Below are 57,671 nucleotides of genomic sequence, written 5' to 3' on the forward strand. Positions count from 1 at the left end.
AAAAAGGAACCTTTTACAATTCAAATGTAAAAGATTCCTTAAGTTAATGACATTGTCATTTATCGGGGTTTCCCGTCATTTCCCACCTCTTCACGGATGGTCTCACGTTGACATGTCCTTTTTGTCAGTTATTCTGTTAGGTTACAGTTATTCTTTGTTTTATGTTGTCTAATTTCTGACATGGTTCTTCTATCTGCTTATGTTATGGAATTGGGTAACAGCGTTATCTTAGCCGCTTTAACAATCGCCCGGAAGTCATTGTAATTGAACTTTTTAATACGTACTTATAAAATCAATTTATAGAAAACTGAATTATAAAGCAATCTTACTTTCTGCTCCAGTATGCACTGTTCCCTGTCACTAAGGTATATTTTCAGCTCATTTCTGCGTTCCCTGTTTGCCATTTTTCATGTCCTTTCTGTTATGGATTTTTGAAAGGATTTTACACAATCTTTAATCCCGCTATGAGGACTGTTTGTGTAAGAAAATAAGAAAACCGCTGTTGCATGGTTGTGTATGCTTCCATGTAGCAGCGGTTTTGTGCTGGCGGCATTTAGTTGAGCGCGTGGCTTGATAAACGGGAATTTGCCAATGTTTTAATTTTTCTTCATATCCAGCCTTTTTGCACTTTCTTCAGCCATGTCTGCTTCAACATCAAAGCCATTTTTACGAAATTTCTCAGCAATTTCCTGATACAGCTTATATGCATCCTTGTCCTTCCCTATTTTTTCATATAGCATCGCCTTACAATATAACTCATCATAAAAAGGCGTTCCTATTGCACCGGCTCTATCAAAATATTGGATTGCCTCATCATATTTTTCAAGTTTCCCACAAACTTCTCCGCCATGGATATATAACTCCCAGGCATCCGGAAATTTTTCTACGGCCTTTAAAAAACATTCGTAGGCTTCCTCTATTTTATCCGCATAAATATATGACACAATCAATAAATCCATTTCTTTGGGATTCTCCGGCTCTGATTCTGCCCTTGCTTTTTGCTGGCGGACAGCTTCCTCCCCTTTCCCCACTGCAAAAAGGAAAGAAATACGGCAGGCACAGGCTCTGTAGAATAAATTTTCATCAAAGTCGGAACCTTCTTTCAAAATAGTATCATACCACTCCATCGCCGTATCTTTACAATATTCAAACATCCACTGATGAATGATTGCATAATTCCATTTATCTTCCACGGAAAGTACACCGCCATGCATAAGTTTTTTATACTCCAAAAGACAATGTATAAAATCTTCCGGTTTCCGTGTCTTTTCATACACAGCGGTCAAACGTTGTGCATAGTTATTGTATGCAACTGCACTCTTTTTGTAAAAATCATCTACCGTTACTCCATAGAGCCTTGCTAAAACAGGAAGAGTCAAAACATCCGGCAAAGTTGTTCCGCATTCCCATCTTGAGACAGTCTGCACATTTACATTCAGATTGTTTGCCACCTGCTCTTGTGTATAATTTTTTGACATACGAAATTTTTTTAAATTTTCACAGAATATAGTTTGATTCATATCTCATCACCTCAACATATTTTATTTTTTTAGAAGCTTCTGAATTAGATTATATTAAAAAATAAAAAAGAAGGTAATGTCTTATTTTGTGATCGGTATCGCAAAATTTGTATAGTCATAACCAAACTGACGTAGCTTGAGATACGATTCACAATTCTTTTACCAGACATAGTGTCAGCTCATCATCATTCCTGTAGGCAACATCTGCTTCACATATTTTTTCTTTATAATACACACCCTTTCCATCAGGAATATAGCCTCTTTTTATATAGAACCTCTGGGCAGGTCCGTAGTCGCTGTTTAAGCAGACATCCAGATATATTTTATTGCAATGCTGCCTGGCAATATTTTCTGCTGCATCCAATAACATAGTAGCTATTTTCTTCCGTCGGTATTTTTCGAATACAAACAAATTTACTATACCCGGAATATTATGGCCGGCCAGCCCGCCCCATCTGCATTTGTAGTACAAAAAGACATATCCTGCCACGGCATCGTTGTACAGTGCAAGCAACGCGGTACACTCGCCTTTTTTCTGATTATCCAACTGCCGTTTTAAATGTCGATGTTCTTCTGACTCTCGTCACCATCTGCTCTGCAAATAGACGGAATATCATCATAATTCATGGCACGGATATCTATGCATAAACGACTGAGCCCTTCCCATTCTTCTCTTAAAATGGAATAACACAGTGTATCGCTTTTATCGCAGGCATGCTTTCTCAATCTGCCTTCAAAGGTAAAGGAGCATTTTTCTAAAACTCTTATACTCTCCTTATTGTGTGACCGCACCCATGCGGCGATGGCTGATAAATTCATTTCTTTGAATCCATAATCAAGCATCTTTTTCACAGCCTGCATTGCGTAGCCGTTGTTCCGGTACCTGGCAGCGACAGCATACTCTATTTCCATATAGCCGTCATATCGGTTCATACCTCCCAGGCTTATAAATCCTATAAAGTTATTATTTGTTTTGTCGGCAATCACTCTAAAGCCCCTGTCATTCTTCCAACATTGGATTGTATTCCGACTGTCAATAATCGAATTGTAGAAATCAATCCCACTTTTTCTCAAAGCTTCGTCAAGACACAATCTTGTCTGTCCTGTTGGAGTGGTTTTGTCCCGTTCGTAACTGGAAGATTGAAAATGATTTATGGCACTGCCATCGGGAATCTTTTGAATTCTTTTTGCATTCCAATGGTTCTGACCATTCAGGATGGATTGGCAAAAGCCTCATCCTGGATTGGCGGAAATTTAAGCAGCCCCTTAAGCCATGCACTCCAGATGATCCGCAATGGGCCGCCATTGCCCAAACTTTTTCGGAAAATGCTTATTTTGCATTGGATCGGTGTTTTCCCACTGTTCCACTGCTCATGGAACTGAAGAGACTTAATGAATCCGCCATTTGCCGCCTCCATGCCATTGCCAGTGCCAAGGCGAATTGCGCCGCCTATGCAAAGCCTGAAAAGAAGCCCGACCCGTGGCCGTCCCTGTAAGAAAGGGAAATCCATCAAGGCAATGGATCTCTTTGAATCCCGCAGGCATGACTTCATAGCATCCACTGTATTTATGTGCGGCAAAGAACAGAAAGCGGAATGTCTCTCACTCAATCCGCTCTGGGGCGTCAAATTATATCAGGAACTGCAGTTTGCTCTCATCAAATATGGCAATGCGACCACAATCCTGGCCACCGCCGATCTGGAGCTCGCGCCAACACTTGTCATTGAGGCGTATGCGCATCGCTTTAAAATTGAACGAATGTTCCATGAAATGAAACAACAAATCCATGGATTCTCCTATCATTTTTGGAATTCAAAAATTCCAAAGCTCAACAAGCATAAAAAGAAATTGGAGCCGGATCCGTTAACGGCAATCCGCAAAGAAGACCGTCCGTCCGTTTTATTGACCGAGGATGGCCTGTCCTTTCTCTGAACAATAGAAAACACCCAGCATAATGCGCAACTGTCACAGCTACTTTTATCGGGCATTCAGATCGTTTCGGAACTGTAAAATGATTTTTCTGTCTATAAAACCTTCATTTGACAGCCATTGACTGAAAAAGCGAGCGCACTGAAATCCACATCTATCGTGAAACACAGTACGCCAGTCAAAAATATGAATCGCTTTACTCTTACTTCCAAACTGAACTTATAGTCAGCCCCGCACTATCTCTCCTTGTATCACCACCTCACTGTTCAAGCCGCCATCTTCACACATCAGATTAGCACTTATCCATTTCCATTATAAATCTTTATCATTTATAACTTAAGAAAGCTGATTCATGTGAAACAGAAAACCTCCGATTCCTTTAGGTATAGCTATTTCGTCCATTCTTATCCTTCAATTATTTTCACTCCCCATGCCGGCACAGAAATGCTGTTTGCTTGTCTCACTGACTCACCTGTTAATATATCGCGGCCATCGGAACCTCTGTATAATGCCGTCTGTTTTTTTTCAGAATAATTCAGATAAAACCATACACTTTTACCAAACTGATTGATTCCTTTTCGGATAATTACAGGAAACCCGTCTTTTACAGAGTTATTTATACCAGCATCATCCAATGCCCTTATAAAAATCCGCCTCAAAAGCTCCTGGCCAGTCATGCATCCGATATAATATGCATACCCCTTTTTATAATGATTTCTGGTTATTGCTGCATATCCGTCCCAATTATAGTGCTCATAACGTGCCAGTATATCTGCGCTGTCGGGCTTTAAGAGCTCCATAAAAACTTTTGCCTCCCTGTCATCTGACTCTTCTGTGATTTCTCCCTGCAGTCCCACCTTTTTAGGAAACGTAAACTGATGATACCTGACTCCCAGACAGTTTTTCAAAATACGCGGCTGTACTTCATGGCTTACTTTTACATTCTCATTTGCAAAACCCGTTTTAAATGTTGCCACTAAAACACCTCCATTTTCCACATAACGGTTCAGCTTTTCCAACAGCCCGTCTGATGCTGCATAAAGGGCAGGGACAACAATTATTTTATACCGCCCCAGGTTCTCTGATTCTGGCCATATAAAATCACATTCTATATTCATCTTATAAAGCGTGTCATAAACCCAGCGGACGATATCATTATACGCTACTTTTCCCTTGTCGGATTCTGCCGCATCAATACCGAACCATTTTAATGCTGTCAGCGATTCATTGCTCACCATAACTGCAATATCATTTTTCTTTTTCAAATTTACCAGACGGCTCCCGATTTTCTGCAGCTCTTTCCCTATCATACAGGCTTCCAGATAAGTATCATTCTCCTGAAAATCGTGGCTCAGCAATCCTTTCCAGTAAGTTTCACGGGCATTATGCAGAGAATGCCAGTGCCAGTACATCACACTGTTCGCTCCAGAAGCAATGTGGCTGTATGCCTGCAGGCGAAGCTGTCCTTTATATGGCACCCAGCCCGGAAAACCCTGTGCTTCTGTTTCCAGGACCAGATAATTATCCTGCTTCAGGGATCTTGTCATATCACCACCAAAAGCGATCTCTGCACCTGTCAGCTCATCCTGTGTCGGATGATAAATATCTGCACCGGCAACTGTCAGGCTTCTGGAAGCATTGTAATGGTTCACATCCGGCTGCACTCCAAAAGAATACCCCCGCCATTCAAAATCAAAATTGTGTGTCACAAACTGATCCTCCCGGCAGTATTCTTTTACAATGCCAACCTGCCAGCTTAAGAAATCATCCACCAGTGTTCTTTGAAATTTCTCAAATTCAGCTCCAAGACTTCCATTAATGGTTCCCCTGACATCTGGAAAATCCTCCCATGCATTAATCCTATTACTCCAGTAATCAAGCCCAAACTCAGCATTCAGCTCATCCAGGTTATCCTGAAATTTTTCCCGGAGATATTTTACAAACTTCTGCTGCACATTTCTTCCTGCAGTCCCATAGTGCTTTGTCTCATTATCCACCTGATAACCAATCACACACGTTCTTTTGGCTGTGCATTTCAGCAATTCCCGAATCACCCTTTCTGCATAAAAGCGGAAGACAGGATGTGTGATATCCATAATCTGACGTGAGCCATATATGCCCCGGCCGTTTACCGTTTCTGCAAGCACATCAGGATGAGATTTTACCATCCAGGTCGGAATCGCATAGGTTGGAGTCCCGATAATCACAGAAATGCCTGCTTCTTCCATGGCATCCATCACCTTCTCTATATGAGAAAAATCAAATACGCCTTCCTGCGGCTCACAGGTACTCCATGTAGACTCTGCAATCCTGACCGTGTTAACGCCCGCTTTTAGCATCATCCGCACATCCTCTTTCAATCGTTCACAGGGCATATATTCATCGTAATACGCTGCCCCAAATAAAATTTTTTTCATCATTGCCCTCCTTAAAGCCTTCCATTCTCATTACTTCATTTCGTCCTCCGCAATAAACCTCTGGAGCTCCCCCATTAGCTTTTCGGCATCCTGGTCGTCCAGTTCCACTTCAATCGGTTTATCCAATTCAAGGCTAAAAATACCCATAATAGATTTCCCGTCAATATGGTATTTACCGCAATGTATATCCACATCTTTTTCAGCCTTAAAAGTTATATTTACAAATGCCTTCACGTCATTTACACTGTTTAATGCTACCCTGCATATCATAATTTCTTTCCTCCAGTTTTTCTTATTTTGAGATACGGCGGCTCTTAAGGTCAGCCAAAATAGAATCATATTCCTTATCCAGATGATAAAATGTAAGGACAACAATCTGAACAACCGTAAGGATAATCGGAATAAAAATGTAACAGGAACGGATTGCCATGTATGCACTTGCCGGCTGTGCTGCCGCAGTACCCACATAGCCTCCGATGGAAAGAACTGCACCAACCAGCAGCAGGCTGATGCCGTTTCCAATCTTCTGCCCAAAACTTGCCGCACTGTTAATCAGTCCTTCTGTCCGTATTCCGGTTTTCCACTCCCCATACTCAATCGTATCTGTAACCATTGCAAACATACAGGCTGAAATCCCAGCATTTCCCAAGCCCCTCAGCATACATCCTGCATGAAGCACCATTAAATTTTCTGCACCGATTCCCATAACTGCATAACCGGCAATGAAGATTACAGACCCTGCCATTAAAACATTCCTTTTCCCGAACCGCTTTACAAACCAGGCAATAAAAAACATGCAGACAATCTGCGTTGCCTGGAACGCTACAGAAAATGTACCAACCAGATCAGGATTTCCCAGAATTTCTTTCGTATAGTATACCTCGGCCGATCCATTGACGCCCATTGCCACAAAAATCAAAATTAAGTTGATTGTAGCCATCAGCCAATACTTATTTTTTACTAATGCCTTGAAGCCGAGCAGAACCGGAACATCCAGTTTCTTTCCATCATTCTCAGCATTCACGCGCTCCCTGGTAAAAAGGAATGTAATCATAAATGTAAAAATCTCAAGTGCCCCAAAAACGATAAATGTATAGGTCCATGCCCGTGTATCATTTCCAAAAAACTTTACTACTGGAAGTGTACATGTTTTGATAAACAGTGTCCCACAGGTCGCCAGTATCATCCTGAAAATACTCAATACAGAACGTTCATATTGATCCTGTGTCATCATTGCTGTCAAAGTTGCATAGGGAAGGTTAATACCCGTAAAAAGAACTGTAAAAGCTATGTTATAGCTAAAGAATATGTACACCAGTTTTGCCGTCTCACTCCACTCGGAAGGCACTGCAAACAGGAGAACCGTGCCTATTGCATAAGGAATAACCAAACGCAGTATCCATATCCGGGCTTTTCCAAAAGGCGATTTTGTTTTGTCAATAATAATTCCCATGATCAAATCGCTTATGCCGTCAAACACTCTGGAACATGCCATGATTACCCCAACAGCTGCTGCTGCGACTCCTACATAATCTGTGTAATAAAACATTAAAAATGTCGCTACAGCAGAATACATAATGTTGCTTGAAAAATCTCCGCACCCATATGCCAGACGTTCCTTTACAGATATTTTTTCGGATGCGTTTTCGTTAGTAAAATTTTGAAATAACATACTGATACCTCCCAGTCTTTTTTGCAGCGTTATATCTTCCGCTGCTCTTCATGTTTCTAAAATAACATGGGAAGCATCCACAATATATCACATATTTTAGGTGATTATCATGTATTTTCGTTAATTTGAAAATGCCCAAACTTTTCTCTGTATTTTGTGGGCGTCAAGCCTGTCTCTTCCTTAAAAACCTTCCCAAAATGGCTTTGTGAACAAAATGCCAGATAAGCTGCTATATTTTTTACGTCATACTCCGAATAGCGTAACAGGTTTTCAGCCAGCCGAATTTTCTCTCTTCGAATATACTGCTGTATAGTAAGCCCTTCCACTCTATGGAACAAATCGGAAAGGTAGGCTGCAGACACTCCTATCTGATGTCCAATTTCTCCGATTCTAATTTCATTATGCAGATTTTGAAAAATAAAATTTTTCGTCTTTTCTATCAGCTCATTACGCTCCTTTTGTACGTTTATCCTGCTGACCTGCTCCACAAATTCATATTCAGCCTGCCGCATGGCAGCATCAATCTTTACAATATTTGACATCTCTTCTATTTTCAAAATATAACCGTCTACCATAGAAAACGCTTCTTCCGGAAGCATGCCGCCATCAATAGCCGCCCTGGATGCCAGAGTGACTACACAAACTGCTATATTTTTTGCCTGACGGAGTTCATTATTCGAAAGCCTTCCTACTTCTCCGCGGTAAGTTTCCTGAAGACTGCGCCGCAGCATTTCCTTATCCCCGCGGCGTATGCTGTCCAATTCCCTTTTTTCCTGATCATAAGGATTATGAGGCAGGTACGTCTCCTGCCGCTGGAAAATCACTTTCTGCACGCTGCCCCTGGCTTCACGGACTTCTATTCCATTCAATCCATTTTTCCGCCACAGTTCATCTAATGTCAGTTCTTTCCCCGAAATACAGTGATATAATGCCAGCAATCCTGCACCAAAAACTTTCATCTCGCAAAAGGCTATCTGATGATGCACCTGCTCACTCACAAAATGTGTATCCGCCATAAATTTTTCAAGTTCTCTTGTTGGCTTTACAATACTAACCGGTCCAATCACCAATTTTTTTGCTTTTAAAATCATCGTTGCATATAAAACCGAATTGTACTCACAATAAATATCAGGATACTCCCCAGTCTCCCTGTCCATAAGCATTGTAAAGAAAGCAGAATCCATATACAAAGGACAGGCCTCCGGAATCAGATCACCATAAACTTTCTCAATTCCATAACCGGAGTTTACAATGTAAATGTTACAGTGTAAAATCCTTACCCATTGATTCAGCATAAAATCCCAATTCATTTCTCAGCCACCTCCAAATGCCTTATTTCTATATGCAGCATAACAGTCGTCAATAGGAATACCAGCCTTTTTAGGCTTGCATGATTAATTATCAGTTTATCATATTTTTATCTCAGGAAAAAGAATATGCCTGGAATAAATTGCAACTCCGTTAAATTCTTCAAAGGCCAGACATGCTGAAGGCTTTCGTCAAGGATCGCATCATAATACAGGAACTGGTATAGGATAACAAATTTCCTTTTATCACCCGATGCATCCATAACGGCCAAATCCCTCCTTGATGCTTATCCGCCAGCTGGCCGTGCCTGTTTTATAAGGCAGCATAAGCTGGATTGTAAAAATACATCTTTCTATATAAATAATAATGGAAGTTCTCATAAAATTTGTGACAACATTTAAAATTTTTTCTAAAACCTGTCTGTTTTCAGCAGTCCCGCAGCCTGCCAATCTTCAGCTCTAAAAGGTGGATTTTTCTCGCACTGCGAAACCGCTTTGTAGCTGCTTTTTCATACCACTTTGGTAAAATTAGGAAAAGTTTTTCAAAAAGGAGATTTTATAATGACAAAAGCCGAAGGAAGAAATGAAAACGAAGACGTCTCCAAAAATGACTGTGAAACAAAAGCGTTCAAACGGCTGGCGTTTCCTGATCCGGTATAAGGAAGGAAGCATACCGTCAGTTGCGGAAGAATACCGCAGCATATGCAGCTTTTGCGGCTCAGACAGCCTGGACAGAACCATAGCGGAGGCATACCCGCGGAAAGGGAAAGCGAACAAAAAACTGCACATGGACTTTCGTTCCATATATATTTCAAAATATGTTTTATAAATACCGAAAACATTTTAAAAATACTGTCCTGCCTCATCTACAGAAAGACCATATTTTCTAATTATAACTGTCTTAATTTCAGATTCCCCATGATCAAGCTCTTTTAGGACATCTACCGTTCCCTGTATTCCTTCTTTCGTACCTTTTCTTCCCGTAGCCTTACTTGAGGCTCCACTATTTCCATCAATGCATCAAACATATAGGCATTTCCTTTCTATTCCTCTACAATCTGTTGATTTGCTTCCATCATTACCCACAAGACAGAGTCTGCCATATCCTTGTCATCCTTTTCTGTCAAGGTCTTTATGATATCACCTGGGTCATAAACAAAGCCTGCCAAAAACCAAAAGATTTTGGCTACGCCGCTGAATTATGGTATCCGGCCAGCTTTACACGCTTCATCAATTCAATAGCTGGACAGGAAGGCCACCCGCGTATGGCAGTGGTGACTGAAACAACATTGCGCAAAATCCTTGCAAACGCTAAGATACGTCCTTTTAAAGTCTCTTATTATTGTGAAAAGCGTGGCCCGGATTTTGATTCCAAAATGCATGATATCCTTGTCATTTATAAACAGGTTTCCTTACAGTTTGATGAAGACGGGAATTTGAAACCTTTTGAAGGGGTGCCTGTCCATACTTTATCATATGATGAAAAACCAGGGATGCAGGCTTTGGATACAACAGCAGGGGACAGGCCGCCTGTTCCAAACACTGATAAAAACAGCGCCATATGCCGGGATTATGAATATGTGCGCCTTGGCGCGCTTTCCTTATTGGCGGCGATCGACCTGCTTACAGGGGAAGCCATCCCATTGGTAAGTGACACGCATAAAAACTCCGATTTTGTGTGTTTCTTAAAGATGCTTGACACAAAATATCCGCAAGGCGATAAGATTCGTCTTATTCTTGATAACCATTCAGCCCACACATCGCAGGAGACGCAGAAATATCTGAACACAGTCCCTGGAAGATTTGAATTTGTCTTCACCCCAACACATGGTTCCTGGCTGAACATGGTGGAAGGATTTTTCAGCAAGATGACAAAACAGATGCTAAATGGGATCCGGGTTTCAAGCAAAGAAGAACTTGAAAAAAGAATATACAAGTACTTTGAAGAGGTTAATGAGGTTCCCATACCATACCACTGGTCATACCAGCTTGACGATATTGATATAGAAAAGGAAGACCTAAACCAGATTATTTATGAAGTTGTAAACCGCAAGGCAGCAAAAGCAGCTGACAAGGATAAACGTGCACCTAAGCCACGTACTCGAAAGAAACGTGGAGAGTCAGGCACACAGTAAGCATGAAACATAACTTTAATTAAGTTGGATTATACTAGATATACTTATATCTAGTATAAATGAATTTTTAAAGAGGAAAAGCAGTTAAAAAACCTATATTTATAAGGTTTCTGACATCTTCCACCATTCCTAGATATAATTCTACCGGGAATTTAGGTTATAACTATCCTTTTTCACTTGCCATCAGGCTCTGTAAGTTCACGCCGTCTGCTTTCCATATTTCTCCAGATAGGACACCGCCTGTTCCCGGGACAGTCCTGCCTTATCCTGCAGCCTTTTCAAAATGGCTGCGTCGTCAAGCCCAATATCCTGACCCATTTCAATAATCATCTGTATTCCCTGCTGCATTCCCTGCTGTATTCCTTGCTGCATTCCCTGCTGTATTCCTTGCTGCATTCCCTGCTGTATTCCCTGCTGTATTCCCTGACGTATCAGTTTCTCCGATTCCGTTTCAATTACTGTTCCACCCATGATATTCACCAGCCTTTCTTCATTTTTATTCCCATTCGTAATATGTGTAATAATAGTATTCACAAATCCCATGAGGTCTATGATTTCACTGTCCAACAACTCTCCATCCCTGTGCAGCCGAACCATTCCATTCCTAAAATATTCCAAATCCTCTACCGCTGCCTCTATGTTGCCCTCAGATGTGATTGCTTTCTCATATCTTGCAATATAGAAGGGGATATAGGGAAACAGCCGCTTTTCCACAATATATTCCCTCGTAAATTCTTCCAGAATCACATTCGCAGATTTATAATCCACGCTCTGCCCATCTGGAAATGTAAATGTAATCGTTGTCGTCTTTGGCGTCTTATCCGTCCTCTTGACATAAATTACCGAGAACCTCGGCATGGGGATAACTGCATGGCCGATATCCCATGTCGCAAACTGCCTTGCCACAATAAAGGCATACTCGGCAATCCGTATTGCCATGGAGCCGTCATCATAGCTCTGGCATTCCAGAAGATAGACCTCACTCCCAATCTTCATTAGGAAATCCGAAATCTGCCCTTCTATCTCCCTGCTCCCATCTGACATCTCCCCCTCTGTCAGATATCCTTCTGATGTCAGTACATCCACTTCAGCGTCCAGTGGGTAATGTTTTCCAAAAATGTCATTGATTACAGGGATAAACATCCTTTTGTGCTTGCTTTTCATTGTCTTGAACACGTTGTCATAATCTGGTGTCTTTTTCTGCATACTTTTTCCTTTCCTATATATTCCTCCCACTTTAGAGAGAATATATCCTGTATTCATTATACCTTCAATTTCCTGTCCTGGCAACCAGAAAACCGCTGCCTGAGCATCCCCTAAACCATCCGGCGGCAGCTCTGGTTTCCCTATCTTCCCATTTGATTGAAAACTGAAATAGGAATCCCGGCTTATGATGATATGGTCGCAGAACAGGATTCCCATCAAATCAGAAGCCTCCTTCATCCGTTCCGTCACCCGCAGATCCTGCCCTTCCGGCTGGCTGCATCCGCTTGGATGGTTATTCACGACCACAATGATATCGCCCCTGCATAAAAAACATATCGTATATCCAGAAACAACGGCAGAATGCAAAGGCATATCATATATAAAATTTTACGAAACAGTAACAATGGAAACGCATATTTGACCTTTTCCATTGCAGTCAGGCCATCTACCAGGGCATACTGTACTGCAATACCAAGCAATGCAAACGTATACATACGGATACTGCCCACGGCCAACTGTATTGTGCCTGACTCCTTCAAGAAAAATCCTGCAAACACCTCCGGTAATACCTGCACTACAATTCCCAATGCTCCGATGTATACTCCGCATAATAAAAACACATAAAGAAAAGCCTGCCGGATCTTTGTATAATTTCCTGCCCCATAGTGAAAGCTGAATATCGTTCCACATCCTGTTGTGATCCCCTGTGCAGGACAGGCTACTATCGTCATAAAACTCTGAATAACCGTAGCACAGGTAATCAATATATCCCCCTGCGAATCTCCGCCGTATTTTCGTAACGAAGTATTTCAGAAAAATAATGATCAGGTTATCCAATATCATAATCATGAATGACATGCATCCTATGGACAAGATTCTAAGTACAATCTTCTTTTGCAGCCTGCCTGGGCACAGGCATACCGGAAAAATCCTGCTGCGCAAAAAACAGATTACATAAACACAAGTACAGCATTGTGCAATAACAGTTCCCCATGCTGCCCCTGCAATCCCCATACCGCACCCAAAAATCAGGACAGGGTCCAGAACCATATTTACCACAGCGCCAAGCGCCACCGAAATTATTCCCTGCCTTGCAAACCCCTGTGCCAGAATAAACTGATTCAACCCACACCCAAGAAACGATGTAAAAGTCCCGCAGACATCTATCGTAAAATAAGTTTCTGCGTAAGGGTACATATCTTTGCTGCTGCCCAGCAAGTATAATATTTTTTATTTTTTCCCGGTTCAGTAAAAGCGGGGGAGTTACTGCCGCCGATATGACTAAAATCATAAAAAAGGAATTTCCAATGATCTCCTGCGCCCTTCTAGGCGTTTCCTTCAACAATTTCTGTGTGGTTTTAAATCCAGACATATACAGCCACCATATAAAAGAACAGGCAGGCAGCATTCCCGGCACACCCGCCTGTTCTCCACTTTCTACACTGATCTACTTGTGACGGTTATTTCTGAATGGTATTGGAATTCTGGTTATATGCCTTTGCAACGCATTTCCATTCGCCATCCATCTTCAACAGAAGCAGCACATCCGTGAAGTCAATGCGGTTGCCCCAGCCTTCTTCCAGCACACGGACAACAGCCAGGGATTCCTCAACCATCAGTACATCCACACGGGCCTTGAAATTATCACCGCCAGGCACAGTATCCACATTGTGGTAGAACTGCTCAATAGAGCCATGCTCCAGCTTACCGTCCAGATAGCCAAACAAAACGGCTTCATCCGTGAACAGCTCCTTTGCATATGTGCTGTTTCCCTCGGCAACACTCTTGACAAATTTCATTGCGGCAGCCTCTACTGCCTGATATTCCTTTAATTCTGCTCTCATTGTAATAGCCTCCTTAAAATTTTTTGACATTATATAAAGCATTCTGCCTTATACCATGGTATGAAAACATTATACCAACAATAAATAGATTAAATATTATTCCCTACCTCATAGCCGTCCCATACCGCATGAAGGATCGTGCTGACCTTCTGGCCATCGCCAATCTCATAAACGGCAGCGCCGCATCCCTGGCGCTCCTGCGCCATGGATGGAACCGGACGGAAACCAACTGCGATGACAACCGAATCCGCATCCAATGCCTTTTTCTGGCCATCGCTTTCCAGAATGACCCTGCCATCTTCCACAGCAGTAAGACGGTGGTTCTCCAATACAGTCACATGATGATGCTCAAACAGATCCGGAATCATCTGGCCATTTGGAATCGGGGACGGAATACCTGCCGACAGGATCTTAGGCAGGGCTTCCACAACAGTGACCTCTTTGCCAGACTGGGCATAATCCAAAGCCATTTCACAGCCAACCAGACCGCCGCCGATCACCATGACCTTCTGTCCGACCTTTTCCGGATGTGCCAATGCCTCCATACAGCCAATCACCTTTTTATCATCGATTCCCGGCACTTTCGGCATGACAGGGACGGAACCTGCTGCCAGAATGATTACATCTGCATCCATATTGCGGAGCTGGCCAGCGGTAACAGCTTCCTCTGTATGGATCTCCACGGGCAATGCCTTTAATTCATTCTGATACCACGCATTTAGTTCCCGTACCTCTTTTTTAAAGCTGTGGGAACCGCCGGGAATCAGATTGCCACCCAGGGACTCATTCTTTTCATACAAAGAAACCTTATGCCCGCGCATGGCTGCGGTTCTGGCAGCCTCCATACCGGCAACACCGCCACCCACAACCACAACCTTTTTCGGCTGTACGCAGGGACGGAGCGCATACCTCACTTCCCGCATTGCTGCCGGGTTTACTGCACAGGTAGGCTGTTTCCCCTGCTGGAGCCTTGTGATACACCCCTGATTGCAGGCAATGCAGGGACGAATTTTCTCCGTATGTCCGGTCAGCACCTTGTTTGGATACTCTGGATCTGCTAAAGCAGCCCGCCCAAGGACAACTGCATCTATCTTACCATCCCGTATTGCCTTTTCCGCAATATCCGCTTCATTCATGCGGCCGCCTGCCAGAATTGGGATATTTACGGCTTCTTTTGCTTTCGCTGCTAATTCCACCAAATACCCTTTCGGCATATACATAGGCGGGCAAGCATAGTAGAAGGAATCGTAAATACCCGTATCTACATTCAGGCAGTCATAACCATACGATTCCAGCAGCTTTGCGATTTCAATCCCTTCTTCCAGGGTACGGCCAATTTCTTCCTCACCGGTCAGACTTGCCTGTTCAAATCCTTTTACAAATGTTTTCAGGCCCAGACGCATACTGACCGGAAAATCACTGCCGCATTCTTGCTTGATGCCTTCCAGAATTTCCTTTGCCGCCCGTAAACGGTTTTCTAAGCTGCCGCCATATTCGTCTGTACGGTGGTTCATCATGGGCAGCGCAAACTGGTCAAGCAGATACCCCCAATGGATAGAATGTACTTCTACACCAGAAAAACCAGAATCCTTTGCAATTTTAGACGCTTTTACAACGGACTCAATTTTAGATTTGATCTGGTCACGGGTCAGCTCCGGTGAGACTTCCCCCGGATGCCGGAAAACATGTACAGCGGATGGTGCCGGAAGATTAGGGTAATTCCTCCCAAGTCCCATCGTAATCTGTGCAAAGATTATTGCACCGTATGCGCCTGCCCTCTCATTCAGCTCCGTCGCCGTCATCTTAAACGCATCCGGGTTCTGTAATATAGTCGGGCCAACCCCCGTGTATGGGTCAACTGCGCCATCTGCCGCAATCGCCCCGGTAAAAATCAGGCCAAAGCCGCCTTTCGCCCTCTCTACAAGATATTGTATCGTTTCGTCTTTCAGACCACCTCCCGGAAGATGGTGCTGTCCGCCGCCAATTGGCGCCATACAAAACCTATTCTTAATGGTCAGTCTGCCAATCTGAAGCGGCTTTCCTAAATACTCATAGTTCTGCATGTCTGTGACTCCTTTCATTTTATCTGGCCGAATGGCCATAAAGGTATCCTTTAAGGGTTTACCTTCAGGATTAACTTTTCCTGCTGTTGATATTATAATTATAGCGAGAATAAAACAGAAAGCAAGTACGCACCTTTAAGTGCGTTACTAACATAAAAGTTATATACTTACCTGAAGGAGAGTGAAAAAATGGGGGACGCTACATATCACAAGAATGCCTGGAAACAACAGGTTTCAGCTACACATTATCCCTCATCAATGGGAAATACAAAATGACAATTCTTTATACGCTTATGGAATTTGGCATAATTTCATAGGTTTCATTATAAATAACCATGGGGGTTCACTTTTTTGACTACTGGGTACATTATATTCATTATTCTTGAGAGACAGATATATTCTAATTTGAAGTTTTTTTCCATTATCTGTATCCCTTACTAACTGTCGTTTCATACTATATTCTACAGCTACTTGTCTGGAAACAATATTCGCTTCTTCCTGTATAGCAATCTCTGATGATTCAAATGGTTCATGTACTATCAAAGTCAAACCGTAAGAATTATATATCAGCATATAACTGGCAATTCCTGTTTCTTTATGATATGCCTTTGAAAAACCACCATCTATAATCAAGACTTTGCCACCTGCTTTCACAGGACTTTCTTCCTTTTTTTGATGAACGGGAACATGACCATTGATAATATGTACATCATCCCCTTCTAGCCCAAATTCATTTAATATCAATTCTGCCATCTCGCTTTTTTCTATCATCTGATAGTATGCACTCTTTATTTCTTTATAAATTTCCTTTACCGTATGATTATTCAGGGCTATATACCCGGGTGGAGCTATGCCGAAGGCATAACCAGCTATTTAAAAGCCAACAACATCCGCATCTTTGACTTTGTGGATTTCTCTCAGCCCCTTACGGAACAGGTCCGTGCAAATGCCCGGCGCATTTCGTATGAAAACGGCATTGAAATTGAATTCATTCGTAAACTACATGCCTTCCGCAAAGACGACCGCATCCAGGAAATCATTCAGAAAACCGGAAAGTCCGAGGAATTGATCCATATTTTTTCTGCCATGTAACAATGTAATGCCTATAAACCATGGCACGATAAAAAAACCGGAAAAACATTTCTAAAATTTGACTAAAGCAAATATCTCCATTATTATTTTATAGATATAGAACTGGGGCTGTGTTACCTGAGGATTCCCACTTGGGCTCCGTTCCGTCTGCAGTTCTATATGAATGGCCATAATCTTTTGGCCTATAAGCTGCGGAAAAAGAGAATCACTTACCACATGCATGATAATGCCTTCCTTGACATTTCAGATGTCGAAACTGCCCAGAAACTATCTGACAGGAGCAATTCGGAAGGCCTCCATAAAATCCTGGATGCTTTTGCAAAACGCGATTGTCCGATTGCGGAAACACTCGGTCTGGGCTATACATGGACAGTCCAACAGATCGAGTGTGCAACCGATATCATGTTCAAACAGGCCTGTGACTTGGATCCCCTTTATGATGAGATCATCCGGACGTATTTTACAACAGCTTACGGCAAAGAGGTCATTGCGGCAGGATTAACCGTTAGAAACCTTGTGTTTATACCAGCATTGGCATAAGTGTTTTTCTTATACAGAAATTTTGCCATTTTGCGTCAAAAAATATTTATAAGTGGCCTAATTGTTCGTTTCCAGCTGATACAGCCTTGTTCATAAGAAAAATGCAATTTCTTTCCTGTTTTGTTTCGGATTTTAATTCAAACCAACTGCTCTGCCAATCACCATCTTTTGAATTTCATTGGTACCTTCATAAATTTGGGTGATTTTTGCATCGCGCAACATACGCTCAATGGGATATTCCTTTGTATATCCGTAACCGCCAAAAAATTGCAGGCATTTCACAGTTGTTTCCATTGCCAGATCAGAATTATATAATTTACCCATGGCTGCCTCTGTTCCAAAGGGTTTTCCCATATCTTTTAGTTTTGCCGCGCGCCATAAAAGCATACGGCCTGCATCAACTTTTGTTTGCAGATCCGCCAGGGTAAACTGGGTATTTTGAAACTGTGAAATACGTTTCCGAAACTGTACTCTTTCATTCACATACTGAATCGTCTCATCAATAGCTCCCTGTGCAATTCCTAATGCCTGTGTTCCCATACAGATCCTTCCGGCGTCAAGAGATGCGAGGGCTACCTTCATCCCTTTTCCAATTGTTCCCAAAACCTGTGTTTCCGATACCACACAGTCCTCAAAAATCAGCTCTGCTGTAAGAGAACCCCGGATTCCGAGCTTATTCACTGGCTTTCCAACTGAAAATCCCGGTGTATCTTTATCAATGATAAAAGCCGTAAACTCTGGACGGCCTTTTGCATTTTTCCCTGTTACAGCCACCACGATATTAAAATCATTTGCCGGTGCGCTGGAAATAAACATTTTCGCGCCATTGATAATATAGTTACTTCCATCCTTTACCGCAGTGGTCAGCATTCCGGAGGAATCGGAACCAGCATTTGCTTCCGTCAGTGCAAAGCCCATCAAATGCCCCTGTGCCATCAAAGGCATATAGCGCTCCTTCTGCTCCTTCGTTCCGAACAGCTCGATACAGTACATGCTCACTCCTGCGTGGGTACATACAATACTTGCAGTAGAACCGCAAACCTTTGCAATCTCTTCAATCGCAAGGACAAAAGATAGAAAATCCATGCCAGAACCACCTAACTCCTCCGGATAAGGACATCCTAAGATTCCTGCCCTCGCCAGTACGTCAATACTCTCCCTTGGAAAGATTTCTTTCTCATCAATCTCGGCTGCAATAGGCTTAATCTGTTCCTCCGCAATCTTGTGCGTCAGTTCTTTTACCATAAGCTGCTGTTTTGTTAAAAGATATTCACTCATGATCCACCCTCACTTTCCTAATTTGCTTCCTTTAATGACTCAATCATTAATGGCACTACTTTAAACAAATCTCCCGTGATACCATAAGTAGCAACATCAAAAATTGGCGCTGTCTCGCTTTTATTAATGGCAATGATATGTTCCGCATTCTGCATGCCGGACACGTGCTGTATAGCGCCGGAAATGCCAAGGGCCACATAAATCCTCGATCGCACCGTCTTACCAGTCTGTCCCACCTGATGGTCTGCGCTAAGCCAACCGGAATCAATGACCGCTCGGGAAGCCCCAAGGACTCCTCCGCCCAATGCATCCGCCAGCTCCTTTGCCAGACTGATCCCTTTTTCAATATCCTTGCTAATCCCACGTCCGACAGCGACCACAACCTCGGCTCCAAGCAGATCAACCAGCTCCCTTGTCTCCTTCACGGTCCGAAGCACCTTTGTTTTCAAATCACTCTCCGTAAGCTTTACCGGATAAATCTCCATGACACAAGCTTCTGACTTCGCCCTGTCAAAGTCATCTTTTTTCAGCACACCAGGTCTTACCGTGGACATGCAGGGCCGAAATCTCGGACAAATGATCGTCGCCATCAGATGCCCACCGAAGGCTGGTCTGGTCATCTTCAAATTCACATCCTGCATATCAAATCCTATTGCTTCGGTGTCAAGGGTGGAAGCTTCCTTTAAAAACTCCACATACTTTGTCATCTCAATGTCCAAATGTGTACAGTCCGCCGTCAAACCTGTGTGAAGCCTTGCCGCACATCTCGGTCCCAAATCACGGCCGATGTTCGATGCCCCAAGTAAAAGCACCTCTGGCTTTCTCTCCATAACCGCATCACAGATCACCTTTGTATACGCATCAGTCGTATAAATCTTTAACCGAGGATCATCGCAGACAATCACTCGGTCCGCCCCATAACCGCCAAGCTCCTTTACCAGACCTTTCACATTCTCGCCCAAAAGCAGGCCAACAAGCTGCGCCCCCCTCTCATGCGCCAGCTTTCTTCCCTCTGACAAAAGCTCAAAATCCGTTTCCATAAGCATTCCATCCCGCTGTTCACAGAACACCCAAATATCCTTAAAGCTGCTAACATCTGCACTATTATAGCTCATTCCAATACCCCCTTTAAATCACATGCCTGTTACGCAATTTCTCAACCAACAAATTCGTCGTATTTTTGTCAGCGCCCGAAAGCATCTCCACCTTGCCCTTCTGAGGCGGGGTAAAGGATTTAAAAATATTTGTGGGAGAGCCTTTCAGGCCAATCGTATCCGGCTCAATTAACGGTTCAGCCTTTAAAGCTTCAAAATCATAGATCACGACATTTTTTTCATAACAATGACGAATACCCACTACGGTCTGATATCTGGGCACATTCAGCTCTCCGATACATGTAATCAGGCAGGGTGTCTGAACCTCAATCATATAGTAACCATCCTCCAGCATTCTTTTTACAATAATGTCCCGGCCGTTTTTGTCGATTTGTGCCGCATAAGTCACCTGTGGGATATTCAGTTTCTCTGCGATCTGCGGACCAACCTGTGCCGTGTCCCCGTCGATGGCCTGTCTTCCACAGAAAATCAGGTCTTCCTCTTCTAAACCTGCATGGGAAATCGCCGCTGCAATAATTTGCGAGGTCGCAAATGTATCCGAACCTCCAAATTCTCTGGCGGTGATCAAAATGCCGTCATCCACGCCCATTGCAAACAACTCCCTTAACATTTCCTCTGCCGGCGGCGGTCCCATGGTAACTGCGGTGACCTGACAGCCCGTCTCATCCTTCAAGTGCAATGCAGCCTCCACCGCGTTCATATCATCCGGGTTAATAATGGTTGACATGGATGCCCGGTTCAATGTTCCGTTGTCATTCACCGCAACCTTCCCCGATGTATCGGGAACCTGTTTTACACATACAAATATTCTCATGATTTTCCTCCTTGTCTATGCAGCTATGACCATTTTATTCATAATAATCTGGCGTGCATTTTACAGTTTTATAAAATTCATAATCATGGGCATACAAGATTCTCGCATTGTATTTTTTCTGAAGCCTTCGAACCTTTTCAATTGATTTGAAATATGCCATATTATCATACATAATCCCAGATCCTTTTGGCGTCGGCTCATAATTTTCCTGCAGATACAGACAATCCTGAGGTAAGATAACAGTTCCTCCTTTCAGATGCACAACCAGACCAAGCAGTCCCGGTGTATGCCCTGGAAGCCGGATCACCTCAACGCCCGGCGCCAGCTCAAAATCCTCATCCACGAAATGATATTCTTTCACCGATACATCCATCTCGCTTTTTATGTATGCGCCATGTCTGTTGACATCCGGACATTTTCTGACATTTAACTGTGCTTCAATAAAATCCTCCTTTGGTACATAGACATCCGCATGTGTAAACTGATGAATATTGCCTGCATGATCCATATGCAGATGGGATAAAACAACCGTCTGAATATCCGTCGGTGCAATCCCGCATAATTTTATCTGATTTTCAAGCTTTTCCTTCTCTGTTTGGTGGAGTGGATAGACATTTTGCAGCCACGTTGGCCAGTGTCCGTTCATGGCATCCGCATGGCATCCGGTATCAAATAAAATATAACCCTCATCCGTCTCAATTAAGAACGCCATTACCGGCAATTTAATCCATTTACTTTCCACCACCGGCTGCTGCCTGGTTCCAATCGTAGAGCACGCAACCACATTATTCTTATCTGTCTCCAGATAACCTGTTCTCAGTACGTATAATTTCATATTCTATCTCTCCTATAAACAAACGTAACTATTACAATGTCATACCACCGTTGGCATTGATATTTGTACCTGTTATATAACTGGATCGCCCGGAAGCCAGAAACAGTACAATCTGGGCGATCTCCGTCGGTTCTCCCAGTCTTCCCAGCGATATTTTTTTCTGAACCTCAGCCAGCACCTTTTCCGGCATGCCTTCCAGCATTTTGGTCTTGATAAATCCCGGTGCAATGGAATTCACACGGACATTGCCGCCATTTCTGGCAAATTCTTTGGCCCATGACTTTGTCATTCCAATGAGCCCCGCTTTGGATGCGGCATAATTGGATTGGCCCACATTCCCGTATACACCCACAATACTTGAAATATTAATAATGGAGCCCCCATGGTTCTGCTGCATGTGGGGACCGACAAATCTGGTAACGTTCCAGGCTCCCTTCAGATTTGTGGCAATGACCTTGTCAAACTGCTCCTCCGTCATGTTCTTTGTCATCGCATCCCGGTTAATACCTGCATTATTCACCAGAATGTCAATTTTCCCGTATTTCTCAATAATTTCTTCCACAGCCTGTCTGGTTTCCTCATAATCCGTCACCGTGGAAATCATATAATCAATGCCATTTTCTACCTCATCTTCTTTTTTGATATGCTTATGTATGCCGATAACTCTGGCGCCACTTTCCTTAAACAGCCTGCAGATCGCCTGCCCGATTCCTCCGGTTGCACCTGTGACAACAGCCACTTTCCCCTGTAAATCCATAGAACCTCTCTCCTTTAAAGAATCTGAACCGCTATTTCCATTCAAAGACACCTTTATCTAAAACAGCGTTTCCCGTATCCTTATTTATCAGTCTAAAATAAGCCTTCTGCTCATCTATCTTCCAAATCAATAAACGAATGGGGGTGTCCGGATAAAGAATCGAGCGCATTTGAGCGGTCATTCTCGTCATCCGTTCCGGTTCCCCGGGTATCAACTGCCCAATCGCCATACGACAGGCAAATCCAAAGGGGCACAGACCCTGCATGAACACTTTATCGAAACCCCGTTCCTTTGCAAATTCCGGGTCAACATGCACCAAATTGGTATCTCCGGTCAGACGATATAAAACATTCTGAACTGGGCTGATAAAATCATCTTCTGCAAAATCTGGATTTCCGTCCGGCATTTTTACCTTATTTTTTGGCATTGGAGTTCCTCCAAAACCGCCGCCTTCCTGAAACAGGGTACTGGATACATTGGTACAAATCAGATTCCCGGCCTCGTCATGAACGTCCACCTTTGTTTTGATGACCGCCCCCTTGCCCTCTCCCCGATCATAAACATCGGTAATCATATCCTGAAAAATCAATGTTCCTTTCATCGGATCAATGGGACGGTGCATAATCAGCTCATGTTCCATATGAAGCGGCGCTATAGTACTGTGTATGATCTGGTCTGCCAACTGTGCCGCCGGTAAGGGATGCGGGATTCTCGGTGTAATATTCACAGCGCCCCAGTATGGAACCACCCCGTAAGTAGGAAGCGCTTTCATATTTTTCTCATAGGTATACATTAAATCATCCGCTTTTGCCCCAACAGACAGGGCATACAAAGAGATGTCTCGCCAGTTGTACGTCAGTTCCCTGTGCTCCGTACTTAATCCAACCAATTCCTCCGCCAAATTTACCTTCATTTCTTTTAGACCTCCTACTTATTTAAATTTGGTTAAAGCAGATCGTGCCCCGCCACGACACGATCTGCTTTTGTACCATTTATATAAATTGGCAGTAATTTGATTATTTATAATACTCCGGCGCGTGCTTAAAGGTCTTCCAGTCATCCGGATCATGACCGGTTACAATCGTTACACCTGTCTTCTCAAGCAGCTTGAATGTCTTGATATTCTGGAGATATTCTGGACAAAGGGCAACCAATCCCGGAAGAGCGCCCTGATTATAAGTCTCCTTTACATAGCATGCATCTGCACAGAGAAGGAAATCTCCATCCTCATCGGTTCTGACAAGCAAGGACTGGTGACCTACAGAATGGCCAGGCGTAAAATAGATCACAATTCTGCCGTCTCCGAATAAATCAAACTTATTATCATTCCAGCCGTCAAGGAAATACCAATCCACATTGTCAAGGTCATTGGCATCCGTTCCCTTCATGTCAAAGTTCGTCACCTTTGCGGGTGCCTCATCATTGTAATATGCCTGTGTCATGAAGTAGTCCGGGCGACGCACATAGTCAAACTCTGCCTTCTGAACGATAACGGTCGCATTTTTGAACTCGCTGATCGCGCCGGCATGGTCATGGTGAAGATGGGAAACAATCACAAAATCGATATCCTCCGGCTTTACGCCAACCTTCTGAATCGCGTTCGGCGCATACTCATCATCTGTAAATACCGGCTTTACACCGTTTAACAATCTCGTAAGCAGATGTCCGTTCTGGTCATCCTTATGATTCCCGGTATCAAATAAAATATTTTTTCCCTTGTGCTGGATCAGGAAAAACGGTACCGGTACATTAAATTCCGAATCTCCGCCATTCTGTACGAACAGCCCCTTGTAACTTTCAAGAATACCTGAGCTGAAAAAATAAAGTTTCATTGTATTACCTCCTTAAAATTTTAATATTGTATTGATATTGCAGAGACGTTTATTAACATCTGCAATCAATGGTTCATTTTTTAGATGGCCATGTCCATTTTCCCTCTTCTGTCAGAAAATTTGTCCCCTCCTGACACACAAGGGCCAGTGTAACGCCCAGTACAAGCGTGATCATCAACGGAATGACCTTCGTCTTATCCCCGCCAATCCAAAAGGTGGAAGAGATTGCCCCAAACATTGCCGCAGGCTTGTTGAGCCATGTGGCTCCAGTAGGAATAAAGTGGATGGCACAGCAGACAATCGTAACTAATCCGACGACAATTCCATTTGCTGCAGCAGCGCCTACATAACCGGCAATCGCAGTAATTCCCATCAGATAAAGCAATCCCCAGACAACTCCCATAATATTACTGGCCGCATAATGGAAATACTCTTTCCGTTGAGCGCCCGCCGTAAAAAAGATGGGCAAAGCAGTAAAAGTCGCGGGCATAACACCGTAATCAGCAAGCGGGGTCAGGCTGTATAAAAAACAATAAATGCCGGATACTACACCAATCCATACTGCCCAGTTCCACAGGTAACGTTTTGTCATATAAATCTCCTTTTTATGCATTCCTCAAATTACTTTCTTACACACACAACTCCCTCATCCACCAGTTTCTGGATTTCAGCCTGATCTATAATGCCAATTTCTGATAATACTTCCTCTGTATGCTCCGCAAAGCAAGGATAGGGAAGGATGTCATTCACTTCATAGTCATCAAATTTAACCGGCGGCTTGGACATCATGCTCACAGAGCCGTCCTTATGTGTGTACTTAACCACATAGTTGTTCTCAATCGCCTGGGGATCACGGGCAATGTCCTTAAAATGTCCAAGAATGTTAAAGGCAATATCGCATTCCTTAAGTAGCTCCGCCATTTGCTGGCTAGTTTTCGCACCAAATGCGGCATCTGCAAGGGGAACGACCTCCGCGTTTTTTTCCGGATAGCAGGTCTGATTGTTATATGCCGAATTCTCTGCCAAATCCGGGCGGCCACAGATTTTGTCCAGAAATACCGGATAAAGCCTGTCATCAAAGTTGCTGATCATAATCCACTCGCCATCTGAGCACTGATAAGTGTTTGCCATCGGTGAAGAGGGGTTCTTTCTGGAACGGGGGAACTTATCGCCGTACTGTGTGGATGCCACTGCAGTGTGAAGTCCGTAGACACCCAACCCATAGAGGGAGCACATTACCTTGGTTCCTTCGCCGGTAATGGTTCTTCCGTATAATGCCGCCGCAATACCGCCTGCAAGGATTGGATTTGTAAATCCGTCCGCAAAGCCCCACACCGGAGAGAGCGGAGCTCCTTCTCCCAGGTCAGTCATAAGGCCTGTTTTTGCCCAGAATGCAACCGTATCATAACCAGCGTCGTTCTTCTGCGGGCCGTTCTCTCCAAATCCTGACACATGGGCAAAAATCAATTTGGGATATTTTTTATGTACAGTTTCCCAGTCCAAACCGAGACGTCCCAGCGCCGGTACGCGGATATTGGTCACAAACACATCCGCGGTTTGGAGCAGCTGATCCATGATTTCCTTGCCCTTCTCTGATTTGAGGTTCAGGCTAAGCGCACGTTTTCCAACATTGACACTTCCAAAATATGGATTGCAACCATCATCTGCCGGGCAGCCCACGCTCACACCAGTCTTTCTTCCTTCCTCTGGCTTCAAGCCCTCAATTTTAATGACATTCGCACCCCAATCTGCCAGAACAGAGGCAGTTCCGGGGCCTGCTACATAGGTACTTAAATCGAGCACTTTGATTCCTTCTAATGGTTTTTTCATGTTCTTTCCTTCCTTTCCTTATGGTTTGATAAGTTTATATAAATAAATTTTGTTTTTCTCCACGAGTCACGCCAGAGCAGAACCCAATTCTCTCTGGTACACAGCTCCAATTTCCTTTAACTTGTCAATGCGTTCCTGCCCTACACCCAATTCTTTTAAGATCTCGTCCGTATGCTCTCCACACAGCGGATAATCATAGCGGAAGGAAGTCTCGGTCGTGTCAAATTTCACAGGCGGATTGACCATCATGGTCTTTGTCCCGTCCCTGTGGGTATATTCTGAAATATAGCCGTTTTCCAGCGCCTGCATATCATGAATAGTATCCGGAATGTGATGAATGATGCTATATGCAAAATCATTTTCTTTGAGCTTTCGCTCCATTTCATCTCCCGTATATTTCCCGACTTCCGCAGAGATGATCTGCACCAGCTCCTCGGTATTCCGCTTTGCCCCGGCTACATTGTTATATTCAGAATTTGCAGCCAGATCCGGCCTGGCCGCAATCTTCTCCAAAAACTCCGGGAACCGGGGTTCCTCATAAAGGCTAATGTTGATCCATGTGCCGTCCTTGCACTGATAGGCATTCGACATAGCAGTCGCCGGCCTCAACCGTGTCCTCGGATATTTATCTCCAAACTGAACCGATGAAATTGCGCTGCTGCAATTGTAAAGAGCCTGTGCATAAAGGGAGGTAAACACCTTACATCCTTTTCCCGTCCTCATCTGCTGGATAATTCCTGCTGCCACACCTCCTGCAAGGGAACAGGCCGTGGCGGAATCCCCGAATGCCCAGACTGGGTTGATCGGCATCACATTCGACGCGTCAACCATATCAAGCATGGCACCCGAACGTGCCCAGAAGGCAACAATATCATATCCTGGGGCATCTTTATCCGGCCCCTTCTCCCCATAACCGGTGACTGACCCATATACCAAATGGGGATGCTTTTTCGAAATTATCTCGTAGTCCAATCCCATTCGCTTTAAAGCCTCCGGCCGAAAATTTGTCACCATCGCCTGTGATTTGCCAAGTATCTCATCCAAAAGCTCTTTTCCCGCCTCTGTTTTCAGATTAATTGAGATATCCCGCTTATTGGTATTATCAATTCCAAAATACGGATTGCACCCATCGTCCGCCCGCATCCCGATGGAAAGTCCTGTGGGTCTCCCCGGCTCGCCAAAGGGTGGCTCCACTTTGATAACATCCGCGCCCCAGTCCGCCAGAATACCAGTTGTTGCCGGGCCGGCCACATGATAGCTTAAATCGACAATCCGAATTCCTTCCAATGGTTTCGGCATCCTATCCCTCCTCGCCTTACTTTTATTTTTTATCAAATCATTCCGGTCGTTTCATTTCATAAACAGGATCCCGCTTCTCAAGAAATGCGTGGAAGCCTTCTTTCTTATCCGGAAGCCCGTAGCAGATGGCTGATATATTTTTCTCAAATTCCAGCCCTTCCGCCAGAGACATGTCAACTGTCTCATTTAGAATCAATTTTGAATAACGGATGCCCCTTGGAGACTTTCCGATGATCTGATCCATCATCACCTCGGCCGCACTGAGCAGTTCCTCTGGTTCCACAACTTTATTGACAAGCCCGATCTCCTTCGCTTCCTCTGCACGTACCATCCGGCCGGTGTAAATCATTTCCTTTGCCATTCCGTATCCTACCAGCCGCGGCAATCTCTGTGTCCCGCCAAAGCAGGGCGGCACGCCAAGGCTCGCCTCCGGTTGTCCGAATTTTGCCTTCTCACTGGCAATCCGGATGTCACAGGACATCGCCAGCTCATTTCCCCCGCCTAACGCAAATCCGTTGACTGCTGCAATTGTCGGCAGCGGCAGGTTTTCTAATCTGGTAAATGTATCCTGGGCAAGACCTGCGTTTGCACGATTTTCTTCTGGGCCATAGTCCCTTAACTGGGCAAGATCAGCACCTGCCACAAAAGATCTTCCCGCACCCGTGATGATCAGTCCCAGAATATTTTTATCCGCTTCGATTTCATCAAAGGCCTGATTCAATTCTTTTAAGACATCATCATTCAATGCATTAAGTGCCTTTGGCCGGTTCACTGTAATCAGTGCCACATGTTCTTTTTTCATCTCAAAAAGAATGTTTTCGTATTCCAATCCTTCTCCTCCTTTTCTCCAATTGCCATTTGTTTTTGCTGTTTTTATTGGTTTTTGAACCATTTTTCTGTTCACCTCGTATTCTAATGCTATTTTCTCTTCGCGTCTATTTCGTCAAATTCACCAAAACATCGAATTTTTTTCACATAGAATTGTAAACATTAGATTTATGAATTTTTTTCATCATTCCAAGGCAACATAATCAGAGCAATCTATGGTATAGTGGGTCTATGGCAAACACATACGAAAGGAGACATCTTATTTATGAACTGGCAGCATCTTGTATATTTCTGCAAAATTGTTGAGAAAAAGAATTTTTGCAAAGCCGCTGATTGCCTTTATATCACACCGTCTACACTCAGTAAGGCAATCCGATCCCTGGAGCAGGAAATCGGATTTCCATTATTTGAAAAGCAGGGAAGGAATTCCATTTTAACCAGATACGGAGAACAGTTCTACCCCTATGTCCATAAATCCCTTTCCTATTTGGATGAAGGATTGGAACATATACAGACGGAGCTTGGCATCCTGAAAGGCCACGTCAAAATATCTGGTGTTTACACCCAATGCGCTGAATATCTTCCGGTAAAATTAAAGCAATTCAGGGAGCTCTATCCTGACGTATCCTTTGAAATTTCCTACCATGTATCTGGCTTGATCCTTGATTTTCTTCAGGCCGGAAAGATTGACCTTGGATTCTGCGGCGATTTTGATATAGATTCCCCAGACTTTCAGGATATTGGGCATTTGACGCTGAAAACAGAGGAGCTTATATTTATTGTACCAAAAGGACACCCCTTATCCAGGGAACGCTATATTGATTTTGAGCAAATGAAGGACGAGTGCTATATCGCCTATCGGAACAACAGCGCCGGACTGAATCATCTTCTGATGAACATTTGCAGGGAAAATGGTTTTTCACCGAAAATCAGCTACGAAGTCTTTGACGATTACGCCGTGGTTCAGATGGTGGCCGAAGGCCTTGGCATCGGCCTGATTCCAGATAACAGCTATCTGCTAAATTCTAATGTTTCCGTACTTCGGTTCCGGGAAAACGCCCCGGTGAGAACCTTATATATGATCTGGAAAAAGAATGACCGTTATCTCTCCCCCATTGCAAATATATTTAAAAAATTTATCGAAGAAAAACCCTATTTATAAGTAGAAAAGAAGGGAATCGCATTACGGTTCCCTTCTTTTTTATTGCAAAGTTTTCACCTTTTGGTTGAATCAAAGCAAACGATAGGTGATCAATTTTCCCTTTTCCTCTTTTACAATTTCTCCGAGAACCAGCAAATGGGTTAAATGTGACTTTGCTTCACCCATCGCAAACCATTTTTGCTGCTTTGGTGCGTTCTCCCAGGTGGCTCCCCGTAGCGACCATCTCATATTAGAAGCCACCTTATAGGCGGTCATGCCGGCACTCCCTTTTAAAATTTCTTTTAACTCCTGCAATCGTTTTTCATGATGAAGAATCAACTCCTTTGCCCGCGCATTGACGGAACGTTGATTTCCTCCCCGGTGCCCCGGAAGCGCAAGCCTTATTGGATAACGCTGTATTTTATTCAAATTGTCCAGATATCTTCCCAGTGAATCCGGCATACCAGGCCAGTCCATAACATTCGGAGTAATATCATATAAAATATGGTCTCCAAGAAACATGATCTGCTGCTCGCGAATGTACAGACACATATGGCCTGGTGTATGGCCTGACATCTCCACACATTCAAAGCTTACCTTTCCGATTGTGAACCTGTCACCGTTATCCAACAGCCTTGCAGGAAACATATCCTTTGTCGTATAATTTCGTGCCGGATTATCTTTTTTCTGCTCCTCTAATTCCGCTTTGGGAAATCCTTCTCTTATATACAGCTCGTCCAGCTCTCTGATATACGTACCGTGCTTCATATATTCCAAATACTCATAATCCGCTCTTCCCATGAAAATTCTGCTTTCACCTTCTTCGATAAACAGCTCTGCCAGACCAATATGATCCGCATGAAAATGGGTAAGGAATAGCGATGTATCTTTTGGCTTTAATCCAAGCTCCTGAAGTCCAGACAAAAGGCTTTTTTTACATTTGTCGTTATTAAATCCCGTGTCGATCAGGAGATATTGTCCCTCCGATCGCACGACATAGGCATTCAACACCTTCAACGCATTTCCTTTTAATTCCACCGGAAGCTTATAGATTTCAGGATATTCATTCACTTTTTCGACCATATCTCACCTCCAATTCTCTGATTAGACGCGGCAAAATTGCTGACAGGTCTCCGATCACACCTACGTCCGCCACGTCAAAGATCGGTTCATTGCGATCCACATTAATCGCCATCACCCATTCCGACTGATTCATGCCAACGACATGATGCATAGCCCCGGAAATTCCGCATGCAATATAGCATCTCGGCTTTACCGTTTTTCCACTCAGTCCCACCTGATATTCTTTTTCCATCAGGCCTTCATCCACATTTGCCCGGGATGCAGCTACTTCGGCATGTAAAAGGGCAGCCAGCTTTTTAACTAGGTGAATGCCTGCTTCCCCGCCAACGCCCCGTCCACAGGCAATGAGCACCTCTCCGTCCTGAATATCCGAAACTCCATGCTTAAACGTTGCCACAATCGGCAGACGGTTGGCCTGATAGGTGATCATATATTCTCCCGCATCATCTGGGCATATGATTTTTAGCATGTCATTCTCCACATACAAATCCAGGCAATTAGTCATTACCGGAAGTTTCGTTCTCATTCCTACTCTGCTGGCCATATCGTTTTCAAAATCTGTGGCACAGAACAAAACCATAAACGGCTGATATTGATCAATCAGCCCACAAAAATCCTCTGTTAATATTTGCAGGTCATATGGATTTCGCTTTTTTTGTTTCAGTGTTATAATTTTGTCCGCACCACAGTCATACACGCTCTCCCTATCATCCGCTGTCATCTCCTGGTCAGATACCGCAATCAATTCACCTTGCAGGGCACAGGACAGCTCCGTTGCTTTTGCGACCGTCTCCCAGGCTCCTCTCGCTAACATCCCGTTTTCATATGCTATAAACAGAAGTATGTTTCTCATAAACAGATTCCCTCAATAATGTTCTGCTGACAAAGATTCTCTATAATGACCTCAACAGCTTCTTCGACCGAAATCTCATCGTAAAATGCACAATCCTTTCTTTTCTCAGATTTCTGCAGGGCAGCAATTGTGATAGCATCCGAAAAATAATTTTCCTGAACCCTGCCATCCCCGGCCTTTAATCCATCCAATTCCTTATCCTTCCAAATCATCAGTTCTTTTTTTAAAGATCCTAAAATCTCTGCTACGGATACAATTTCATTTTTTGACGCATAGTTCGCCAGCGTTACAACACAGGGCAACGTGCTTTCCATCTGCAAGAATTCATTTCCGTACCTTATATCCGTGATAACCAAAGGATTTTCTTTGGAACAGATATTTTTGCGCTCCAACTTCGATGCACAGCTCATTTGCCCGAGAGATAAAAGCTCTGCCAATTCCGCCCCAAGAAAAGAAAATAGCCCGCTTTTCATTCGATAACCTGTAAGAATCACATCATAACCGTTAAGCCGGATCAGCTTCTCCATATCCACTGACACCGGCGGTTTTTGGCTGACATCAGGACTGTTCCTTGCAATCAGCCATGCCCTATCGCATCCCATGGCCAGAGCTTCCCTGAGCAAAACACGGTCCGTATCACAGCCTGCCGCTATAACCGTGACCATGTCATTCTCCTGATTTTTCAGGTCTATTGCCTGTTCAATCACCGCTTTCTTTTCGTTATCAAGGTGTGTCTGGTCGTCATCCCTAGCACGCCTATCTTCTATCAACCGTCTGCCCCCATCAAGCTTATACGTCAAAAAATTTAAACAAACAATTATTTTCACTGCTTTATTTGAATATATTGCCGCTTATAATCAGCCGCTGAATCTCATTCGTGCCCTCATAAATCTGTGTAATTTTTGCATCACGGAACATTCTTTCCACATTCTGCTCCCTCATGTAACCGCTGCCTCCCATAAACTGTACACACTCTGTCGTCACATTCATGGCAAGATTGGTACATGCAAGCTTCGCCTTTGCAGCCATATTGGCAAAAGGCATATCATTCTGCTGCTCCCAAGTTGCTTTATAGAGAAGTAATCTGGCCATATCAATATCTGTCTCCATATCAGCCATGCGGAATGCCAGATACTGATTCTGACAAATCGGCTTCCCGAACTGCTTTCTTTCTTTCATATACTCCTTCGCCGTATCAAACGCCCCCTGTGCCAGTCCAAGACCCTGAGCCGCAACTCCGATACGCCCTGCATTTAAAATTGTAAGCGCATATCGCAGGCCTTTTCCCTCCTCTCCGATCATTCTGGAAGTCGGAATCTCACAGTTTTCAAAAATCAGCTCCGCAACCTTCGCACTGCGGATTCCACACTTATTTTCAATATGTCCTACACGAACACCCGGTGTCGTTTTCAAATCAACAAGAAAAGCGGTTAATCCTTTTGAACCCTTTGACAAATCGGTATTCGCAACCAAAAAGCAATAATCCGCAATCGCACCATTCGTGATAAAGTGCTTTGTACCATTAATCACAAACTTATCACCCTTGCGCTCCGCTGTTGTTTTCGCTGAGCCTGCATCGGAACCGGCCTCAGGTTCAGTAAGTGCAAAGCATCCCATAGCATCACCCTTACAGATACTTGGCAGACAGTGCATCTTCTGCTCCTCATTTGCAAACAGCATAATTGCTCCAGCGAATCCCGTTGTCGAAATCGAATACGCGATTCCAAATGCAGAATCCACCTTACACAGCTCTTCAATTGCAAGGACATATGAAAGATAGTCCCCTCCCTGTCCGCCGTACTCCTTCGGATACTGGATGCCAATAAGCCCGAGATCCCCCATTCTTTTGATCAGATGAAGTGGAAACTCCTCTGTTATATCTCTCTCCTGCGCACCCTCCTTCAATTCTTCCTCCGCAAATTTCCTTGCTGCATTTCGAATTAAAATCTGCTGTTCTGTTAATGCAAAATCCATCATCGTCTGTTTCCTCCTTATTTTCGTTTGAATTTATTTGGTAACTAAACTATGAATGATTTTTCAACAAAAAACAATCGACTTAAATTCTGAAATATATTGAATATTATTCCGATATTTTTTCTTTTCGTTTTCGGACTAAAATCTTATTGATGCTCCGAAGCACCATTTTTTGATCCTGATTGACGGTCTTGATTTCTACTGTCACAAGCCCTAAAGTATGACCAGAATCACTTACCTCCTTCACAACGGCCTCACTGGTAAGCGTGTCTCCCGCATATACACCCATAAACCATTGAACAGTGGTCTCCGTCCCACCAACTTCCCCGCCCTCAAAGATATCTGTATCTATAAAAGTCGCCCACGGGATAGAAAACGTGTACATTCCGGGGGCAATGACATCTTTATATCTGCTTTCTTTCATTACAGACTCATTTGTATGCAGATAAGATCTGTTATACTTTTTCGCAAATTCCATCATTTCTGACTTATCAATAGTCTGACTCCCCAAATCGTAGCACTCCCCTGTTTTTATATCTTCAAAGTATCTCATACGCAGTCTCCTTCTGAAATTTTATTGCTGTTTTTTCCTTATCTATTACTACTATAAGTATTTCTCTGATTTATTCTATTGAATAATAATCCTCTGATTGATGAATTTCGTTCTTAAAATACAGACTCTCTTTTTCTCGCATTTTAAGGGATTTTACACCACTTTACAACTTTTCCATAAAAAAATGTCATACAGGACTTTCTGATGTATAATAAGTTTGCAAACAAAAAAATACGAAAGAAAGTGATCCTGTACGACAAACTTATTATACAACGAAAAAACTATAATTAGTAGACTTTATCATTATTTTTACATTTATTTTGAGACTTGTTCCATTCCTACAGCCGAGACATTAGTCCTGCTCCCGCTGTCCATACTGACACTGGAGTCAGCGGATTCCATCCGTTTCCTTTACAGGCGTTTCCTGTCAAAGCTTACAGATAAATCCCTGAATGCCTTTTACTATGCCTGCTCCTATGCCAAAGTAGATTATTCCAGGTTTATGAATGCCACAGCATCTATGGCATTGAAGCTGATCCCAGAAAACCTTAGGGCACAGCCTGTCTTCCTGTGCATTGATGACACTATAGTCCCCAAGTGCGGAAAGAAATTTGAGGACGTCTCAAAACTCTTCGACCATTCCGCGCATCATGGCAGCGGCTACCTTAATGGGCACTGCTTTGTAAGCGTCATGCTCTGCGTGCCAGTGTGGGACAAAGACAGAATTGTTTGCCAGGCACTGCCGCTTTCCTACCGGATGTGGCAGAAAAAAGAGTCCAAGCTGGAACTTGCCGCTTCCATGGTACGGCAGGTCATGCCTGAGTTGGCGGAAAAGAAAAATGTCATCCTCCTGTGTGACAGCTGCTACACAAAAGGGGATCTGGTTTCTGTCGCGGATGAATACCAAAACCTTGGCCTGATTGGGAATGCAAGGTATGACTCTGTCCTTTATGACCTTGCCCCGCAGCCGACCGGAAAAAGGGGCAGGCCTGCAAAACATGGCAGACGCCTTTCGGTGGAAAGGGATTTTACACTTTCGGGCGAAAAAATATGCGGTTACTATATTGGGACACGCCGTGTCCTCACAAATATTTTGGCACAAGGGAAGTCCTTGCCTATGTGATGTCCACAGAGAAGGAGGGCGGTTCCAGGCGCCTGTTCTTCAGTGCGGTTTTCCCAGCACAGCTGCAGATATTTTGCGCATGGCAGGAGAAAGCGCCCTTAAACCAGACGGGGAGTGCCTGGATGGATTATATCCCTTTATTCCTGTACGCATTCAGATGGTCCAAAATGCCGATATCGGCATATGGTCAATTGAATGCTTTTTCAAAGCGTCAAAGTCCTTTTTAAAGCTTGGCGCGAAATTCCAGAGTCGCACTTATGACGCTATGGTCAGCCATACAGCAATTGTATTCACCAGGCATGCCATACTGGAATGGACACGCCGTAAGGAAAATGATGCGAAAACTTATGGCGAGTTATTCTTCCTGATCTGCGATGACATCCAGGATATGGATTTAACCAATGCGCTTCAGAGCCTTATGGCTCTGTTTGTGGAACAGTTTTCTGCTTTGCCGGCAGATATCACAGCTTGTATCAAAAGTAAAGTGACCGAATGGATGAACTCTCAGGCGGCGTTTATACAGGCTTTGTTTGAAAATATCTGCTGGGAAAGTTGAGTCATTAATTTTTAAACACAACTCCTTATATATCCTGTATTTCTTCTCAAATGCTTGATTTTGCAGTGTTTTCTTGCTATTTCAAAGCTCTGTGTTTCCAAAATATTTTCTCAAATCGTCTTATACTTTCTCATATTTTCCCCTGCAAAATTAGTAAATACGTTAGGAAAGTAAGCGGCTTTACCAATGGGCTTTTTAAGAGTTCGCCACTCGATGCAGTTCCCTTTCACATCATCAAAATTCACATGGGTGTAGGTATTCAGGGTTACACTGATATCCGCATGACCCATGATGTACTGTAAGGTCTTCGGATTCATTCCCGACTTCGCCATATTAGAGCAAAAGGTATGTCTGCATACATGAGGAACTCAAATACCGTGTAATTGCTGCCATTAGTTACAATGTGGTCAAATAAATCCGCTTCAATCTGCTTTTCTTTCTCCCTCAATGAACGTCCCGCTTCTTACCTTTCGGCATTGGGTCATTTTTATTCGAATGCCAGCCAGGCGGCTGGCCCCATGTGGACGGTGGGGATTTTATCAATCGCCTGTGCAAAAAAATCCGAAGCCCCATCTCCGTACTTTTCATCCGCCATCGGCTTGATTTTTTCGTTACGATAGTATTGCGCCTGGGCCAGCATGAATCCTTTTTCCTCTTTTATCTGTGAGAGCTGCTTCATAATAAACCCATATTCTCCGACAATCTCTTTTACTTCAAAGGAATCCACAGCACAATCCCGTTTTGCAGCCAACTTTTGTAAAATTGCTTCAATCCGTCTGTTATAGCTTTCTGCAACTTCTTTGCTGATGGGATTCTGGGCGACAGATAAAAATTTGTCTTTCCCGTCATACCATTCAACCACTTTTGCATAGCCTTTCTGCATTTTTTCAGAAGATACAACTTCCATATAATGCTTTTTCCATTGTTCAATGCTTCCAAATTCTTTTATTGCGATGTTTCTCATATTCACCGGCATATGCTCCATCATAGTCTGAAACATTTCCTCAATCTCCGTTTTAGCATTTTCCTCTGCATTTGTAAAATCTGGTTCCTGTCAAGAGCCAGGTTCGCCATAATCGCTTTGATTTCCTTCAAAGGAATGTCAAACTCACGGAAGAACAACACCTGTTGTAATGTTTCCAGTGCTTTATCGTCATAAAGCCGGTATCCCGCTTTACTTTTGCCAGTCGGCTTTAACAGCCCGATTTCATCATAATAGTGGAGCGTGCGTACGCTGATACCTGTTAAATTTGATACTTCTTTTACTGTCTTCATAGCTATCGGCCTCCTGTTCGCTGTGCTTTGCGTTCCGATAGCCTCCATCAGAGAGGTAGAAACGGATGCGCTCCCCTCTTAAAGCCGACAAAGCAGTCCTTCTGTACTTCCAATGTAATGGAGTTGGTTCCTTCCGGTTCAGGGGCTTTATCTGGCGTTCCAGCATTTTCTCTTTATGCTCCGCCCGCCGCAGTCTCGTTCAAGGAACGCTTGCAGGTCTGGGGGCTTCGGGAGAGAGCCGCCGCTATCTCCATGATGTGGAATCGGATAAACAGGATTCCGTCGCTGTCCTCGGTTCCCCTTGTCATGATTTCATCTGACAGCCCGGAAACTCTGGCACCCATGCTGGCATTTCTAGCAGAGTTCGTTGTAGCTTCTGCGCCCCTGACATTTAAGAAGAAAGCAAGTTCCTTCTTCCGTTTTTTGACATTCTCGGCATAGTGCTCCTTCATAGAAAACCGCCCATTTCAGCAGTAACAGCCAAAAATGGGCGGACAGGGCAGACTATACCCTGTGAGATTGTTATGTTTCGGCATCGGATTCCCCGCCCACCAGGATGAAACGGTAATAAGAAAATGCCGCTGCTTGGGTTTTGTCCATGTAACGGCATTTTGAGTAGTTCTAATTCAATTTTTAGACACACAAGCTGGAAGTCGCGATAATAGCTTTTCGCATCACATTGGGTCAATCGTGTGAAAAATACGTTTTACCCTGCCTTCCAAGTATAAAAATGTGAGCTGCAAACGCAGATAGACCAGTTCTCCACCAGAGGTAAGGTCATACTCTGCATCAAAGCCTTCGGGGTGCTCATAAAACTCCACTTCATGATGGTACTCATATTGAGGGTGGAAATTGCAGGGAACGCCATACTCATCGAACGTATCAAAATCGTTCATGTCCAATGTACCCTGAATGCACTCCCGGATTTCCTCTGTATCGTCCCACTCCATTTCATCCACACAGGATGGCAAATCCTCATATCTTTTTTCGTGAAGAACATGGAGAATGTCTTTTACTGTCTGAATGGCTATTTCTTTATCCTGCTCTGTCATCAAAATACCTCCTCGCATAATTATCCTTAAACATTCTTAATGAAACTTATAAACACATAACCCACTACAATTTCTTTACAATTTCGATTGCAGAGATAATTAAATCATATCGTATATTCTTTTGCATATTCCAATTTCGAGAATCCCACTCCTCACCGCTTACATCATCACCAGCATATAACAACTGGGCAAGCGGAATATTGTAATACTGAGACACCGCAAAAAAAGCTGCCGCTTCCATTTCCACAGTGATACACCCCTCGTTTCGTCTTAATTCAACCATATCAGGGGTTTCTCTGTATATGGCGTCGCTTGTCCATGTTTTCCCGGTTGTAAATGGAATCCCCATTTGTTTCAAATATGAAACAACAGTCTGGACCGTCTCTTTATGGCATTCCACTTCACGGGATGGCTCTAAATAATGATAGGATGTTCCCTCATCTCTAACCGCAGAGACAGGGATAATGATTTCTCCCACTTTACTGTCCTTTGTCAATGCCCCTGCGCCCCCGCAAATTATGAATTTTTCACATCCCATAGCATGTAGTTCTTCAATCGCTACAGCTGCACCCGGCGCACCACAAAATGCCATCGTAATACAAAGCTTATCTGCACCATATACATATTCATAAATCGGTATATCAAGTACTTCTGAGTTAAGATAGCCAATGACAGGAAGATTGTTTTCCGAAACAAACTGTTCCAGTTCCTTCCTGAAAAAGGTAATCACACATTTTTCAGGAAGGCTCTTATCCAAAAAATTCGTTGCCTGAATAATCGGATTTTTACCAGTATCAAATTCACATATAGGATACTTATTCTTCAATATCATATCTTTTACCTCCATTTCGATTTGTCAATGGCTCCATTATACCGCAATCACTTCTCAGAGGAAATAGACTTTACAAAAATTCCATTTGAGTGTAATATTATATCATAGATATTTGAACTTTTCTATTGCTGTAACATAAGCAAATTGTCGGAAGTTGATTTAGGAGGAAAATATGAGTAAACCCAAATATACGGAGGAATTACTAAAAATAATATTTCTTTGGTTAGGTATTGCGTTTACTGCTACGGGATTGTTAAGCTTTATTGGCGTGTTAAAGCCACATGCAAATTCAATGATTCAAGAACCAACTATTCTGGGAATTGTTTTCCTGTTTTTGGGTATAACCTTTTTCATTGTACAATCTATCCTGAAAATTATTACATCTTTAAAAAATAAATCACATAATGAATTGCTTATAAGCGGAACTAAGATTAATGGCACAGTAAAAAACGTGTATTTACAAAAGTATACGCAGTATGGAAACAAATCTCCTTATAGAATCTTTTATACCTATACCTATCAAGGGAAGGTTTATCATCACAAAAGTTATCTATTGTGGGATAAACCTAATTTTACAGAGAATGATTCCATTGTGGTATATGCAAATGATTTCGGAAAATCAACGATTCAATTATAGTTAAGGTTTATGCTTATGAAATTCTGGTTTTGTCTAAACAATCATTACCATAATCACAACTGAATATGTCACATAGCGTCAGAGCGCAGAACACACGACTTTCACCGATTAGATTATGCCCATACTGGGCGCAATCTAAGAACGGCGGCAAGGAGAAGTTTCTCCCTGCCGCCGTTACTTGTATCATTTCTCCTATTCCATCAATGCAAGTTCAACTTCGTCATCATCCATATTACCGGTTTCAGAAAAACCAAACTTACCATACAAATGCATTGCACCAAAATTATCTCTATTGCATGTCAGAACAACTTTACACGACGAGCCAAATGGTTTGGTTTTGATATAGGAAAGACATTTTTCCATTGCCATCTGACCATACCCTTTATGCTGATATTCTCTGTCAATCATCATGTGCCAGATGTTATACACTTCCAGGTCATAGTCGTATATGACCATCACATAACCAATCATCTTATCATCAAGATATATACCAAACGGGCAGCATTGGTTATAATACACATATGCCTGCGCTAAACTCCTAATAGGATGGGAAACAAACTTTTCCTGTCCATCATTCAGCTTCAAATTAAATAAATCTTGTGTAATTTTCTATCTTTCGCTAACTTAAATCCAATTCCCCAGACTGCTTCAATGTATTCCTTATTACCATTTTCTGGTTATATAATCTTGCATCATCCAGTTTGTGCCATTTCTAATTGGAGATTTTAGAGCTTATCTGACGATAATGCCTCAATATTTGCCTGCTGGCTCTCATCGACTTTAGTCGGAGCAATGTGGCCAAGCATAACCTTTCATTTTCTATCGTCCTTTCTTGCGTCTGGCTCTTTGACGACTGATACTTTGAACAACTTTACATCGAATGAAACTCCCCTCAGCAGAGCTACGGGAAATTAAACCCTCTTTTTTTAAGTTTCTTGTCTTCGGTAACAATATCCCCTCTTAATGAGAACAATACACAGAAATTTGATTTGTACATACATAGTATGTTATCGGTTATAAATTTCTGAATGCTGAGATTTTCTTTTGTACTTCATCGGAATCGCAATCTTACTATAACTACCCTCAATAAAATCAAAACATCGAAATAATCACAAGTGACGAAAAGTGTTTCTCTTGCGCTGATTGTTGACAGCAGCGCACTCAAAATTCCATAGGCTAAAGGTTCCTCCATTTTCAGACTCAGGTTTGCGGTATGAATCACCTGTCTGAAAGAATCGAAACCGTCAGACTTGATTTTCTTAACTATCTCTTCTGGAAGCTTTGTAACAAAGGACTGAAAATCCGGCGTATGGATATTGTACAGAAATGGCTTGCTGTCGCATTCTCTAAAAAGCCTTTTCATGGATTCTGCAAATCCCTCTTTCGTCTGACTGTTCCTCTTTCTAAAATCATGTCATTCAGGGAATTACCCGGCGGAACAATCGGCATGACATTGACTTCTCTGTCTATGATAAACTCAATAACTGTAGGCGTTTTTGTAATCTGTTTCGCACGGAGCAAAGCTGTTTTTATATCTTCTGCTTTTGTGACGCGAATCCCTTTTGCACCATAGCTTTCTGCCAGTGTAATAAAATCAGGCGTATATTCCGGACAACAATGATTGGGTTGGTTGCAGCCTATCTCACAGCTTCTCCGATAACGCATACAGGTACTCGCATATCGCCTTTCATAAAACATTTCCTGCCATTGCCGCACATTTCCTAAATATCCGTTATTCAGTATGCAGATAATAATTGGCAATTCATAAACAACCGCAGTGGCCATTTCCTGAATATTCATCTGCATACCGCCATCGCCGGATATGACAATGACGTCTTTCTGAGGATTGCCAAATTTCGCTCCGATTGCAGCAGGAAAACCATATCCCATTGTTCCCAAACCGCCAGACGTCAGCATTTGTTTATTTTCGCCAAGATCAAGAAATTGAGTTGTCCATAATTGATTTTGACCTACATCAGTAGCGATCACAGCATCTTTGAACAATTCATTTATGGATTGAATGATCATTTGCGGCGTCAATCCCACTTTCCCCATATCAATGGGATGTTCCATTTTCCAACGGCTGATTTCATCTGTCCAATTTGAAATGTTCAATGATTTTGCCTTTTTAAGCAAAGCGCATATTGCTTTTTTCGCATCAGCTACAATAGGAACATCCACAGCAATATTGCGGGAAATAGACGCCGCATCCACATCAATATGGATAATCTTTGCATTGGATGCAAATTCTTCTGTTTTTCCCGTAATACGATCATTGAACCGCGTTCCTATTGAAAAAAGAACATCACAATGGCTGATTGCTGAATTGGCGGCATAGCTTCCATGAATCCCTATATTACCAACATATAAACTGTTTGTTGTCGGAATTGCCCCTTTTCCCATGATAGTCGTAATAACAGGCACGCCTGTCAGCTCTGCCAGCCGTGTCATTTCTTTATTTGCATGGGCAATATTCACTCCGCCGCCTATCAAAAAGACAGGCTTCACCGCATGGTTCAAAATATCCAGAGCCTTCTTTAGCTGTCCCATATGTACGGAAGTATTCGGCTTGTAACCTCTGACCGCAATTTCCTCTGGATAAAAATCACTGCCGTAAGTCCTCTGGACATCCTTTGGCAGATCAACAACTACTGCCCCCGGTTTTCCTGTCTTTGCAATATAAAACGCCTTTTTGATTGTTTCTGCCAAATCTTCCCTCTTTCGCACTGTTACGGCATATTTACAGATACTTCTTGTGATGCTCACAATGTCCACTTCCTGAAAGGCGTCATTCCCAATAAGGTGCGTTGGCACCTGTCCCGTAAAACACACTAACGGAACACTATCATAATTTGCAGTGGCAATGCCTGTAACGAGATTGGTAGCCCCCGGTCCACTCGTCACGAGACAGACCCCGACTTTGCCTGTAGAACGCGCATAACCATCTGCCGCATGAATTAAGCCTTGCTCATGACGAGGCAGGATAACATCTATTTCTTTCTCTCCATACAGTGCATTGAACAAATCTATCGCCTGTCCTCCCGGATAAGCAAACAATGTATCAACTGCTTCTTCTTTTAACGCTTTGACAAATAAATCTGCACCTGTAATCTGCTTCATAAGTTCCTCCATTTATAAATGCGTGTACTTGCACGCATACTTTTTATTTTTTTGGCACTGTCCCGTTGACAGCGCCAAAATTTACTGATTGATTCCTTTTACAAACATCTGCACACTTTCTTTTACGTACTTATCTTTTTCAATCTCTGTAAGTTCTTTTCCAAAGGATGCATGCAGAAATGTGTAGCCGAAGGTTGCCGAAAACACTGTCAATGCCAGCGTCTGAAAATCTTTCTCCGGTATTTTTCCCATCATGCACATCTTATTCAGGTAATCGGTAAATGTCACCAAAAAAGCCTGTGGAACTTTCATAATGAGCTGTTTCGTTTCCCCATAAAGCTGCGGCGCTCTCAGACCAATTGACAGATTGACGAAATCCGGCGTCATCCTGTCAATATACGCCCTCATAAACATTTCCAAGTCTGTCTGCAGCTCCCACTTTACGTCTTCAAAAATCTCCGGCGCCACATTCGCCCGCCAGCCAGTCTGATTTGCCCCCTGTAACACAATATCCTTTTTGCTCTTAAACTTGCGGAATAAGGTACACTCATTTACGCCAGCCACCCTCGCAATCTCTTTCGTAGTCGTTGCGACGTATCCTTTATCCCGGACTAATGTCATCGCTGCGTCAATTATTTTCTGACTTGTTTCATCCAAATCCGCTTCCTCCTTAATGCAAGTGCATGCTTTCATGTTAACAAAGGAAAGAGCAGAAGTCAAGTTTCTTTTGAAATATTCAAACCTCGCAGTATGTATTCCACCCAGTTCCACCATCAGATTGAGGACATTCCTGGTTTACCGCAATTTGCGGCTGATTTTTACCTGCTAAATATGCCCAGCAGGAGCCGCTTTTTCTCTGCGCGCTTCCAAATCCTTCTGAATCTGCGGCATCTCATCATCAAGCTTCCATCTCATACAAATCAGAAGAATTGCCGCAATGACTGCCAGTGGTGCAAATTTAAAGAAATATTCAATCCCTGAAACCGCCGATGCTGGCTGCGCCGCCAGATTCCCGTCATATCCTACCGCTGTCAGGAAAAAGCCAAACAGTGATGTCATTAGTCCCTGCCCCAGTTTTTCCGCAACAGATTTTGCGGAAAATAAGACTGCCTGTACCTTTGTCCCAGTTTTCCATTCTCCATACTCAATTGTGTCACCTGTCATAGCATTGACCAGCCCCATCGGAAACAGGAATCCTATCCCGCGTAGAAGCGCTGTTCCGACAAGGAGTGCCGCGCTATCTGTTGGCCCTATGATAAATACCACTTGTCCGATCAGCATCAGCATACCGCCGGCCAGCACTAGTTTCTTTTTGGAAATCTTATCCAAAAAAACCGGAAGGATCAGCATACCAATAATTCCCGGAACATTGCTTGCTGCCACATAGGCGCCCATCAGCCCCAGATTACCTGCCACATTTTCCAGATAATAAACGGAAATAGAAAGGTTGAATAAAAGCACAATCGTGCAGCAGATCTGAAGCACTGCAGACATCAGCCAGTATTTATTTTGAAATGCAATTTTCACACTTTGAATAATATTTTCAGACGGCACTTCATTATCCACGCGTTCTTTTACTACAAATACATTCAGAAAAAGGAATACAGCGCCCACCGCACCAAGGGTCAGCATAGACTTCACCCATGCGGACTGTGAATCCTGGCCTCCATAAAACTTTACCATTGGAAGGATTGCACTTGCCATAATCGTCTGAGTGAGCGCCGCAAACAGCATCGAATAACAGAGCATTTTGGAACGAGTTGTCGGATCATCCGTTGCATAGGACGCTAATGAGTTATGGGCAAGATTCACGTATGTATACAGAACGGTATTGAACAGATTATATGTCACAAAGATAAACGCGATCCTTAGTGCAATCGAAGAATCCGGAACAAGAAATACCAATACAACAGATGTCACCATCGGAAGTGTCCATCTTGCCAATACCGGGATACAATGCCCTTTTTTGCTCTTGTGCGTATCAATTAACTGCCCGGCAATCAGGTCAGAAACCCCGTCGAACATTTTAGATATTAAAACGACAGTCCCGATTATTGCCGCATTCATCCCTATCACATCTGTATAAAAATACAGGACATAAGAGCTAAATAATGTGTACAGCGCATTCAGGCCAATCTGGCCGGAACCAAAAACAAACTGTTCCACAATGCCAACTTTCTCTTTTTTCATCGTCTGCACCTCCCAGCTTATATTCCTTTAAAACAATCTTTGATAAATGCATCTACAATAGCAAGGACTTCTGGCGTCCAGAACTCGGCTCCTCCATGATCCCCGCCTTTGACAAGATATAGCTGCACCTTTTTTCCGACAGCTTTCATTTTCCGATACAAATCCACACTTTGGCGCGTATGCACGGTACGGTCCTTTGTCCCATGGAAAATCAACACCGGCGCAAGATCTGTATCTTTATTAATGTGACATTCTACCGAAAGTTCCTCACACAGTTCCCGACTTTCCCTTAAGTTTGCTCCGCCCATTTCCATCCCTTCCGGGCTGTCTGGGAGCTTGTAATTGAGCGTTGAGGGATTTGCTCCGTCAAAAAGGACACTGACAGAGCCATAATAGTTTATAATTCCGCTCACCTCTGCCGATACTCCTGGAAACTGATTTTCATCTGTATCGTCATTGTGGCGCAGCCCTCCGAACATGGCCGTATGCCCTCCAGAAGAATCGCCGGATAAAATCATCCGTTCTGGATCCACATGAAACTCCACTGCATGAAGCCTGATATAACGCACTGCATTTCTTGCATCAATCGCCTGCGCAGGATATGGCGCTATCCCGGAATGGCGGTATTCTACAATGGCAACAACATACCCTCTTTCTGCCAGGCGCGCAAGAAGAGGAAGCTGCGCCGGAACATCCTGTTTCATCCAGGCAGAACCTTGCACAAATACAACACAGGGATACACCCCTTCTGGGTTATTTCTTGTAAATGGGGTGATAATTTCCATATGCAGCGGCACTCCGTTTTCATTTACATATTCCACATGCTGTCCAGTGTAACGGCTGCCTGCCTCATCGCCAGTTGTATCAAGTACGACTGCCCCTTCTACAGATTCATCAAATTCTGGAAAGTCTTCATATTTCCACTCTTTTACTTCCATTATCTGTCTCCTTTCTTTCTTGCTGTCTGATAATATTTTAGCATTTTCCACAATTTTTTCTCATTTTCTGTTGTCAAAATAATACTCAATCATTTCTGTTTTCTACCGAAATATCATTCATCACTTTAGCTCTTTTGAATAGAATCGTGATGAAAAGGACATAGAATCGTGATTTTTCAAAACAAATCCCTCTGCACTCATCAAATAGAATGCAAAGGGACTCTCTTATCTTTTATTTATGCTGACTAGGCGAATTTCATGGATATCCAAAATAGCCGAAATTAAAAGGGTATTCGCTTCTCCTACCTGAAGCATATCATATTCATATTTCGGTTCTGCCTGTTTCTCGATATATTGTCTCTGCTTTTCCGTAATTACCGCAGGAGAGCCCATACCCCTCCAGATATCATAGCTGCTCCCATAATCACGGTTTACGATCAGGCTTTCTTTCTCATAGTTCCCCTCTTCCAAACCTTCCAGGTAAAAACGGACATCAAGCATTCCTTTATCCTCAAATCCATAATACCGGTCATAAGTACGCTGCTCCTCGTCCGAAAGGACATAATCAATATGCCTTTCCCGGTTATAGTGGCTGTAGTTGTACAGTAAAATCTTTACTTTTTTCCGGTCCTTTGTACAGGTCACAATATATCCCGTCCCTCTGTCTACTACAAACTCCTCCAGTTCCCCCAAAAGCCTGTATGCAAGATAAGACGCTTTGGGTATTCCCTGATATGTCATCAAGCCATATCCGCCGTAATATGTATTCTGCCCTGTAATCATACGCTCTGTGTTATCTGTCAGGTGGCAAAACGCAAATGCCCTGATATCCTCTGTGTTTTCCAAAATATTTTTCACAATAAACGCAGCTTTAAAACAGGTATCGTTTCCCAGGTCAGACTGCCAGATTGTTGAATTCCATGCTGTCAGGAAAGTGGGACGGTCCTTTACCCCCTGTTCTTCCAAAATCTCCTTTACCATATGCACTTCTTTAAAAAGTATATCAGCATTCCTGCTGGGAACCACCCCATATCTTTCGATCAGGTGGCGGAGTACGCCTTCCACTATAAACGCCCATTTCTTCAGATCAGAGGGAAGATGAAGACAGGAAAACAGGCCAAACATCTGTGTTTGGCGTTCTGCCAGCTTTGTTGGCGTAAAGCCGAATTCTATACATGGCCTGATATCCACAGAGTTCAGGAAATCCATCACCATATCTACATAAATAAAACTCAGATACGGCGTCCCATCCGGCTTTTCGTGATATACATCCATACTGTCATCCAAAAGTCCATGAAAGTATGCATATTGAAATTCGATTTCCCTCTTTGCACGGCGTACCGCCTCACGTACATTTTCAAACATAAGGTCCTTTGCCCATCCTACGCTGATCGCCACATTATGGTTCAGCCTGGCCTTCCCGCTGTCCTTTCGGATATCAATTTTCAAACGGACTGGCTCTTCACTGCCTTTCAACAGGATGTTGAGATTTTCGGCACAGGAAATATATTTTGTCAGGCTCATAATTGATAACGGCCTTTCCCGCGCCTCCTCTTCCTTCTCTTTTTTTTCCTCCGCTTTCCGGTATCCATTTGGAGTATTGCCAAACTGCTGCCTGAAATTTATAATGAACGTATTCACATTAGAAAATCCACAGGACATTGCAATCTCCGTTATGGATTCTTTTGTGGCAGACAGCATATGCGCCGCTTTGTTCAGCCTTAGCTTTCGCACATACTCTGAAAAAGAAATATGCATCAGACGTTTAAATTCACGCGACAGATAACTGGGAGAAAGGTAAAAGCGCTCCGCAACCGTCTGTAAAGAAATATTTTCCTGACAATGGCTGCCCACGTATAAAAGAATTTCCCTCATACGCCCTGTCTCTTCCCGCATTCTCCATTCTGGAATCTCTTCCTCTGCAAAATGCTGCCTCAGGACAGAAAGAACCGCATAAAGTTCACTCAGGATTGTCATTCTCCCGTCCGCAGCATGTTCCAGAAATTCTTTGTACATAATGGCAAGCCTTGCTTTCAAAAGCCGAAAATAGTCTTCCCTTCCTGGCTGGATACAACTGCAGCATTTTATTTTTCCTATATTTGCCTGATACACGAGTGATTGGCGAATAAAAGCAGAAAGTGTATGTCCGCCAGCCTCCCTGTATATCTCATGATATTCAAACATATCAAATACGATGATATCTTCCTCTTTCATAACAAAATTGATTCCGTTTATCATCACGGCCAGCCGCCCAGACAATACAAACAGAAGCTCCATCTCATCATGAAAGTGCGGTATACTTGTATCACAATCTAATTCAAAACGGATCTCATCCATATTTCTTCTCCATAAATAAAACGTACTTTTTATTCATATTTTCATTGCCGTATATGTTTTACCAGACAAAAGTTCCTTCAAGTCTCTGCTTCATGGTTTTCTGTATCCCAGCACCATCTGGCAATTTTTTGAATTAAATAAGTATCAACATTTCCATATGGAATGCGTATGGTTCCTTTATCCACCTTATATTTTTTCAATTCTTCTTTAAATTCCACTACCGCTTCTGGACCAGGATAAAATCCAATATGTTTTTTTGAAGCAGCAAAATGAAGAATGTTATGTTTTTTCCAGTATGTCGGCATGCTCCAGGAAATACGTTCCTCAGCCTCTGGCAAAGCCTGCCGCAAAGCCTGTCTTATAAGAAACAGATCCGCTTGCTTTTCAGCATCCTGACGTATAATATATTCTTCAATAGTTTTCGGTTTCTCTCCACAAAAATGACTTTGATTGGTATTTTTAAATTCTTTTCCACATTTAGGGCATTTCCACATAAAATATCTCCAGCAAACGACATAAGGTATATACTGATGCCCGAATTTGGACGATAAAAGCACACACATACCCAATATGCCACTTTAAAATATAAATTTTTCTTTTTTTATCATTATCTTATCTTTCATAAAAAGACTCTGGCATTGAGTCTGGCCGCCTGCGCAAATCCATCGCCTTTTGAATCAGATCGTAAACTTCAATATTTCCGGGTGCTTCTCCACATATTCCGCCAGGCGGCAAAGTTCCGCTCCCATTGCAGTCCGAACCAGCATCTCTAAACGGATGTATTCTCCTTTTCTTCTGGTTTGGAATTTCAAAATCCGACATTGATAGGTATTTTCCAGTTCCCGTCGAATTTCCTGACTGATTTGTCCGGGATTTTCTTCATTGCAGCGATACTCCATCTCAATTTCATATACATCTTTGATAATATGAGACATTTTTCCCTGACGGCCCAGAAATATTTCCACCAAAATCACGATTCCTGTAGTGCAGATTCCTATCACATACAATCCGGCTCCTACCGCCATCCCCACTCCAAGGGTAGCCCAAATGCCGGCGGAGGTGGTGATTCCGCTGACATTTTTATTTCGGGAAAAAATCACGCCGGAACCCAGAAATCCAATGGCTGCCACAGCACCCGCCGCCATTCTGGAAGGGTCTGCCCGAACAAATTCTCCCGTCACATCCTGAAATCCGTATTTGGACAGAATAATCATCAGTGCAGAAGATACGGCCACAATCACATGGGTGCGGATTCCTGCCGTTTTCTTTCTGCTCTCCCGTTCATATCCAATAGTTCCCCCGCAGCATCCCGCCAGCAAAATCCTCACCATCCACTCCAACTGCTGTATTACAAAAGCCATATTCAATTCTCCCATACCGCACCTCTTTTCTTATTGCGCACGCCAACCCAGAGAATGCCTCACTTCTTCGCTGTCTGTAAAAACCAGGAATGTTTCTTCCTCCACAAACCTACCGGAACAGAGAATATTCTTCCATATTCCAGATTTCCGTCACGATCTCCTGATAAAATTCAGGCTCATGGCACACTAAAAGAACCGCGCCTTTATATTCCTGCAAAGCCCGTTTCAGTTCTGCCTTTGCATCCACATCCAAATGATTGGTGGGCTCGTCCAGCAGCAGAATATTAGTATCCACATTCAAAAGCTTGCACAGCCGCACCTTGGCCTGTTCCCCTCCGCTTAACACCTTGACCTTGCTTTCTATATGCTTGGTGGTAAGACCGCATTTCGCCAGTGCGGAACGAACCTCATACTGGGTATAAGCAGGAAAAGTCTCCCAGATTTCTTCGATACAGCTGTTTTCGCTGACAGGCATTTCCTGTTCAAAATACCCCGGATACAGATAATCCCCCAACCTGACTTTTCCGGACGCCGGTTTTATCAAACCCAGCACGCTTTTTAAAAATGTGGATTTTCCAATTCCATTAGCTCCTGTCACCGCAATTTTCTCCCCTCGTTCCAGCCTGAGGTTGATGGGTGCAGACAGAGGTTTTTCATATCCCAGTACCAGATCATCTGTCTCGAAAATCATCTTTCCCGCCGCTCTGGCGTTCCTGAAAAAGAATTCCGGCTTGGGACGCTCTGCCGCAAGCTGAATAACTTCCATTTTATCCAGTTTTTTCTGTCTGGACATTGCCATATTTCTGGTTGCCACCCTTGATTTATTTCTTGCAACAAAATCCTTCAAATCTTCTATCTCTTTCTGCTGCCTCTTATATGCCGCTTCCATCTGAGATTTCTTCATCTCATAGACTTCCATAAATTTATCATAATCCCCTACGTAGCGGGTCAATTCCTGATTTTCCATATGATAAATGATATTGATTACGCTGTTTAAAAAGGGGATATCATGGGAAATCAGGATAAATGCATTTTCATAGTCCAAAAGATAGCGTTTCAGCCATTCAATATGATTCTCATCCAGATAATTGGTAGGCTCGTCCAGCAGCAGGATATCCGGCTTTTCTAACAACAGCTTTGCCAACAGCACCTTCGTCCGCTGCCCGCCGCTTAATTCTGACACATCCGTATCCAGTCCCAGCTCCATCACGCCCAGAGCCCTTGCCACTTCCTCCACCTTGGCGTCAATCATATAAAAATCATGCTGTTCCAACAATTCCTGCATAGTTCCTGTTTCCTCTAATAAACGGTTCATTTCCTTTTCATCCGCTGCGCCCATGGCTTCAAACATCCGGTTCATTTCCGCTTCCATCTCAAACAGAAATGAAAATGCACTGCGCAAAACGTCTCCCACTGTCATGCCCTGTTTTAACACGGTATGCTGATCCAGATAGCCGGCGCGCACATGCCTGGCCCATTCCACGTTTCCCGCATCCGGCTGCAGCTGGCCGGTTACAATATTCAAAAATGTAGATTTCCCCTCTCCATTTGCTCCAATCAGGCCGATATGTTCCCCCTTTAACAACCGGAAAGATACATCATTGAAAATCGCCCTGTCCCCGAACCCATGGGTTAAATTTTTTACATCCAAAATCATAATTCTGTCTCCTTTTGCCGATGGCAGAAAAATATATTTTGATTTCATCATACCATTTTTCTGGTGCGAATACAATTCTTATATGCAATGCGACCTTGCTGAATTACGGAAATATTACGATGCTGGCGACTGGTTTAACTTTTTCTTAACAAAAATAGGTCCCTATATTTTTATCATATCCGCCTCTTCGTTTGCTTCTAAACTTATATAGCGGAAAACAGAAAAACATTTTTACATTATTCTAGGAAGATTAGCAAATCATTTGGCAAATAGGTATACTCTTGTGTATAAAATAAGGTTACACTTATTCACCATCCGGCTTTTCACAGCGGCACTGCAAAAATCCAATCCCCGCCACAGCCGAATGGGGAACCATACAAGATTTTTGGCAGTTATGTGCAGGATAAAGCCGGATCTTACAAAAGATGGAGGTAACAGATATGGGTACTACGCAACCGATCAGAAAGAAGGAAGAATTGAAACAATTTATGGACTATTACCGAAACACCCGCCCAAACGCCAGAAATTATGTATTGATTACATTTGGACTGCACACTGCGCTTCGGATCAGCGATATTCTGAATCTGAGCTGGCGGGATGTATATGATTTTGAAAAAAGCCGTTTCCGCAACCATATTTTTGTACGGGAGGATAAAACCGGTAAGGAAAATATTGTAGCCTTAAACACACATTTAAAAGATTCTCTGGAACTTTACAAAAGACTGAGAAATCCTTCCTCAAAAGACTACATTTTTACCAAGACAACTAATTTTTCCCGCCCGTTAAGCCGTTCTCAGGCATTCCGCATCATAAAAAAAGCGGCCATAGAAACGCTCCACGACCCCCATATCAGCTGCCATTCCCTTCGGAAAACCTTTGGTTATCATGCATGGAAACAGGGCGTCCCGCCTGCCCTGTTAATGGAAATATACAATCATTCTTCTTATGCCATTACCAAAAGATACCTGGGAATAGCCCAGGATGAGCGGGATTCCATTTTTATGGATATCGATTTTTAAATTTCACCAAATATGCTGCCCTGTAAAAGCCATTCACTGGCCGCGCAGGGCAGTAAGAACGAAAAGAATCTATGTTAAAAATTCCATAAATGCAGACAAACAGCAGCCGCCTTTTTCTGCATCACTTTTTTCCACAGCACTTTTTATATTTCTTTCCGCTTCCGCAGGGGCAGGGATCGTTGGGATATATTTTCTTCTCCTTAGGCTCCGCAGGCTTGTCTGCGCTTCCCCGCATTGGCACAATCTTTGCCCCGGAATGCTGGAGCGGCACCGGCCTTGCTTCTGACAGTTCAGCAGGCATATGCCCTCTCAGCTCAAACATACGGGTATGGTTATTTGCGTCTGCCATCAGGGACGCAAATTTCTCTATATGCCATTTTGAACCAAATACCATTCCACTTCCGTTCAGCACACCCATAATATCAGAAAGCATCTTCCCTTTGGCAAACTCCTGATAAATAAATGCGCACAGCTCCTCCGCCTCCTCTGTATCATATTTCAGTTCCTGGCTAAAGAACTCTTTCAGCTTCCAATAAGCAGGTTCTCCCGTAAAATATTTGTTCTGATCGTAATCATGCACTTCTGCTTCAGAAGGAATGTAATAATCCACCTTCCTCTGAATTTTTTCTATTTTTCGGTATAAACGCTTTTCCTTCAATACATTTAAAAACATTTTCCCGTCCGCAAGGCTGCAAGGATTCATTTCTTCTGGAATCTTTTGGAAAATTTCCAGAAATTCTTCATAGCTGACGGCATATTCTTTTTTTTGGCTGTATATTTCACAGGCAACTTTAGCCGGCGCCACCCCGTAAAGGAACCCAAAGCTTTCCAGACATTTCAGCATCCAATTGAGCCTTTTTCGCTCCCGTTGGAATTGAGGAGTATTTATGGTCTGATATACCTGAATCACCTCTTTTGGCACTTCTATATATTCATCCCGAAAATAAGCAATATAATCCATCTCGAAAACTGCATCCAAACCTTCCCACTCCTCATCGGTGGGGGAAAAACATTCCCGCTCCATAGCTGCTTCGAATGCCGCAATCTCCCGATCCTCCAGAATCAGCAGGCGTTTCCTCATCACGGCAGGCGTCAGAATTTCATTGGCGATTTTCTCTGCCAAATCATCTTTTTTCAGTCTGGAATAATGCAGATGCAGCTCCTTGGCCATCTCTGTCAGATCCGCTTTTTCATAACTGGAAAGCATGTCCTTTACCATCGGATCACGGGATTTTTGATCATTCCCCTGGGATTTCTTCCTTTTATCAATTTCCTCTCCCAGCAGGTTTTTCAGCAATTCTTCCCGCTGAATTCCCGAAGAATCCACGAATTGATTGATTAAATCAGGCATGGAAAGCTGGTTGCGCTCTGTCCGGCTCTCAGGGTTTTCACAGACCCGGATTCCATCGTTTCCTGATTCAAAATCTTCTCTGAGCTTCTGGAAACTCCTGTAATCAGCCTCTCCGTTGTAAACCTGATATTTTTCCCTTAACAGAGAATTTTTCTCAAGGGAATCACTCCAGCTTCCTGCGAAACCCACTTCTTTTGAAATGAGGGGGCTTTGGATCGGAACCTTCCCTCCTTTTTGTTTCTCCATTACCTCTGAGGCCTTCTTTTCTATTTCAATTCGGTATTCTGCCTTCCGGCCTTCCTCCTGCTGCACCCGGAAGGTAAACCACTTCTCAGAACTCAGCAATTCATTGACAAAAGTATCGGATGCGCTGCGATAACTATAGAAAAAACCTTTCCGATAATTCACATCTTCTTTCCACTCGTTCAAGGTTACCTTCTTCTGGTAAAAATCAAATTCATAATTATCTGTTTTTTCACAGTCCAGCATTTCCTCTAACATCCATGCAAGCTGTGTAAAGGTAATGCCTTCCGGGACAAACCCCCGCCGCCAGACAGGAGGCTTTGCGCCTTTTATTTTCATTTTAAGCTGAAACCAGTCCATCATTTTCTCCTTTGCTTCTGTATGCTCTGTTTATAAAATCCTTTCTTCCATCTTATGACAATCTGGAAATAAAAGCAATGGTTCTTTTTTTCTTCCACATTCGGACTTTCTCATCGTCTTTCTATGCCTGAAGTTCCCTGATACATTAGCCATAGATATTATGCTCTTGACTTTGCAGGCGCTTGTGTTATACTCAAGAACATATTTCTTTGCCAAATAATTTGCTGTTCTTCTTAAAATAGCAGAAATCTGTTGGCAAATCATTTGGCTCACGGTCACGGGTATATCTTACAAATAAAAAGCAAGGAGATTACTAAAATGTACAACAAACCAAAGGACAATTATATCCGGGGCGTTTTGACAATCCTCATGTCTGCATTCTGCTTTGCATGTATGAATGTCTGTATCCGCCTGTCGGGGAATCTCCCATCCATGCAAAAAAGCTTCTTCCGCAATCTGGTAGCCGCTGTTTTTGCCGGAATCATTATCCTTAAAAGACGCCGGGGATCGCAGCCGGTTTCTCTGCATATTCCAAAGGAAGCCCGGCCTGCCCTCATTCTGAGGTGTGTGTTCGGCACTGTAGGCATCCTCTGCAATTTCTACGCTGTGGATCATCTGCTTGTGGCGGACGCTTCTATTTTAAACAAGCTGTCGCCTTTTTTTGCTGTTATTTTTTCTTATTTCCTGCTGAAAGAAAAAATACTGCCCTTTCAGGCTGCCTGCATTTTCTCAGCCTTCTGCGGCTGCCTGTTTATCGTAAAACCAGGATTTCACAATGCTGCGCTGCTTCCCGCATTAATCGGAGTATGCGGCGGCCTTGGGGCTGGCATTGCCTATACCATGGTGCGTAAGCTGGGAACCATGAAGGTCAAAGGACCGGTGATTGTTTTCTACTTCTCTCTGTTTTCCTGCCTGTTTGTCACGCCATGGATTGTTATGGACTTTGCGCCCATGACGCTGGGCCAGACCATGACTTTACTGCTGACGGGCTTGTTTGCAGCAGGCGGCCAGTTTGCCATTACCGCCGCTTATACCTACGCCCCTGCCAAAAAGATATCCATTTTTGATTATTCTCAGATTATTTTTGCGGCAATTCTTGGGTTTGCCTTGTTTGGAGAGATACCGGACAGATACAGCTTTATCGGATACGCCCTGGTGATTGGGGCTTCCCTGATGATGTTTTTGTATAACTGCCGCCGGGAAGCGGATTAATTGCCCGACAGGATTCCTGTCAACCCTCTGCCGAAATCTCTGTCTCCCTAAAACGGACTGATTTTATGATAAAATATCTGATGGAAAACTATGATTCTTTATCATTTTTTCCAAACTTTATCTTCCTTATTGAAAAATCACATCCACAGGCATATAATTGATACCGGAAAAGAAAACAACGCATATAAGGAGACAATATGGAACATTTGATAATACCTGATACCTACCGTCCAGAGCTTGATTTGCATGATACACAGATCGCCATTAAAACAGTCAAAGACTTTTTCCAGAATCTGCTGGCGGAACGCCTGAACCTGCAGCGTGTGTCTGCGCCTCTGTTTGTAGATCCTGCTTCCGGTTTGAACGACAACTTAAACGGCGTGGAACGCCCGGTCACCTTCGGCATCAAAGAGCAGGGGGAAAAGGAAGCAGAAATTGTCCACTCCCTTGCCAAATGGAAACGCTATGCGCTGAAAAAATATGGGTTTTCCATGGGAGAAGGGCTTTACACGGATATGAACGCCATCCGGCGGGATGAAATCACAGACAATATCCATTCTATTTTTGTGGATCAGTGGGATTGGGAAAAGGTAATTTCCCGAGAAGACCGGAATCTGGACTATCTGAAAGATACTGTGAGAAATGTATACAAGGTGCTTCGGAAAACAGAAAAATATATGGCAATCCGGTATGATTACATAGAAGAAATTCTTCCGCCTGACATCTTTTTTATCACCACCCGGGAACTGGAAGAAAAGTACCCGGAATGCTCTCCCAAGGAACGGGAGCTTTTGATTTCCAAGGAAAAAGGCGCAGTTTGCATTATGCAGATTGGAGATAAGCTGGCGTCGGGAGAACCCCATGACGGCCGGGCGCCGGACTATGACGACTGGGAGCTGAATGCAGATATTGTGGTATATTATCCGGTACTGGATATTGCCCTGGAGCTTTCCTCTATGGGCGTCCGTGTGGACAAAACAGCCCTGTCAGAGCAGCTTGAGAAAGCCGGATGCCCCGAACGGGCCCAGCTGCCCTTCCAGAAATCCATCCTCAAAGAAGAGCTGCCCTTTACGATTGGTGGCGGCATCGGGCAGTCCCGGATCTGTATGTTTTTCTTACGGAAAGCACATATCGGCGAGGTGCAGTCTTCTCTCTGGAAAGAGGAAATTATTAAAGAGACGAAAAGGCATGGGATTCCTTTATTATAATCAAAACATGGGAAAGAATTTCCTGAACTTTTGAAAGAAATATTTTACTGCGGAGAAATCCTATACCCGTGAGCCAAATGATTTGCGGTTCCCACTGTTTAAAAAGAACCGCAAATCATTTGGCAAATAAGTATGCTGACATTATCCAATCAGACATCTTTTTCCCTGAAACGCAAACCCATATTTTCTGATTTGATCCTGTGGAAAACCTTTCGCTATAAGCTCCGTCTCATATTTCATTTTCTCAATCTGCACATGAGCATTCGCAAGAACGTCCTCAAGAGTTTTCTCATCCTCATAGGAATTTAATGCCTTAAACTCAAAAATAAACGCCTTGTCTTTCTTATCCACGGGTTCTAATATAACGTCATACCGTCCATACCCGCTCTCACGGTTCGAACGGATATGATACACATTGGCGAGATTTACCACCATCCCCAGCACAAATCCATGATAAAAACGTTCCGGCTCCTTTTCCTCTGAAGGCTTATTCCCGCTGTCAAAAAAACTGAAGGTATGCAGCGCCACCTTGTTCATAAACATATTCATCATCTGTACATTATCATCCATCATCGCTTTTATGAACTCATTGCAGGCTGTCTGCGCACTGCCCCTGAACCATCCCTTTATCATTTTCCGAAACATCCGCTGCACCTCAAAATTTGTGAGCGCCAGCGTATACCATACATCATCTTCCCCTTCCTCTGACGATGTATTCAGCGCCTTTAGATACCCTGTTGCCAGCAGCAGACTCCATACAGCGTTGTTATCATCTTCAAGCTGATGAAATACCACCTGTTCCTCAAGCTCCGTTTGAAAGCTTTTTCCCTGAAGAAGCTCTTCCATTATTTGCTTCATATCGGCATTTCCCTGCTGCACCAGCGAATTTATCAGTCCGTTTTCACTTGTATTGCTCCAATAAGCTTTATACTTTCCCTTCTGGTCAAGAAACGATACAATAGACCAGGGATTGTAAATATCTGTATATGCGCCGAATATAAAACCGTCATACCAGGCTTTCACGCCTTGCTTCTCGTTCCCAAGCCCTGCGTCCTCAAGGGCCTGAAACACTTCTTCCTCGGTAAAACCAAAAGATGTGGCATATTTATCAGACGTTACTGTAATCACATCCAGATTATTGAAATCCGAAAAGATACTTTCCTTTGAAATTCTTGTGATTCCTGTAATGAGCCCCCGGCACAACTGAGAATTTGACTTAAATGTATGATTAAAAAAATTTCCAAAAAATGCAGCGGCCTGATCCCAGGTTCCGGCAAGCCATG

51 protein-coding genes and 5 pseudogenes (1 of these 56 running past the window's edge) are annotated in these 57,671 nt (G+C 43.3%); 11 read left to right on the forward strand and 45 right to left on the reverse strand.

Going from position 1 to position 57,671, the window contains the following annotated elements; all coding sequences use genetic code 11:
* Nucleotides 1-596: 596 nt before the first annotated feature.
* The 3 genes from E5329_RS09440 to E5329_RS30580 form a co-directional block, all read right to left on the reverse strand.
* Complete coding sequence (locus E5329_RS09440) at nucleotides 597-1,520, reverse strand: helix-turn-helix domain-containing protein (protein WP_135989323.1); 924 nt, start codon at nucleotides 1,518-1,520, stop codon at nucleotides 597-599.
* A 148-nt stretch (nucleotides 1,521-1,668) separates the two neighbouring features.
* Nucleotides 1,669-2,034, reverse strand: a complete 366-nt coding sequence (locus tag E5329_RS30575) for a GNAT family N-acetyltransferase (RefSeq protein WP_275443143.1) — start codon at nucleotides 2,032-2,034, stop codon at nucleotides 1,669-1,671.
* A 41-nt stretch (nucleotides 2,035-2,075) separates the two neighbouring features.
* Entirely contained in the window at nucleotides 2,076-2,612 is a 537-nt protein-coding gene (locus E5329_RS30580) for a GNAT family N-acetyltransferase (protein ID WP_275443144.1), read from the reverse strand.
* 300 nt (nucleotides 2,613-2,912) lie between these two features.
* Here E5329_RS30580 and E5329_RS09450 point away from each other — a divergent pair, with 300 nt between their 5' ends.
* Complete coding sequence (locus E5329_RS09450; RefSeq protein ID WP_135989324.1) at nucleotides 2,913-3,452, forward strand: hypothetical protein; 540 nt, start codon at nucleotides 2,913-2,915, stop codon at nucleotides 3,450-3,452.
* Between the two features lie 401 nt (nucleotides 3,453-3,853).
* On the opposite strand, the gene E5329_RS09455 is transcribed toward E5329_RS09450, so the two are convergent.
* The 4 genes from E5329_RS09455 to E5329_RS09470 all read right to left on the reverse strand — a co-directional run bounded on the left by E5329_RS09455 (nucleotide 3,854) and on the right by E5329_RS09470 (nucleotide 8,848).
* Complete coding sequence (locus E5329_RS09455; protein WP_135989394.1) at nucleotides 3,854-5,866, reverse strand: beta-galactosidase; 2,013 nt, start codon at nucleotides 5,864-5,866, stop codon at nucleotides 3,854-3,856.
* Between the two features lie 30 nt (nucleotides 5,867-5,896).
* Nucleotides 5,897-6,136 (reverse strand): HPr family phosphocarrier protein, encoded by a 240-nt coding sequence (locus E5329_RS09460; RefSeq protein ID WP_135989325.1) that lies wholly within the window; start codon nucleotides 6,134-6,136, stop codon nucleotides 5,897-5,899.
* 22 nt (nucleotides 6,137-6,158) lie between these two features.
* Complete coding sequence (locus E5329_RS09465; RefSeq protein ID WP_135989326.1) at nucleotides 6,159-7,538, reverse strand: MFS transporter; 1,380 nt, start codon at nucleotides 7,536-7,538, stop codon at nucleotides 6,159-6,161.
* Nucleotides 7,539-7,645: 107 nt separating this feature from the next.
* Complete coding sequence (locus E5329_RS09470) at nucleotides 7,646-8,848, reverse strand: helix-turn-helix domain-containing protein (protein WP_135989327.1); 1,203 nt, start codon at nucleotides 8,846-8,848, stop codon at nucleotides 7,646-7,648.
* Nucleotides 8,849-9,987: 1,139 nt separating this feature from the next.
* On the opposite strand from E5329_RS09470, the pseudogene E5329_RS09475 reads away from it, so the two are divergent.
* Nucleotides 9,988-10,980: pseudogene (locus tag E5329_RS09475) on the forward strand (IS630 family transposase); the annotation flags it as partial.
* A 198-nt stretch (nucleotides 10,981-11,178) separates the two neighbouring features.
* Here E5329_RS09475 and E5329_RS09480 read toward each other — a convergent pair.
* The 4 genes from E5329_RS09480 to E5329_RS09500 all read right to left on the reverse strand — a co-directional run bounded on the left by E5329_RS09480 (nucleotide 11,179) and on the right by E5329_RS09500 (nucleotide 16,093).
* A complete protein-coding gene (locus tag E5329_RS09480) occupies nucleotides 11,179-12,492 on the reverse strand; it encodes a JAB domain-containing protein (protein WP_275443145.1) in 1,314 nt (437 codons plus the stop codon).
* A complete protein-coding gene (locus tag E5329_RS29695) occupies nucleotides 12,483-12,950 on the reverse strand; it encodes an MATE family efflux transporter (protein WP_168356566.1) in 468 nt (155 codons plus the stop codon). The genes E5329_RS09480 and E5329_RS29695 overlap by 10 nt, the downstream gene beginning before the upstream one ends.
* 696 nt (nucleotides 12,951-13,646) lie before the next feature.
* Complete coding sequence (locus E5329_RS09495; protein ID WP_135989329.1) at nucleotides 13,647-14,030, reverse strand: nuclear transport factor 2 family protein; 384 nt, start codon at nucleotides 14,028-14,030, stop codon at nucleotides 13,647-13,649.
* Nucleotides 14,031-14,119: 89 nt separating this feature from the next.
* A complete protein-coding gene (locus tag E5329_RS09500) occupies nucleotides 14,120-16,093 on the reverse strand; it encodes an oxidoreductase (RefSeq protein ID WP_135989330.1) in 1,974 nt (657 codons plus the stop codon).
* A gap of 203 nt (nucleotides 16,094-16,296) precedes the next feature.
* Here E5329_RS09500 and E5329_RS32135 point away from each other — a divergent pair.
* Nucleotides 16,297-16,404 (forward strand): annotated as a pseudogene (locus E5329_RS32135) (winged helix-turn-helix transcriptional regulator); the annotation flags it as partial.
* Here E5329_RS32135 and E5329_RS09510 read toward each other — a convergent pair.
* Nucleotides 16,385-16,864, reverse strand: a complete 480-nt coding sequence (locus E5329_RS09510) for a fructose-bisphosphatase class III (RefSeq protein ID WP_135989331.1) — start codon at nucleotides 16,862-16,864, stop codon at nucleotides 16,385-16,387. The pseudogene E5329_RS32135 and the gene E5329_RS09510 sit on opposite strands and share 20 nt — an antisense overlap.
* Nucleotides 16,865-17,344: 480 nt before the next feature.
* Between E5329_RS09510 and E5329_RS09520 the strand changes: the two genes are divergently transcribed.
* Complete coding sequence (locus E5329_RS09520; protein WP_275443146.1) at nucleotides 17,345-17,725, forward strand: hypothetical protein; 381 nt, start codon at nucleotides 17,345-17,347, stop codon at nucleotides 17,723-17,725.
* A gap of 132 nt (nucleotides 17,726-17,857) precedes the next feature.
* On the opposite strand, the gene E5329_RS09535 is transcribed toward E5329_RS09520, so the two are convergent.
* The 11 genes from E5329_RS09535 to E5329_RS09585 all read right to left on the reverse strand — a co-directional run bounded on the left by E5329_RS09535 (nucleotide 17,858) and on the right by E5329_RS09585 (nucleotide 28,314).
* Nucleotides 17,858-19,003: an acyl-CoA dehydrogenase family protein gene (locus E5329_RS09535; protein ID WP_135989333.1), complete on the reverse strand. Its 1,146-nt coding sequence runs from the start codon at nucleotides 19,001-19,003 to the stop codon at nucleotides 17,858-17,860.
* A 17-nt stretch (nucleotides 19,004-19,020) separates the two neighbouring features.
* Nucleotides 19,021-20,118 carry an acryloyl-CoA reductase electron transfer subunit beta gene (gene acrA / locus E5329_RS09540; protein WP_135989334.1) on the reverse strand — a complete coding sequence of 366 codons (1,098 nt, stop codon included), beginning with the start codon at nucleotides 20,116-20,118 and terminating at the stop codon, nucleotides 19,021-19,023.
* A gap of 13 nt (nucleotides 20,119-20,131) precedes the next feature.
* Complete coding sequence (acrB, locus tag E5329_RS09545) at nucleotides 20,132-20,932, reverse strand: acryloyl-CoA reductase electron transfer subunit gamma (RefSeq protein ID WP_135989335.1); 801 nt, start codon at nucleotides 20,930-20,932, stop codon at nucleotides 20,132-20,134.
* A 34-nt stretch (nucleotides 20,933-20,966) separates the two neighbouring features.
* Nucleotides 20,967-21,767, reverse strand: coding sequence for an N-acyl homoserine lactonase family protein (locus E5329_RS09550; protein ID WP_135989336.1), 801 nt, complete (start codon nucleotides 21,765-21,767; stop codon nucleotides 20,967-20,969).
* A gap of 31 nt (nucleotides 21,768-21,798) precedes the next feature.
* Nucleotides 21,799-22,524 carry a 3-oxoacyl-ACP reductase FabG gene (gene fabG, locus E5329_RS09555; protein ID WP_135989337.1) on the reverse strand — a complete coding sequence of 242 codons (726 nt, stop codon included), beginning with the start codon at nucleotides 22,522-22,524 and terminating at the stop codon, nucleotides 21,799-21,801.
* A gap of 31 nt (nucleotides 22,525-22,555) precedes the next feature.
* The gene (locus E5329_RS09560; protein ID WP_135989338.1) at nucleotides 22,556-23,437 is read right to left on the reverse strand and encodes a MaoC/PaaZ C-terminal domain-containing protein; all 882 of its coding nucleotides are present in this window, start codon (nucleotides 23,435-23,437) and stop codon (nucleotides 22,556-22,558) included.
* A 103-nt stretch (nucleotides 23,438-23,540) separates the two neighbouring features.
* Nucleotides 23,541-24,356, reverse strand: coding sequence for an N-acyl homoserine lactonase family protein (locus E5329_RS09565; protein WP_135989339.1), 816 nt, complete (start codon nucleotides 24,354-24,356; stop codon nucleotides 23,541-23,543).
* Nucleotides 24,357-24,429: 73 nt separating this feature from the next.
* Nucleotides 24,430-24,948, reverse strand: a complete 519-nt coding sequence (locus E5329_RS09570; protein WP_168356567.1) for a DUF1097 domain-containing protein — start codon at nucleotides 24,946-24,948, stop codon at nucleotides 24,430-24,432.
* A gap of 29 nt (nucleotides 24,949-24,977) precedes the next feature.
* Nucleotides 24,978-26,186, reverse strand: a complete 1,209-nt coding sequence (locus E5329_RS09575) for a CaiB/BaiF CoA transferase family protein (protein ID WP_135989341.1) — start codon at nucleotides 26,184-26,186, stop codon at nucleotides 24,978-24,980.
* Between the two features lie 66 nt (nucleotides 26,187-26,252).
* A complete protein-coding gene (locus E5329_RS09580; protein ID WP_135989342.1) occupies nucleotides 26,253-27,485 on the reverse strand; it encodes a CaiB/BaiF CoA transferase family protein in 1,233 nt (410 codons plus the stop codon).
* Nucleotides 27,486-27,522: 37 nt separating this feature from the next.
* Nucleotides 27,523-28,314 (reverse strand): enoyl-CoA hydratase-related protein, encoded by a 792-nt coding sequence (locus E5329_RS09585; protein ID WP_275443147.1) that lies wholly within the window; start codon nucleotides 28,312-28,314, stop codon nucleotides 27,523-27,525.
* 264 nt (nucleotides 28,315-28,578) lie between these two features.
* Here E5329_RS09585 and E5329_RS09590 point away from each other — a divergent pair, with 264 nt between their 5' ends.
* Complete coding sequence (locus E5329_RS09590) at nucleotides 28,579-29,475, forward strand: LysR family transcriptional regulator (RefSeq protein ID WP_135989344.1); 897 nt, start codon at nucleotides 28,579-28,581, stop codon at nucleotides 29,473-29,475.
* A gap of 69 nt (nucleotides 29,476-29,544) precedes the next feature.
* On the opposite strand, the gene E5329_RS09595 is transcribed toward E5329_RS09590, so the two are convergent.
* The 5 genes from E5329_RS09595 to E5329_RS09615 form a co-directional block, all read right to left on the reverse strand.
* Nucleotides 29,545-30,537, reverse strand: coding sequence for an MBL fold metallo-hydrolase (locus E5329_RS09595; protein ID WP_135989345.1), 993 nt, complete (start codon nucleotides 30,535-30,537; stop codon nucleotides 29,545-29,547).
* Nucleotides 30,518-31,390 (reverse strand): electron transfer flavoprotein subunit alpha/FixB family protein, encoded by an 873-nt coding sequence (locus tag E5329_RS09600; protein ID WP_135989346.1) that lies wholly within the window; start codon nucleotides 31,388-31,390, stop codon nucleotides 30,518-30,520. The genes E5329_RS09595 and E5329_RS09600 overlap by 20 nt, the downstream gene beginning before the upstream one ends.
* Nucleotides 31,387-32,160: an adenine nucleotide alpha hydrolase family protein gene (locus tag E5329_RS09605; RefSeq protein WP_168356568.1), complete on the reverse strand. Its 774-nt coding sequence runs from the start codon at nucleotides 32,158-32,160 to the stop codon at nucleotides 31,387-31,389. Before E5329_RS09605 ends, E5329_RS09600 begins: the two co-directional genes overlap by 4 nt.
* A 61-nt stretch (nucleotides 32,161-32,221) precedes the next feature.
* On the reverse strand, nucleotides 32,222-33,367 hold the full coding sequence (locus E5329_RS09610) for an acyl-CoA dehydrogenase family protein (RefSeq protein WP_330572063.1): 1,146 nt from the start codon (nucleotides 33,365-33,367) through the stop codon (nucleotides 32,222-32,224).
* A 103-nt stretch (nucleotides 33,368-33,470) separates the two neighbouring features.
* Entirely contained in the window at nucleotides 33,471-33,917 is a 447-nt protein-coding gene (locus tag E5329_RS09615) for a MaoC family dehydratase (RefSeq protein WP_135989348.1), read from the reverse strand.
* 334 nt (nucleotides 33,918-34,251) lie between these two features.
* On the opposite strand from E5329_RS09615, the gene E5329_RS09620 reads away from it, so the two are divergent.
* Entirely contained in the window at nucleotides 34,252-35,040 is a 789-nt protein-coding gene (locus tag E5329_RS09620; protein ID WP_456320028.1) for an IS701 family transposase, read from the forward strand.
* Nucleotides 35,041-35,119: 79 nt separating this feature from the next.
* Nucleotides 35,120-35,596 (forward strand): hypothetical protein, encoded by a 477-nt coding sequence (locus E5329_RS32820; RefSeq protein WP_275443158.1) that lies wholly within the window; start codon nucleotides 35,120-35,122, stop codon nucleotides 35,594-35,596.
* Between the two features lie 110 nt (nucleotides 35,597-35,706).
* Here the strand turns inward: E5329_RS32820 and E5329_RS09630 are convergent.
* The 5 genes and pseudogenes from E5329_RS09630 to E5329_RS09655 all read right to left on the reverse strand — a co-directional run.
* A pseudogene (locus tag E5329_RS09630) lies at nucleotides 35,707-35,961 on the reverse strand (tyrosine-type recombinase/integrase); the annotation flags it as partial.
* A 122-nt stretch (nucleotides 35,962-36,083) separates the two neighbouring features.
* Nucleotides 36,084-36,871, reverse strand: a pseudogene (locus tag E5329_RS09635) (MerR family transcriptional regulator).
* 179 nt (nucleotides 36,872-37,050) lie between these two features.
* Nucleotides 37,051-37,310, reverse strand: a pseudogene (locus tag E5329_RS09645) (hypothetical protein); the annotation flags it as partial.
* 235 nt (nucleotides 37,311-37,545) lie between these two features.
* The gene (locus tag E5329_RS09650; RefSeq protein WP_275443149.1) at nucleotides 37,546-37,923 is read right to left on the reverse strand and encodes a DUF7668 domain-containing protein; all 378 of its coding nucleotides are present in this window, start codon (nucleotides 37,921-37,923) and stop codon (nucleotides 37,546-37,548) included.
* A gap of 64 nt (nucleotides 37,924-37,987) precedes the next feature.
* A complete protein-coding gene (locus tag E5329_RS09655) occupies nucleotides 37,988-38,755 on the reverse strand; it encodes a nucleoside phosphorylase (protein WP_135989350.1) in 768 nt (255 codons plus the stop codon).
* A gap of 172 nt (nucleotides 38,756-38,927) precedes the next feature.
* Between E5329_RS09655 and E5329_RS09660 the strand changes: the two genes are divergently transcribed.
* On the forward strand, nucleotides 38,928-39,392 hold the full coding sequence (locus E5329_RS09660) for a hypothetical protein (RefSeq protein WP_135989351.1): 465 nt from the start codon (nucleotides 38,928-38,930) through the stop codon (nucleotides 39,390-39,392).
* A 192-nt stretch (nucleotides 39,393-39,584) separates the two neighbouring features.
* On the opposite strand, the gene E5329_RS09665 is transcribed toward E5329_RS09660, so the two are convergent.
* The 10 genes from E5329_RS09665 to E5329_RS09710 all read right to left on the reverse strand — a co-directional run bounded on the left by E5329_RS09665 (nucleotide 39,585) and on the right by E5329_RS09710 (nucleotide 50,998).
* Nucleotides 39,585-39,977, reverse strand: coding sequence for a GNAT family N-acetyltransferase (locus E5329_RS09665; RefSeq protein WP_275443150.1), 393 nt, complete (start codon nucleotides 39,975-39,977; stop codon nucleotides 39,585-39,587).
* 466 nt (nucleotides 39,978-40,443) lie between these two features.
* Entirely contained in the window at nucleotides 40,444-40,755 is a 312-nt protein-coding gene (locus E5329_RS09670; protein WP_135989353.1) for a hypothetical protein, read from the reverse strand.
* Nucleotides 40,752-42,512: a biosynthetic-type acetolactate synthase large subunit gene (gene ilvB, locus E5329_RS09675; protein ID WP_135989354.1), complete on the reverse strand. Its 1,761-nt coding sequence runs from the start codon at nucleotides 42,510-42,512 to the stop codon at nucleotides 40,752-40,754. Before ilvB ends, E5329_RS09670 begins: the two co-directional genes overlap by 4 nt.
* A gap of 81 nt (nucleotides 42,513-42,593) precedes the next feature.
* Entirely contained in the window at nucleotides 42,594-43,169 is a 576-nt protein-coding gene (locus E5329_RS09680; RefSeq protein ID WP_135989355.1) for a TetR/AcrR family transcriptional regulator, read from the reverse strand.
* Between the two features lie 168 nt (nucleotides 43,170-43,337).
* Nucleotides 43,338-44,702 carry an MFS transporter gene (locus E5329_RS09685; protein WP_135989356.1) on the reverse strand — a complete coding sequence of 455 codons (1,365 nt, stop codon included), beginning with the start codon at nucleotides 44,700-44,702 and terminating at the stop codon, nucleotides 43,338-43,340.
* A 17-nt stretch (nucleotides 44,703-44,719) separates the two neighbouring features.
* Complete coding sequence (locus E5329_RS09690) at nucleotides 44,720-45,640, reverse strand: alpha/beta hydrolase (RefSeq protein WP_135989357.1); 921 nt, start codon at nucleotides 45,638-45,640, stop codon at nucleotides 44,720-44,722.
* 225 nt (nucleotides 45,641-45,865) lie between these two features.
* Nucleotides 45,866-47,977, reverse strand: coding sequence for a GH39 family glycosyl hydrolase (locus E5329_RS09695; protein WP_135989358.1), 2,112 nt, complete (start codon nucleotides 47,975-47,977; stop codon nucleotides 45,866-45,868).
* Between the two features lie 77 nt (nucleotides 47,978-48,054).
* Entirely contained in the window at nucleotides 48,055-48,471 is a 417-nt protein-coding gene (locus E5329_RS09700) for an iron chaperone (RefSeq protein WP_135989359.1), read from the reverse strand.
* Between the two features lie 183 nt (nucleotides 48,472-48,654).
* A complete protein-coding gene (locus tag E5329_RS09705; RefSeq protein WP_330572067.1) occupies nucleotides 48,655-49,353 on the reverse strand; it encodes an MgtC/SapB family protein in 699 nt (232 codons plus the stop codon).
* Nucleotides 49,354-49,447: 94 nt separating this feature from the next.
* Complete coding sequence (locus E5329_RS09710) at nucleotides 49,448-50,998, reverse strand: ABC-F family ATP-binding cassette domain-containing protein (protein ID WP_135989399.1); 1,551 nt, start codon at nucleotides 50,996-50,998, stop codon at nucleotides 49,448-49,450.
* Nucleotides 50,999-51,435: 437 nt separating this feature from the next.
* Between E5329_RS09710 and E5329_RS09715 the strand changes: the two genes are divergently transcribed.
* Nucleotides 51,436-52,014: a tyrosine-type recombinase/integrase gene (locus tag E5329_RS09715; protein ID WP_135989360.1), complete on the forward strand. Its 579-nt coding sequence runs from the start codon at nucleotides 51,436-51,438 to the stop codon at nucleotides 52,012-52,014.
* A gap of 121 nt (nucleotides 52,015-52,135) precedes the next feature.
* Here the strand turns inward: E5329_RS09715 and E5329_RS09720 are convergent, their stop codons facing one another.
* Nucleotides 52,136-53,971: an IS1096 element passenger TnpR family protein gene (locus E5329_RS09720; protein WP_135989400.1), complete on the reverse strand. Its 1,836-nt coding sequence runs from the start codon at nucleotides 53,969-53,971 to the stop codon at nucleotides 52,136-52,138.
* Nucleotides 53,972-54,286: 315 nt separating this feature from the next.
* On the opposite strand from E5329_RS09720, the gene E5329_RS09725 reads away from it, so the two are divergent.
* On the forward strand, nucleotides 54,287-55,180 hold the full coding sequence (locus E5329_RS09725; protein ID WP_135989361.1) for a DMT family transporter: 894 nt from the start codon (nucleotides 54,287-54,289) through the stop codon (nucleotides 55,178-55,180).
* Between the two features lie 197 nt (nucleotides 55,181-55,377).
* Nucleotides 55,378-56,388, forward strand: a complete 1,011-nt coding sequence (gene asnA, locus E5329_RS09730) for an aspartate--ammonia ligase (protein ID WP_135989362.1) — start codon at nucleotides 55,378-55,380, stop codon at nucleotides 56,386-56,388.
* Between the two features lie 141 nt (nucleotides 56,389-56,529).
* Here asnA and E5329_RS09735 read toward each other — a convergent pair whose 3' ends face one another.
* Nucleotides 56,530-57,671: the 3' portion of an AAA family ATPase gene (locus tag E5329_RS09735; protein WP_135989401.1), read on the reverse strand. 559 nt of this gene lie beyond the right edge of the window; the window shows 1,142 of its 1,701 coding nt (coding positions 560-1,701); its start codon lies beyond the right edge, outside the window — the gene reads right to left on this strand; its stop codon occupies nucleotides 56,530-56,532.

The sequence above is a fragment of the Petralouisia muris genome (genome assembly GCF_004793545.1).
Classification (GTDB): domain Bacteria; phylum Bacillota; class Clostridia; order Lachnospirales; family Lachnospiraceae; genus Petralouisia; species Petralouisia muris.

Excerpts from the sequence above, each read along its gene's own strand:
- E5329_RS09715 (WP_135989360.1), top strand. The coding sequence starts at position 51,436 with ATGGGTACTACGCAACCGATCAGAAAGAAGGAAGAATTGAAACAATTT.
- E5329_RS09690 (WP_135989357.1), bottom strand. The coding sequence starts at position 45,640 with ATGGAAGTAAAAGAGTGGAAATATGAAGACTTTCCAGAATTTGATGAA.
- E5329_RS09650 (WP_275443149.1), bottom strand. The coding sequence starts at position 37,923 with ATGACAGAGCAGGATAAAGAAATAGCCATTCAGACAGTAAAAGACATT.
- ilvB (WP_135989354.1), bottom strand. The coding sequence starts at position 42,512 with ATGAAGCAGATTACAGGTGCAGATTTATTTGTCAAAGCGTTAAAAGAA.
- E5329_RS09535 (WP_135989333.1), bottom strand. The coding sequence starts at position 19,003 with ATGAGTGAATATCTTTTAACAAAACAGCAGCTTATGGTAAAAGAACTG.
- E5329_RS09615 (WP_135989348.1), bottom strand. The coding sequence starts at position 33,917 with ATGAGATACTTTGAAGATATAAAAACAGGGGAGTGCTACGATTTGGGG.
- E5329_RS09510 (WP_135989331.1), bottom strand. The coding sequence starts at position 16,864 with ATGATAGAAAAAAGCGAGATGGCAGAATTGATATTAAATGAATTTGGG.
- E5329_RS09495 (WP_135989329.1), bottom strand. The coding sequence starts at position 14,030 with ATGAGAGCAGAATTAAAGGAATATCAGGCAGTAGAGGCTGCCGCAATG.
- E5329_RS09725 (WP_135989361.1), top strand. The coding sequence starts at position 54,287 with ATGTACAACAAACCAAAGGACAATTATATCCGGGGCGTTTTGACAATC.
- E5329_RS09695 (WP_135989358.1), bottom strand. The coding sequence starts at position 47,977 with ATGGATGAGATCCGTTTTGAATTAGATTGTGATACAAGTATACCGCAC.
- E5329_RS09705 (WP_330572067.1), bottom strand. The coding sequence starts at position 49,353 with ATGGGAGAATTGAATATGGCTTTTGTAATACAGCAGTTGGAGTGGATG.
- E5329_RS09610 (WP_330572063.1), bottom strand. The coding sequence starts at position 33,367 with ATGATGGATTTTGCATTAACAGAACAGCAGATTTTAATTCGAAATGCA.
- E5329_RS09565 (WP_135989339.1), bottom strand. The coding sequence starts at position 24,356 with ATGAAACTTTATTTTTTCAGCTCAGGTATTCTTGAAAGTTACAAGGGG.
- E5329_RS09655 (WP_135989350.1), bottom strand. The coding sequence starts at position 38,755 with ATGATATTGAAGAATAAGTATCCTATATGTGAATTTGATACTGGTAAA.
- E5329_RS09560 (WP_135989338.1), bottom strand. The coding sequence starts at position 23,437 with ATGAAGGTAAATTTGGCGGAGGAATTGGTTGGATTAAGTACGGAGCAC.
- E5329_RS09575 (WP_135989341.1), bottom strand. The coding sequence starts at position 26,186 with ATGAAAAAACCATTAGAAGGAATCAAAGTGCTCGATTTAAGTACCTAT.
- E5329_RS09590 (WP_135989344.1), top strand. The coding sequence starts at position 28,579 with ATGAACTGGCAGCATCTTGTATATTTCTGCAAAATTGTTGAGAAAAAG.
- asnA (WP_135989362.1), top strand. The coding sequence starts at position 55,378 with ATGGAACATTTGATAATACCTGATACCTACCGTCCAGAGCTTGATTTG.
- E5329_RS09470 (WP_135989327.1), bottom strand. The coding sequence starts at position 8,848 with ATGAATTGGGATTTTATGCTGAATCAATGGGTAAGGATTTTACACTGT.
- E5329_RS09595 (WP_135989345.1), bottom strand. The coding sequence starts at position 30,537 with ATGGTCGAAAAAGTGAATGAATATCCTGAAATCTATAAGCTTCCGGTG.
- E5329_RS09455 (WP_135989394.1), bottom strand. The coding sequence starts at position 5,866 with ATGAAAAAAATTTTATTTGGGGCAGCGTATTACGATGAATATATGCCC.
- E5329_RS09700 (WP_135989359.1), bottom strand. The coding sequence starts at position 48,471 with ATGTGGAAATGCCCTAAATGTGGAAAAGAATTTAAAAATACCAATCAA.
- E5329_RS09600 (WP_135989346.1), bottom strand. The coding sequence starts at position 31,390 with ATGAGAAACATACTTCTGTTTATAGCATATGAAAACGGGATGTTAGCG.
- E5329_RS09440 (WP_135989323.1), bottom strand. The coding sequence starts at position 1,520 with ATGAATCAAACTATATTCTGTGAAAATTTAAAAAAATTTCGTATGTCA.
- E5329_RS09670 (WP_135989353.1), bottom strand. The coding sequence starts at position 40,755 with ATGAAAAGGCTTTTTAGAGAATGCGACAGCAAGCCATTTCTGTACAAT.
- E5329_RS09570 (WP_168356567.1), bottom strand. The coding sequence starts at position 24,948 with ATGACAAAACGTTACCTGTGGAACTGGGCAGTATGGATTGGTGTAGTA.
- acrA (WP_135989334.1), bottom strand. The coding sequence starts at position 20,118 with ATGAGCTATAATAGTGCAGATGTTAGCAGCTTTAAGGATATTTGGGTG.
- E5329_RS09460 (WP_135989325.1), bottom strand. The coding sequence starts at position 6,136 with ATGATATGCAGGGTAGCATTAAACAGTGTAAATGACGTGAAGGCATTT.
- fabG (WP_135989337.1), bottom strand. The coding sequence starts at position 22,524 with ATGGATTTACAGGGGAAAGTGGCTGTTGTCACAGGTGCAACCGGAGGA.
- E5329_RS09660 (WP_135989351.1), top strand. The coding sequence starts at position 38,928 with ATGAGTAAACCCAAATATACGGAGGAATTACTAAAAATAATATTTCTT.
- acrB (WP_135989335.1), bottom strand. The coding sequence starts at position 20,932 with ATGAGAATATTTGTATGTGTAAAACAGGTTCCCGATACATCGGGGAAG.
- E5329_RS09500 (WP_135989330.1), bottom strand. The coding sequence starts at position 16,093 with ATGCAGAACTATGAGTATTTAGGAAAGCCGCTTCAGATTGGCAGACTG.
- E5329_RS09465 (WP_135989326.1), bottom strand. The coding sequence starts at position 7,538 with ATGTTATTTCAAAATTTTACTAACGAAAACGCATCCGAAAAAATATCT.
- E5329_RS09685 (WP_135989356.1), bottom strand. The coding sequence starts at position 44,702 with ATGAAAAAAGAGAAAGTTGGCATTGTGGAACAGTTTGTTTTTGGTTCC.
- E5329_RS09520 (WP_275443146.1), top strand. The coding sequence starts at position 17,345 with ATGAATGGCCATAATCTTTTGGCCTATAAGCTGCGGAAAAAGAGAATC.
- E5329_RS09550 (WP_135989336.1), bottom strand. The coding sequence starts at position 21,767 with ATGAAATTATACGTACTGAGAACAGGTTATCTGGAGACAGATAAGAAT.
- E5329_RS09580 (WP_135989342.1), bottom strand. The coding sequence starts at position 27,485 with ATGCCGAAACCATTGGAAGGAATTCGGATTGTCGATTTAAGCTATCAT.
- E5329_RS32820 (WP_275443158.1), top strand. The coding sequence starts at position 35,120 with ATGGCAGGAGAAAGCGCCCTTAAACCAGACGGGGAGTGCCTGGATGGA.
- E5329_RS09450 (WP_135989324.1), top strand. The coding sequence starts at position 2,913 with ATGAATCCGCCATTTGCCGCCTCCATGCCATTGCCAGTGCCAAGGCGA.
- E5329_RS09720 (WP_135989400.1), bottom strand. The coding sequence starts at position 53,971 with ATGATGGACTGGTTTCAGCTTAAAATGAAAATAAAAGGCGCAAAGCCT.